56 protein-coding genes and 2 pseudogenes (2 of these 58 running past the window's edge) are annotated in these 56,618 nt (G+C 49.5%); 36 read left to right on the top strand and 22 right to left on the bottom strand.

What is annotated here, in order from left to right:
* From ACI0FR_RS00650 to lpdA, 5 genes are all read left to right on the top strand, one after another.
* Nucleotides 1-2,743, top strand: partial view of a 2-oxoglutarate dehydrogenase E1 component gene (locus tag ACI0FR_RS00650; RefSeq protein ID WP_374828799.1) — the 3' portion only. It extends 248 nt beyond the left edge of the window; the window shows 2,743 of its 2,991 coding nt (coding positions 249-2,991); its start codon lies beyond the left edge, outside the window; its stop codon occupies nucleotides 2,741-2,743.
* 57 nt (nucleotides 2,744-2,800) lie between these two features.
* Nucleotides 2,801-4,027 carry a 2-oxoglutarate dehydrogenase complex dihydrolipoyllysine-residue succinyltransferase gene (odhB, locus tag ACI0FR_RS00645; protein ID WP_374828798.1) on the top strand — a complete coding sequence of 409 codons (1,227 nt, stop codon included), beginning with the start codon at nucleotides 2,801-2,803 and terminating at the stop codon, nucleotides 4,025-4,027.
* 81 nt (nucleotides 4,028-4,108) lie between these two features.
* Nucleotides 4,109-4,768, top strand: a complete 660-nt coding sequence (locus tag ACI0FR_RS00640; RefSeq protein WP_374828797.1) for a LysE family translocator — start codon at nucleotides 4,109-4,111, stop codon at nucleotides 4,766-4,768.
* A 114-nt stretch (nucleotides 4,769-4,882) separates the two neighbouring features.
* Nucleotides 4,883-5,389, top strand: a complete 507-nt coding sequence (locus ACI0FR_RS00635) for a hypothetical protein (RefSeq protein WP_374830382.1) — start codon at nucleotides 4,883-4,885, stop codon at nucleotides 5,387-5,389.
* A gap of 118 nt (nucleotides 5,390-5,507) precedes the next feature.
* Nucleotides 5,508-6,914, top strand: a complete 1,407-nt coding sequence (gene lpdA, locus ACI0FR_RS00630; protein WP_374828796.1) for a dihydrolipoyl dehydrogenase — start codon at nucleotides 5,508-5,510, stop codon at nucleotides 6,912-6,914.
* Between the two features lie 75 nt (nucleotides 6,915-6,989).
* Here the strand turns inward: lpdA and ACI0FR_RS00625 are convergent, their stop codons facing one another.
* Both ACI0FR_RS00625 and ACI0FR_RS00620 read right to left on the bottom strand, forming a co-directional pair.
* A complete protein-coding gene (locus ACI0FR_RS00625) occupies nucleotides 6,990-8,045 on the bottom strand; it encodes a TraB/GumN family protein (RefSeq protein WP_404906819.1) in 1,056 nt (351 codons plus the stop codon).
* 30 nt (nucleotides 8,046-8,075) lie between these two features.
* Nucleotides 8,076-9,032, bottom strand: coding sequence for a tyrosine recombinase XerC (locus ACI0FR_RS00620; RefSeq protein WP_374828794.1), 957 nt, complete (start codon nucleotides 9,030-9,032; stop codon nucleotides 8,076-8,078).
* 173 nt (nucleotides 9,033-9,205) lie between these two features.
* Between ACI0FR_RS00620 and rimM the strand changes: the two genes are divergently transcribed.
* The 10 genes from rimM (at nucleotide 9,206) to ACI0FR_RS00570 (ending at nucleotide 17,697) form a co-directional block, all read left to right on the top strand.
* On the top strand, nucleotides 9,206-9,778 hold the full coding sequence (gene rimM / locus ACI0FR_RS00615; RefSeq protein ID WP_404906820.1) for a ribosome maturation factor RimM: 573 nt from the start codon (nucleotides 9,206-9,208) through the stop codon (nucleotides 9,776-9,778).
* Nucleotides 9,779-9,786: 8 nt separating this feature from the next.
* A complete protein-coding gene (trmD, locus tag ACI0FR_RS00610; RefSeq protein WP_404906821.1) occupies nucleotides 9,787-10,488 on the top strand; it encodes a tRNA (guanosine(37)-N1)-methyltransferase TrmD in 702 nt (233 codons plus the stop codon).
* Nucleotides 10,488-10,844 (top strand): DUF4260 domain-containing protein, encoded by a 357-nt coding sequence (locus ACI0FR_RS00605; protein WP_374828791.1) that lies wholly within the window; start codon nucleotides 10,488-10,490, stop codon nucleotides 10,842-10,844. The genes trmD and ACI0FR_RS00605 overlap by 1 nt, the downstream gene beginning before the upstream one ends.
* Before the next feature lie 217 nt (nucleotides 10,845-11,061).
* Entirely contained in the window at nucleotides 11,062-11,499 is a 438-nt protein-coding gene (rplS, locus tag ACI0FR_RS00600) for a 50S ribosomal protein L19 (protein ID WP_374828790.1), read from the top strand.
* Nucleotides 11,500-11,828: 329 nt separating this feature from the next.
* Nucleotides 11,829-13,238 (top strand): 3-isopropylmalate dehydratase large subunit, encoded by a 1,410-nt coding sequence (gene leuC / locus ACI0FR_RS00595; protein WP_404906822.1) that lies wholly within the window; start codon nucleotides 11,829-11,831, stop codon nucleotides 13,236-13,238.
* A 221-nt stretch (nucleotides 13,239-13,459) separates the two neighbouring features.
* The gene (locus ACI0FR_RS00590) at nucleotides 13,460-13,918 is read left to right on the top strand and encodes a GNAT family N-acetyltransferase (RefSeq protein ID WP_374828788.1); all 459 of its coding nucleotides are present in this window, start codon (nucleotides 13,460-13,462) and stop codon (nucleotides 13,916-13,918) included.
* Nucleotides 13,919-14,242: 324 nt separating this feature from the next.
* Entirely contained in the window at nucleotides 14,243-14,641 is a 399-nt protein-coding gene (sdhC, locus tag ACI0FR_RS00585) for a succinate dehydrogenase, cytochrome b556 subunit (RefSeq protein WP_404906927.1), read from the top strand.
* 12 nt (nucleotides 14,642-14,653) lie between these two features.
* On the top strand, nucleotides 14,654-15,037 hold the full coding sequence (gene sdhD / locus ACI0FR_RS00580) for a succinate dehydrogenase, hydrophobic membrane anchor protein (protein WP_374828787.1): 384 nt from the start codon (nucleotides 14,654-14,656) through the stop codon (nucleotides 15,035-15,037).
* An 8-nt stretch (nucleotides 15,038-15,045) separates the two neighbouring features.
* A complete protein-coding gene (gene sdhA, locus ACI0FR_RS00575; protein ID WP_404906823.1) occupies nucleotides 15,046-16,902 on the top strand; it encodes a succinate dehydrogenase flavoprotein subunit in 1,857 nt (618 codons plus the stop codon).
* A 15-nt stretch (nucleotides 16,903-16,917) separates the two neighbouring features.
* Nucleotides 16,918-17,697, top strand: coding sequence for a succinate dehydrogenase iron-sulfur subunit (locus tag ACI0FR_RS00570; protein ID WP_404906824.1), 780 nt, complete (start codon nucleotides 16,918-16,920; stop codon nucleotides 17,695-17,697).
* Nucleotides 17,698-17,905: 208 nt separating this feature from the next.
* Here ACI0FR_RS00570 and ACI0FR_RS00565 read toward each other — a convergent pair whose 3' ends face one another.
* Complete coding sequence (locus tag ACI0FR_RS00565; protein ID WP_404906825.1) at nucleotides 17,906-19,162, bottom strand: ubiquinone biosynthesis hydroxylase; 1,257 nt, start codon at nucleotides 19,160-19,162, stop codon at nucleotides 17,906-17,908.
* Nucleotides 19,163-19,371: 209 nt separating this feature from the next.
* On the opposite strand from ACI0FR_RS00565, the gene tesB reads away from it, so the two are divergent.
* The 6 genes and pseudogenes from tesB to ACI0FR_RS00535 all read left to right on the top strand — a co-directional run bounded on the left by tesB (nucleotide 19,372) and on the right by ACI0FR_RS00535 (nucleotide 25,837).
* Nucleotides 19,372-20,256, top strand: a complete 885-nt coding sequence (gene tesB / locus ACI0FR_RS00560; RefSeq protein WP_404906826.1) for an acyl-CoA thioesterase II — start codon at nucleotides 19,372-19,374, stop codon at nucleotides 20,254-20,256.
* A gap of 150 nt (nucleotides 20,257-20,406) precedes the next feature.
* Nucleotides 20,407-21,477: a glycosyltransferase family 2 protein gene (locus tag ACI0FR_RS00555; protein ID WP_404906827.1), complete on the top strand. Its 1,071-nt coding sequence runs from the start codon at nucleotides 20,407-20,409 to the stop codon at nucleotides 21,475-21,477.
* A gap of 157 nt (nucleotides 21,478-21,634) precedes the next feature.
* Nucleotides 21,635-22,211, top strand: a pseudogene (locus ACI0FR_RS00550) (DNA translocase FtsK 4TM domain-containing protein); the annotation flags it as partial.
* A gap of 422 nt (nucleotides 22,212-22,633) precedes the next feature.
* A pseudogene (locus ACI0FR_RS00545) lies at nucleotides 22,634-24,148 on the top strand (DNA translocase FtsK); the annotation flags it as partial.
* 109 nt (nucleotides 24,149-24,257) lie between these two features.
* Nucleotides 24,258-24,920: an outer membrane lipoprotein carrier protein LolA gene (locus tag ACI0FR_RS00540; protein ID WP_374828781.1), complete on the top strand. Its 663-nt coding sequence runs from the start codon at nucleotides 24,258-24,260 to the stop codon at nucleotides 24,918-24,920.
* 113 nt (nucleotides 24,921-25,033) lie between these two features.
* Nucleotides 25,034-25,837, top strand: a complete 804-nt coding sequence (locus ACI0FR_RS00535; protein ID WP_374828780.1) for an exodeoxyribonuclease III — start codon at nucleotides 25,034-25,036, stop codon at nucleotides 25,835-25,837.
* Nucleotides 25,838-25,948: 111 nt separating this feature from the next.
* On the opposite strand, the gene ACI0FR_RS00530 is transcribed toward ACI0FR_RS00535, so the two are convergent.
* Together ACI0FR_RS00530 and ACI0FR_RS00525 are read right to left on the bottom strand one after the other, a co-directional pair.
* Nucleotides 25,949-26,749 (bottom strand): class I SAM-dependent methyltransferase, encoded by an 801-nt coding sequence (locus tag ACI0FR_RS00530; RefSeq protein WP_374828779.1) that lies wholly within the window; start codon nucleotides 26,747-26,749, stop codon nucleotides 25,949-25,951.
* Between the two features lie 42 nt (nucleotides 26,750-26,791).
* Nucleotides 26,792-27,118, bottom strand: coding sequence for a hypothetical protein (locus ACI0FR_RS00525; RefSeq protein ID WP_374828778.1), 327 nt, complete (start codon nucleotides 27,116-27,118; stop codon nucleotides 26,792-26,794).
* Between the two features lie 191 nt (nucleotides 27,119-27,309).
* Here ACI0FR_RS00525 and aqpZ point away from each other — a divergent pair, with 191 nt between their 5' ends.
* On the top strand, nucleotides 27,310-27,996 hold the full coding sequence (gene aqpZ, locus ACI0FR_RS00520; RefSeq protein ID WP_374828777.1) for an aquaporin Z: 687 nt from the start codon (nucleotides 27,310-27,312) through the stop codon (nucleotides 27,994-27,996).
* Between the two features lie 51 nt (nucleotides 27,997-28,047).
* Here the strand turns inward: aqpZ and ACI0FR_RS00515 are convergent, their stop codons facing one another.
* From ACI0FR_RS00515 to hemC, 5 genes are all read right to left on the bottom strand, one after another.
* Nucleotides 28,048-28,515 (bottom strand): tellurite resistance TerB family protein, encoded by a 468-nt coding sequence (locus ACI0FR_RS00515; protein ID WP_374828776.1) that lies wholly within the window; start codon nucleotides 28,513-28,515, stop codon nucleotides 28,048-28,050.
* A gap of 21 nt (nucleotides 28,516-28,536) precedes the next feature.
* Nucleotides 28,537-30,144, bottom strand: a complete 1,608-nt coding sequence (locus ACI0FR_RS00510) for a heme biosynthesis protein HemY (RefSeq protein WP_404906828.1) — start codon at nucleotides 30,142-30,144, stop codon at nucleotides 28,537-28,539.
* An 11-nt stretch (nucleotides 30,145-30,155) separates the two neighbouring features.
* Entirely contained in the window at nucleotides 30,156-31,562 is a 1,407-nt protein-coding gene (locus tag ACI0FR_RS00505) for a COG4223 family protein (RefSeq protein ID WP_404906928.1), read from the bottom strand.
* 101 nt (nucleotides 31,563-31,663) lie between these two features.
* Nucleotides 31,664-32,401 (bottom strand): uroporphyrinogen-III synthase, encoded by a 738-nt coding sequence (locus tag ACI0FR_RS00500; RefSeq protein ID WP_404906829.1) that lies wholly within the window; start codon nucleotides 32,399-32,401, stop codon nucleotides 31,664-31,666.
* A gap of 17 nt (nucleotides 32,402-32,418) precedes the next feature.
* The gene (hemC, locus tag ACI0FR_RS00495; protein WP_404906830.1) at nucleotides 32,419-33,345 is read right to left on the bottom strand and encodes a hydroxymethylbilane synthase; all 927 of its coding nucleotides are present in this window, start codon (nucleotides 33,343-33,345) and stop codon (nucleotides 32,419-32,421) included.
* A gap of 108 nt (nucleotides 33,346-33,453) precedes the next feature.
* Between hemC and tsaD the strand changes: the two genes are divergently transcribed.
* Genes tsaD through ACI0FR_RS00470 form a run of 5 tightly spaced genes read left to right on the top strand, consistent with a single transcriptional unit; the run spans nucleotide 33,454 to nucleotide 37,007 of the window.
* On the top strand, nucleotides 33,454-34,548 hold the full coding sequence (gene tsaD / locus ACI0FR_RS00490) for a tRNA (adenosine(37)-N6)-threonylcarbamoyltransferase complex transferase subunit TsaD (protein ID WP_404906831.1): 1,095 nt from the start codon (nucleotides 33,454-33,456) through the stop codon (nucleotides 34,546-34,548).
* Nucleotides 34,545-35,531 (top strand): NAD(P)H-dependent glycerol-3-phosphate dehydrogenase, encoded by a 987-nt coding sequence (locus tag ACI0FR_RS00485; RefSeq protein WP_404906832.1) that lies wholly within the window; start codon nucleotides 34,545-34,547, stop codon nucleotides 35,529-35,531. The genes tsaD and ACI0FR_RS00485 overlap by 4 nt, the downstream gene beginning before the upstream one ends.
* 18 nt (nucleotides 35,532-35,549) lie before the next feature.
* The gene (locus ACI0FR_RS00480) at nucleotides 35,550-35,840 is read left to right on the top strand and encodes a YciI-like protein (RefSeq protein ID WP_374828770.1); all 291 of its coding nucleotides are present in this window, start codon (nucleotides 35,550-35,552) and stop codon (nucleotides 35,838-35,840) included.
* A gap of 36 nt (nucleotides 35,841-35,876) precedes the next feature.
* Nucleotides 35,877-36,308, top strand: coding sequence for an EVE domain-containing protein (locus ACI0FR_RS00475; RefSeq protein WP_374828769.1), 432 nt, complete (start codon nucleotides 35,877-35,879; stop codon nucleotides 36,306-36,308).
* A 3-nt stretch (nucleotides 36,309-36,311) separates the two neighbouring features.
* A complete protein-coding gene (locus ACI0FR_RS00470) occupies nucleotides 36,312-37,007 on the top strand; it encodes a class I SAM-dependent methyltransferase (protein ID WP_404906833.1) in 696 nt (231 codons plus the stop codon).
* Here the strand turns inward: ACI0FR_RS00470 and ACI0FR_RS00465 are convergent.
* On the bottom strand, nucleotides 37,000-38,226 hold the full coding sequence (locus ACI0FR_RS00465; protein ID WP_404906834.1) for a LicD family protein: 1,227 nt from the start codon (nucleotides 38,224-38,226) through the stop codon (nucleotides 37,000-37,002). The two genes, ACI0FR_RS00470 and ACI0FR_RS00465, sit on opposite strands and share 8 nt — an antisense overlap.
* A 431-nt stretch (nucleotides 38,227-38,657) precedes the next feature.
* Here ACI0FR_RS00465 and ACI0FR_RS00460 point away from each other — a divergent pair, with 431 nt between their 5' ends.
* The 4 genes from ACI0FR_RS00460 (at nucleotide 38,658) to ACI0FR_RS00445 (ending at nucleotide 42,090) form a co-directional block, all read left to right on the top strand.
* A complete protein-coding gene (locus ACI0FR_RS00460; protein ID WP_374828766.1) occupies nucleotides 38,658-39,341 on the top strand; it encodes a response regulator transcription factor in 684 nt (227 codons plus the stop codon).
* Between the two features lie 34 nt (nucleotides 39,342-39,375).
* On the top strand, nucleotides 39,376-39,837 hold the full coding sequence (locus ACI0FR_RS00455) for a cyclic nucleotide-binding domain-containing protein (protein WP_374828765.1): 462 nt from the start codon (nucleotides 39,376-39,378) through the stop codon (nucleotides 39,835-39,837).
* A gap of 191 nt (nucleotides 39,838-40,028) precedes the next feature.
* Nucleotides 40,029-41,138: a histidinol-phosphate transaminase gene (gene hisC, locus ACI0FR_RS00450; protein WP_404906835.1), complete on the top strand. Its 1,110-nt coding sequence runs from the start codon at nucleotides 40,029-40,031 to the stop codon at nucleotides 41,136-41,138.
* 1 nt (nucleotide 41,139) lies between these two features.
* Complete coding sequence (locus ACI0FR_RS00445) at nucleotides 41,140-42,090, top strand: prephenate/arogenate dehydrogenase family protein (RefSeq protein ID WP_374828763.1); 951 nt, start codon at nucleotides 41,140-41,142, stop codon at nucleotides 42,088-42,090.
* Between the two features lie 72 nt (nucleotides 42,091-42,162).
* Here ACI0FR_RS00445 and ACI0FR_RS00440 read toward each other — a convergent pair whose 3' ends face one another.
* Nucleotides 42,163-43,191, bottom strand: a complete 1,029-nt coding sequence (locus ACI0FR_RS00440) for a DUF2125 domain-containing protein (protein WP_404906836.1) — start codon at nucleotides 43,189-43,191, stop codon at nucleotides 42,163-42,165.
* 125 nt (nucleotides 43,192-43,316) lie between these two features.
* On the opposite strand from ACI0FR_RS00440, the gene ACI0FR_RS00435 reads away from it, so the two are divergent.
* The 3 genes from ACI0FR_RS00435 (at nucleotide 43,317) to ACI0FR_RS00425 (ending at nucleotide 44,576) form a co-directional block, all read left to right on the top strand.
* The gene (locus ACI0FR_RS00435; protein ID WP_404906837.1) at nucleotides 43,317-43,847 is read left to right on the top strand and encodes a gamma-glutamylcyclotransferase; all 531 of its coding nucleotides are present in this window, start codon (nucleotides 43,317-43,319) and stop codon (nucleotides 43,845-43,847) included.
* Between the two features lie 130 nt (nucleotides 43,848-43,977).
* Entirely contained in the window at nucleotides 43,978-44,268 is a 291-nt protein-coding gene (locus ACI0FR_RS00430; protein ID WP_374828760.1) for a YggT family protein, read from the top strand.
* A 2-nt stretch (nucleotides 44,269-44,270) separates the two neighbouring features.
* Nucleotides 44,271-44,576: a DUF167 family protein gene (locus ACI0FR_RS00425; RefSeq protein ID WP_445482841.1), complete on the top strand. Its 306-nt coding sequence runs from the start codon at nucleotides 44,271-44,273 to the stop codon at nucleotides 44,574-44,576.
* Nucleotides 44,577-44,645: 69 nt separating this feature from the next.
* On the opposite strand, the gene ppa is transcribed toward ACI0FR_RS00425, so the two are convergent.
* The 5 genes from ppa to ftsE all read right to left on the bottom strand — a co-directional run bounded on the left by ppa (nucleotide 44,646) and on the right by ftsE (nucleotide 48,661).
* Nucleotides 44,646-45,176, bottom strand: coding sequence for an inorganic diphosphatase (gene ppa, locus ACI0FR_RS00420; RefSeq protein WP_374828758.1), 531 nt, complete (start codon nucleotides 45,174-45,176; stop codon nucleotides 44,646-44,648).
* 143 nt (nucleotides 45,177-45,319) lie between these two features.
* The gene (locus ACI0FR_RS00415) at nucleotides 45,320-46,120 is read right to left on the bottom strand and encodes a lysophospholipid acyltransferase family protein (protein WP_374828757.1); all 801 of its coding nucleotides are present in this window, start codon (nucleotides 46,118-46,120) and stop codon (nucleotides 45,320-45,322) included.
* 142 nt (nucleotides 46,121-46,262) lie between these two features.
* Nucleotides 46,263-46,898, bottom strand: a complete 636-nt coding sequence (locus tag ACI0FR_RS00410; RefSeq protein ID WP_374828756.1) for a YdcF family protein — start codon at nucleotides 46,896-46,898, stop codon at nucleotides 46,263-46,265.
* A 112-nt stretch (nucleotides 46,899-47,010) separates the two neighbouring features.
* Entirely contained in the window at nucleotides 47,011-48,009 is a 999-nt protein-coding gene (locus ACI0FR_RS00405; RefSeq protein ID WP_374828755.1) for a cell division protein FtsX, read from the bottom strand.
* A complete protein-coding gene (gene ftsE / locus ACI0FR_RS00400) occupies nucleotides 48,002-48,661 on the bottom strand; it encodes a cell division ATP-binding protein FtsE (RefSeq protein ID WP_374828754.1) in 660 nt (219 codons plus the stop codon). The genes ACI0FR_RS00405 and ftsE overlap by 8 nt, the downstream gene beginning before the upstream one ends.
* A gap of 411 nt (nucleotides 48,662-49,072) precedes the next feature.
* Between ftsE and hpt the strand changes: the two genes are divergently transcribed.
* Nucleotides 49,073-49,612 (top strand): hypoxanthine phosphoribosyltransferase, encoded by a 540-nt coding sequence (hpt, locus tag ACI0FR_RS00395; protein WP_374828753.1) that lies wholly within the window; start codon nucleotides 49,073-49,075, stop codon nucleotides 49,610-49,612.
* Between the two features lie 110 nt (nucleotides 49,613-49,722).
* On the opposite strand, the gene ACI0FR_RS00390 is transcribed toward hpt, so the two are convergent.
* The 4 genes from ACI0FR_RS00390 to argH form a co-directional block, all read right to left on the bottom strand.
* Nucleotides 49,723-52,281, bottom strand: a complete 2,559-nt coding sequence (locus ACI0FR_RS00390; RefSeq protein WP_404906838.1) for a TIGR02302 family protein — start codon at nucleotides 52,279-52,281, stop codon at nucleotides 49,723-49,725.
* 161 nt (nucleotides 52,282-52,442) lie between these two features.
* Complete coding sequence (lysA, locus tag ACI0FR_RS00385; RefSeq protein WP_374828751.1) at nucleotides 52,443-53,708, bottom strand: diaminopimelate decarboxylase; 1,266 nt, start codon at nucleotides 53,706-53,708, stop codon at nucleotides 52,443-52,445.
* A gap of 37 nt (nucleotides 53,709-53,745) precedes the next feature.
* Nucleotides 53,746-53,937: an LPS translocon maturation chaperone LptM gene (gene lptM / locus ACI0FR_RS00380; protein ID WP_374828750.1), complete on the bottom strand. Its 192-nt coding sequence runs from the start codon at nucleotides 53,935-53,937 to the stop codon at nucleotides 53,746-53,748.
* Nucleotides 53,938-54,014: 77 nt separating this feature from the next.
* Nucleotides 54,015-55,415, bottom strand: coding sequence for an argininosuccinate lyase (gene argH / locus ACI0FR_RS00375; protein WP_404906839.1), 1,401 nt, complete (start codon nucleotides 55,413-55,415; stop codon nucleotides 54,015-54,017).
* A gap of 64 nt (nucleotides 55,416-55,479) precedes the next feature.
* Here argH and tlpA point away from each other — a divergent pair, with 64 nt between their 5' ends.
* Nucleotides 55,480-56,151 carry a thiol:disulfide interchange protein TlpA gene (gene tlpA, locus ACI0FR_RS00370; protein ID WP_404906840.1) on the top strand — a complete coding sequence of 224 codons (672 nt, stop codon included), beginning with the start codon at nucleotides 55,480-55,482 and terminating at the stop codon, nucleotides 56,149-56,151.
* Between the two features lie 11 nt (nucleotides 56,152-56,162).
* On the opposite strand, the gene ACI0FR_RS00365 is transcribed toward tlpA, so the two are convergent.
* Nucleotides 56,163-56,618, bottom strand: partial view of a YaiI/YqxD family protein gene (locus ACI0FR_RS00365; protein WP_374828747.1) — the 3' portion only. The gene runs 27 nt beyond the window's last position; only the last 456 of its 483 coding nucleotides appear in the window; the start codon falls outside the window, past its right edge; its stop codon occupies nucleotides 56,163-56,165.

Below are 56,618 nucleotides of genomic sequence, written 5' to 3'. Positions count from 1 at the left end.
GGACGGCAATTGGTCGGATGTTGAAAAACACGTCACAGACAAACTGAAAACGAAGTCGGACAAAGGCGAGAAAGCAGTACTGACTGCTGAAGAGCTCACGCAGGCAGCGCGTGATTCCGTTCGTGCAATCATGATGATCCGCGCTTATCGTATGCGTGGCCATTTGCATGCCAATCTGGATCCGCTTGGGCTTGCTGAAAAGCCGGATGCTTATAACGAGCTGGAACCTGAAAATTATGGTTTCACTCCGGCAGATTACAACCGAAAAATCTTTATCGATAATATGCTCGGTCTGGAATATGCCACTATTCCGGAAATGCTGGCTATTTTGAAGCGCACCTATTGCTCGACTATGGGTGTGGAATTCATGCATATTTCCAATCCGGTTGAAAAAGCCTGGATTCAGGAACGTATTGAAGGGCCGGATAAAGGTTTTGCTTTTACCCCGGAAGGTAAAAAAGCAATTTTGTCGAAACTGGTTGAAGCCGAAGGCTTTGAGCAGTTCATCGACGTTAAATATAAAGGCACCAAGCGTTTTGGTCTGGATGGCGGTGAATCGCTGATCCCTGCTCTTGAGCAAATCATCAAGCGCGGCGGCTCGATGGGCTTGAAAGAAATTGTGTTTGGTATGGCTCACCGTGGCCGTCTCAACGTGCTTTCACAGGTAATGGGCAAGCCGCATCGCGCTATTTTCCACGAATTCAAGGGCGGTTCATACGCGCCTGATGATGTGGAAGGTTCAGGTGACGTTAAATACCATTTGGGTGCATCATCAGACCGTGAATTTGACGGTAATGAAGTGCATTTGTCGCTGACCGCCAATCCGTCGCACCTTGAAATCGTCAATCCGGTTGTGATGGGTAAAGCCCGCGCCAAGCAGGATTTGCTTGTTGGCCGCACCCGTGATGATCTGGTGCCGTTGACGGAACGCGCCAAAGTGCTGCCATTGCTTCTTCATGGTGATGCGGCTTTCGCCGGTCAGGGTGTTGTGGCCGAGTGCTTGGGGTTGTCCGGTCTGCGTGGTCACCGCGTTGCCGGTACTGTTCACTTCATCATCAATAACCAGATCGGTTTCACCACCAATCCGGCCTTCTCCCGTTCATCCCCATATCCATCCGATGTGGCCAAGATGATCGAAGCGCCGATTTTCCACGTCAATGGTGATGATCCGGAAGCTGTTGTTTTTGCAGCTAAAGTTGCGATCGAATACCGCATGACATTCCACAAGCCAGTTGTGGTTGATATGTTCTGCTACCGTCGCTTTGGTCACAACGAAGGCGATGAGCCTGCGTTCACACAGCCTTTGATGTATCAGGAAATCCGTGCCCACAAGACCACTTTGCAGCTCTATAGCGACAAGCTGATTGCTGAAGGTCTGGTGACACAGGAAGAAGTCGACCAGTTGAAAGCGCAGTGGCGCGAAAATCTGGAAAAAGAGTTTGAAGCAGGTCAGAGCTATAAGCCCAACAAGGCTGACTGGCTGGATGGTGCATGGACAGGCTTGCGCACGGCAGATAATGCCGATGAGCAACGCCGCGGTAAAACCGGCGTGCCGCTGAAAGCTTTGAAAGAAATCGGTAAGAAGCTGGTTGAAGTTCCAAGCGATTTCAACGTGCATCGCACAGTACAGCGTTTCCTCGACAACCGCGCCAAGATGATTGAAAGCGGTGAGGGCATTGACTGGGCAACCGCAGAATCGCTCGCTTTTGCTACATTGGTAACTGAAGGTAATCCGATCCGTCTTTCCGGTCAGGATGTGGAGCGCGGCACTTTCTCGCAGCGCCACACTGTTCTTTATGATCAGGAAAATCAGAACCGTTACATTCCGCTGAATAATATTCAGAAAGGGCAAGCGATCTACGAAGCCATCAACTCGATGCTTTCGGAAGAAGCTGTTCTTGGCTACGAATATGGTTATTCGCTGTCTGATCCGCGCGCTTTGACCCTTTGGGAAGCCCAGTTTGGTGACTTTGCAAACGGTGCGCAGGTGGTGTTTGACCAGTTCATCTCGTCAGGTGAGCGTAAGTGGTTGCGTATGTCCGGTCTGGTTTGCCTTCTGCCGCATGGCTATGAAGGTCAGGGGCCTGAGCATTCATCCGCCCGTCTTGAGCGCTATCTCCAGCTTTGTGCCGAAGATAATATGCAAGTGGCCAATGTCACCACACCGGCCAACTACTTCCATATTCTGCGCCGTCAGATGAAGCGTGATTTCCGCAAGCCTTTGATCATGATGACACCAAAGTCATTGCTGCGTCACAAACGTGCCATTTCGACCTTGAATGAACTTTCAGGTGATTCATCCTTCCACCGTTTGTTGTGGGATGATGCGCAATATCTGAAAGACCAGCCGATCAAGCTACAGAAAGATGCGAAAATCCGTCGTGTGGTTCTTTGCTCCGGTAAGGTCTATTATGATCTTTATGAAGAGCGTGAAAGACGAGGTATCGACGACATCTATCTGTTGCGCGTCGAGCAGCTCTATCCGTTCCCGGCAAAAGCGCTCATTAATGAACTGTCGCGTTTCCGCGGTGCGGAAATCGTCTGGTGTCAGGAAGAGCCGAAGAACATGGGCGCCTGGTCGTTCATCGAGCCTTATCTGGAATGGGTACTTGCGCATATTGATGCAAAATATCCGCGCGCCCGTTATACAGGCCGTCCGGCTGCGGCATCACCTGCAACAGGCTTGATGTCCAGACATCTGGAACAGCTTGCAGCATTCCTTGAAGATGCGCTCGGCTCTTAATGAGCCGGACGCCTTTCATCAGAATTTTCAGACTTGAGATCAACGGAAGATAAAACCATGGCCACCGAAATCCGCGTTCCTACACTTGGGGAATCCGTCTCTGAGGCAACCATTGGCAAATGGTTCAAAAAAGTCGGCGAAGCTGTCGCTCTCGATGAACCGCTTGTCGAACTGGAAACCGATAAAGTTACGATTGAAGTTCCAGCTGCTGTTGCCGGCGTTCTGGCAGAAATCACCGCACAGGAAGGCGATACTGTTGAAGTAAACGCTCTTCTCGGCCAGATTTCCACTGATGGTGCAGCTGTTGCAGCCGCACCAAAACCAGCAGCTAGCGCACCTGCCACTGCCGCTGCACCTGTTGCAGCGTCAACCGGCCTTGCATCCTCTGGCCCGGCAATGGCTCCAGCACCATCTGCTGCCAAGCTTTTGGCTGAAAGCGGCCTTGCCGCTGATCAGGTTGCCGGTTCCGGCAAGCGTGGTCAGGTGCTGAAAGGTGATGTGCTTGATGCCGTCGCCAAGGGCATTGCTGCTGCACCTGTTGCTGCGCCTGCTGTTGCACGTGCAGCTTCACCTGCCGGTGATGAAGCGCGCGAAGAACGCGTGAAAATGACCCGCCTGCGCCAGACCATTGCACGTCGTTTGAAAGACGCGCAAAACACGGCCGCCATGCTCACCACTTACAACGAAGTGGATATGTCTGCGGTTATGGATCTGCGCAAGCGTTACAAGGATATCTTTGAGAAGAAACACGGCGTGAAGCTCGGCTTTATGGGCTTCTTCACCAAAGCTGTAACGCATGCTTTGAAAGAAATTCCGGCTGTTAACGCTGAGATCGACGGCAACGACATCATCTACAAGAACTTCGCTCATGTGGGGATGGCTGTTGGTACCGACAAAGGTCTGGTCGTTCCGGTTATCCGCGATGCTGACCAGCTGTCGATTGCAGGCGTTGAAAAAGAACTGGGACGTTTGGCCAAATCTGCCCGTGATGGTTCGCTTTCTGTGGCTGACATGCAGGGCGGCACATTCACCATCACCAATGGTGGTGTTTATGGCTCGCTGATGTCGTCGCCGATCCTTAATGCACCGCAGTCGGGTATCCTCGGCATGCACAAGATTCAAGAACGTCCGGTTGTTGTCGGCGGTCAGATCGTTATCCGTCCGATGATGTATCTGGCGCTGTCTTATGACCACCGTATCGTTGACGGCAAGGAAGCCGTGACTTTCCTCGTTCGCGTCAAGGATAGCCTGGAAGATCCGGAACGTCTGGTTCTCGATCTTTAATCTTTATAAGAGCGGTGGCTATCATAGCCGCCGCTCATTTTCTTGAATGTTTGTTTCGTCGCACTTTATCGGGTCAGAACCATGTACGCATACCTGATCGAACTGGCATCATTGATGGCGATTTTTGCTTTTGCAGTGATCTCGCCCGGCGCTGATTTGGCTATGGTGATGCGACAAGCCATGGTGCATGGCCGCAAACAAGCGATTATCACCAGTTTTGGCATTGGTGCTGCGTTGATGATGCATGTGAGCTATACCGTGCTGGGGCTCGGTCTTATTATCTCCAAATCAATCTATCTGTTTAATCTGGTGAAATGGTGCGGTGTAGCTTATCTGGTCTATATCGGCATCAAGGCTTTGCGTTCATCAGGTGGTTTTGTACAAATCAGCCCTGAGGGGAATGCGCAAAATGCATCAAAAATCTCAGTAAAACAGCAGGGTTTTATGAAGGCTTTCAGCCTTGGTTTTGCAGCTAATGCGCTTAATCCGAAGGCTGTGTTTTTCTTCCTTTCGATCTTTTCAACTGTGGTCAGCGTTGGCACGCCGACAGAGATCAAGCTTGGCTATGGGGTGCTGATGGCCATCTGCCTGATTAGCTGGTTTGTTTGTGTGTCATTGTTCATGACAACGCCGCATATGCAGGCTGCATTTGCGCGGATGGGTAAAATGATTGATCGGGCAAGCGGTGTGGTTTTTATCGCGCTCGGACTGAAACTGGCCACAGAAAAGGCCCATATGTAAAAGCATGTAATTTTCGATGATTTGTATGAATAGCGGGGATTTGCATGAATGACGGGTAACCCGAGGAGAAAACATATGAGCTGTTATCGCAGGATTTTTAAAACTGCTTCTGTGATGTTATTGGCAGGCATTGTGGCGGCTCCTACAAGCGCCTTTGCTGCCTGTATGCAAAATCGCGCGGTCTATACGGATCGCGATGATAATTACACCCTGACTTTTCGTCCGGAAGAGCCGAATGATCTAAATTTTAGTCCGGCTCCGACCAATGAATTTATAATTGTCTCCAATGAAAATCCGGATTTCAAACTGACCGGTTTAGTGGTTTGGCCGGAAGAAACGGTCAAGCGTCCGCTGGCAATGATTATGTATAATTGCGGCGGTGCGGGTGCATCATCTGAAGATCTGGACGATTGCAGCATTTGGCAGGGCGTTGTTTATGCCTTGAAAGAAACAGCCGAAGCCGAGCCGTTGCCAAAGGCTGAAGAACCAGCTGCCCAGACAGTGCTGTTTCCGGATTTGCTTGGTGCACTGGATGTTTATGATTTTGGCGCGGCCAAACCAAAGCAACCGCTGACATGGGAAGCGTTCCGCTTCAAAACCTGCACACAGGAAGAAGAATAAGTTTAAAACTGCCTGACAAGGCAGGTGTGAATAGCAATAGCTCATTGTTATCGAAAACGTGAGTTACCAACAATCAAAGAGCAGTTTTGCTCGCGTTGAAAATAAAGAGGATTATTGAATGTCTTACGATGTCGTCGTCATCGGAACCGGACCGGGCGGTTATGTTGCAGCTATTAAAGCCGCGCAGTTAGGCCTTAAAGTAGCGGTTATTGAAAAGCGTAAGACATATGGCGGCACCTGCCTCAATGTTGGCTGCATTCCTTCAAAGGCACTTCTGCATGCCTCTGAAGTTTATGAAGAAGCCGGTCATTCTTTTGATACGCTCGGCGTTGAAGTCAGCAAGCCAAAGCTGAATTTGGAAAAAATGCTGGCGCATAAAGACAATACTGTCAAAGCAAACGTTACCGGCGTTGAGTTTCTGTTTAAGAAAAACAAAATCACTGCCTTCACCGGTACCGGTAAAGTGGTTGCTCAGGGCAAAGTTTCAGTTACATCCGAAGATGGTAAAGTTGAAGAACTGACCACCAAAAACATCATCATCGCAACCGGCTCCGATGTTGCCGGTATTCCGGGTGTTGATGTTGCTTTTGATGAAAAGATCATTGTTTCCTCAACCGGTGCTCTTGCTTTCGAAAAAGTACCGGAAAGCATGATCGTCGTGGGCGGCGGTGTGATCGGTCTGGAACTGGGTTCTGTCTGGTCACGTCTTGGCACCAAGGTCACCGTTGTTGAATATCTCGACAAGGTCTTGGGTGCGATGGACGGTGATGTGTCCAAACATTTCCAGCGCATGATGGAAAAGCAGGGTCTTGTTTTCAAGCTGGGTGCGAAAGTAACCGGTGTTGAAAAAGCCGGTAAGGGCGCGAAAGTGACCTATTCGCCGGTTAAAGGCGGCGAGGAGCAAGTGCTCGAAGCTGATGTGGTGCTGGTTGCAACCGGTCGTCGTCCTTACACCGATGGTTTGGGTCTTCAAGAGGCAGGTGTGGCGCTTGATGAACGTGGCCGCGTTGCGATCAACGATCATTGGCAGACCAATGTTGCCGGTATATATGCCATCGGTGACGTGGTGAAAGGCCCGATGCTGGCGCATAAGGCTGAAGACGAAGGTGTGGCCGTTGCTGAATTGATCGCCGGTCAGGCTGGACACGTTAATTACGATGTCATTCCGGGCGTTGTTTACACCCAGCCGGAAGTCGCTTCTGTTGGTAAAACCGAAGAAGAATTGAAAGCTGCCGGCATCGAATATAAAGTCGGCAAATTCCCGTTCACCGCTAATGGCCGTGCACGTGCAATGCAGCATACCGATGGTTTTGTAAAAATCCTTGCTGATAAAGCTACTGACAAAGTTCTGGGCGCGCATATCCTTGGTTACAATGCCGGTGAAATGATCCATGAACTGGCTGTGTTGATGGAATTTGGCGGCTCGTCGGAAGATCTCGCACGTACCTGCCATGCACATCCAACCATGTCGGAAGCAGTGCGTGAATCTGCAATGGCGACCTTCGGCAAGCCGATCCATATGTAATTTGCATCGTGCAAATAAGAAAAGCCCGGATGTTACATCCGGGCTTTTTTATTGCCTTGATATGTGGCGGGGGTGTTAGTTCAGCGGCACATTCTCGACTGTAAATCCTTGTGCCCGCAACAATTCTACAAGGCCGTCGTCACCCGGTAAATGCAGCGCGCCAACGGCCATAAAGACATCGCCGTGATTGAAAAATGTGAGACCGCGTTCTACCATATTGTGGTTGCGCTTGGTGACCATGATCGCTTCAAACTTTTGATAATCTTCATCGTCAAGCCCGTCTTCATCGAGAGCTTGCAACAGCGGTGCCATCAGGCCGATACGCCCGCTTAGATAAAGATGCGTGAGCGTTTCCATGAAGTCATCAATCTCATCAAGGGCACGAACACTCGCGAGCAAGCCCTTGTGGTAAAACTCCATGGGTAAGGCTTTCATCGCTTCCAGTTGCTCTGCCGCTGTTTCCAAGCCAACCAGATATTTATCCTGATCTTGAGCGCGTTTGGCTAATTTCAAATCAAGCGCCACTTCGCCTTGTGCCTGATATACGCTTTCGCATTGCGGTATGCTGAGTAGATTGGTGACTATCCACGGCTGCAGCCTGTCGAAGACGGCGAAGCTGAGATTGCGCTTAACAAGCCGCTCTCGCATTTCTGCTTGTTCCTCATCGGAAAACAGCTTGGACAACCTATTTTCGCCCTGCATCTGAATGAGATCAGGCTGGGTGTTTAGAATTTTAAGCAGAAATGCAGGATCCATAACATCGGTTGTTTCGATGATCATGGTTTCGGCTTTGTCCAGCAATGCCAAAACGGGGGCAGGCGCATTGGAAATGCGAGGATCGCTTAAATGCATCGTGCCGAAAAGATAAGAGGGTTTGACATTCGGCTTGGTGATTTTCCACAGCAGGCCGGAATGATTGGGTGTATCTGCTGCTTGTGCTTCCAGCTTTTGATAGGTGTCGGGATGGGATTTGATAAAATCCGGCAGCAGATTTTTGGCAGGCTTACAACTTTTGGTCTGCGTCTCTTGTGCATAGGTTTTTTGCGTGAAAGCAAATGTGCCGGCGGCAAATAAAAGACTAAGCGTTAAAAAACGCGCGAAGGTTTTGAAGATATGCCATATGTTTTTCATGGGGCGAATATAGGCTTGAAACTCACAAAATTACATACGCGGATGCGCTTTATCGTAAATTTCCAGCAAGCGGTCGGTGTCCACACCGGTATAGACCTGTGTGGTGGAAAGGCTGGCATGGCCGAGCAGTTCCTGAATAGTACGCAAATCACCGCCACGGCCTAATAAATGGGTAGCAAAAGAGTGGCGCAAAGCGTGCGGCGTGGCGCTGTCTGGAAGCCCCAAGGCACCACGCATTTTTTGCATTTCTCGCTGGATGATACCTTGCTGTAAACGCCCGCCTTTGGCACCGCGAAAAAGCGGTTGATCGGCACTTAAATCATATGGGCAAAGTTTGCGGTATTCGGCAACGGCACGGTGGATAACGGGCAATAGCGGCACCATCCGGCTTTTGCCACCTTTACCGGTGAGCACGATTGAACGCTCTTTATCGTCAAGTAATGCATCACCATTAAGATTGAGTGCTTCAGAAATACGCAAACCACAGCCGTAAAGCAGCGTCAGTACTGCTGCATTGCGCGCAGCAATCCACGGCTCTTCCGCGAGCTGTTCCATCGTGTTGACGACTTTAAGCGCATCTTGGGTGGTCAAAGGTTTCGGCAAAGATTTGGGTTGTTTGGGCGCACGGATGGCGCTGGCACCGGCCGCATTGGCAAGGCCGCGACGCTCCAGATGGCGCAACAGCGAACGCACACCGGCAAGGCCGCGCCCAAGTGTACGTGCCCCCGCACCATCATTGCGGCGATTGGCTAAAAATGAGCGCAAATCGGCAACGCGCAATGCGCTGACATCTTTCAGGCTTGGCGGCTCACCCAAATGGCCGGTCAAGAATTGCAGGAACTGGCGTGTGTCGCGCTCATAGGCTTGCAAAGTATTGTCGGAAAGGCGGCGTGTTTCGCTGAGCGTTCTCAACCACTCCTCACGCGCAGCTTGCAAATCCGCACGGGCGGGGATCAGAAATTCTTGTGATTTGGAACCTGTGGTCATGGTTTTGAAAATGCGCCGTTTGATAAATTAAGCGATGCAACTATTGTGCCATTGAGTTATTACTCAGAGCTTACATATTATTTTTCTCAATCAATTATCTTGCAATTATCTTGGACTTTGCCTGAATATTGGTTAATCGGAAGCAAACTCTTTGATGAATGTTAGGAACCATCATGTCGCGTCCGGAAAATCCTGTCCAACTCGCCGTTATCGGTGCTGCACACGGCATACGTGGTGAAGTGCGTGTCAAACCCTATACGGAAGATCCGTTGGCGATCGGTGACTATGGTCTGCTGTATGACAAGCAGGGCAAATCCTATGAAGTGTTGGATGTGCGCAATGCCAAAAATGTGGTCATCGTTCGCTTTCGCGGTATCAATGACCGTAACGCGGCAGAAGCCCTGAACGGCACGGAATTGTTTATTGATCGTTCGCAATTGGCGGAAGATCTGGATGATGACGAATTTTATTATGCCGATCTGATTGGCTTACAAGCCTATGACAGGCAAGGCAATAATCATGGTCGCGTCCATGCTTTGTTTGATTTTGGCGGTGGTGATCTGATTGAACTGCGCCTGACAGGGCGCAAACCAATGCTTATTCCGTTTACAGAAGCAGCGGTGACCGAGATTGATCTGACCAATGGCAAGATCATCGTTGACCCTTATGCTGCTGGCCTCATTGCTAATCAGGATGATGACTATCCTGAAGATGGCTATGATGATGAACGCGACCGTGAAGCATGAGCGCTGATATGACACTTAAAAAATTTCATGCATCGGTGCTGACGCTTTATCCGGAAATGTTTCCAGGCCCTTTAGGTGTTTCGCTGGCTGGCAAAGCCTTGAATGATGCCAAATGGTCGTTGGAAACGGTGCAGATTCGTGATTTTGCCGAAGACAAGCATCGCATGGTGGATGATACGCCATCGGGTGGTGGCGCCGGTATGGTGATGAAAGCGGATGTGGTGGCGCGAGCCATCGATTCGGTTGCCGATCACCGTCCGAAATTGCTGATGAGCCCGCGCGGCAAGCCTTTGACGCAAAAACGTGTGCGTGAACTGGCGGCAGGTGAGGGCGCGATCATTATATGTGGCCGCTTTGAAGGCTTGGACGAGCGGGTGATTGAAAGCCGCGAGCTGGAAGAAATATCTATCGGCGATTATATTTTATCGGGTGGTGAAACGGCAGCGATTGTGCTTCTCGATGCTATCGTACGTTTACTTCCGGGTGTGATGGGAAATCAGGAATCAGGCGAAACCGAAAGCTTTGAAACGGGGTTGTTGGAGCATCCGCATTACACCCGCCCGCAAGTGTGGGAAGGACGCTCTATTCCTGAGGTGTTAACATCCGGCAATCATGGAGCGATTGATAAATGGCGCCGCGCACAGGCTGAAGAAATCACCAAAACACGCCGTCCTGACTTATGGGCGGCTTTCAAAGGCATCAAGAAATAATGAAAGTTTTGCGCCGTGTAGAATATGGGGCAGTTTTACTGATTGCTTTATGGTTTTATGCGCTCAGCGGCGCAAGCTGGTGGCTGTTTGCCCTCTGTTTTCTGCTGCCGGATTTGACCATGCTCGGCTATGTTTTCGGCAATCGCGCCGGCGCGGTGATTTATAATATCGGCCATAGTTTTTTGGGTGTGATCGCTTTGGCCACATTCATCCATATCTTCGATCAGGAATGGTTGTGGCCTTATATGCTGATCTGGTTTGCCCATATCGCTTTCGACCGGATGCTGGGTTACGGGCTTAAATATGCCTCATCTTTTCAAGATACCCATATGGGACGCATTGGACGACAAAAATAATAAAGCCATGAAAACTTACGTGCTGCTTGTGCAGACAGAGTTGATTAAACCGGGCTAATAGTGTATTGCGACGCCAGTTCCGGAAGAATCCGGACGTTCGCTAAATCAATAAATGGTGAACCGCCCCTGCTGAAAAGCATAAATTTGCGGCCATGTTGCTGTAAATGAAGCGTCGGGCGCTCTGGCTGTTTGAGAAGAACTACTAAGGATCAGAACGATGGATATCATTAGCCAGCTCAACGCTGAACAGGTTGCCAAAATCGAAGAAAAGCGCAAGCTGCCAGATTTTCAGCCAGGTGACACTGTACGTGTTATGGTTCGCGTAACTGAAGGTACACGTACCCGTGTACAGGCTTACGAAGGCGTTTGCATTGCACGCGCTGGTGCAGGCCTCAACGAAAACTTCACAGTTCGTAAAATCTCTTACGGTGAAGGCGTTGAACGCGTATTCCCAGTTTATTCCCCGCTGGTTGAAGCTGTGGAAGTTGTTCGTCGCGGTAAAGTACGTCGTGCGAAACTCTACTACCTGCGCGGTCTGACCGGTAAAGCCGCTCGTATTGCCGAGAAGAAAGACAACCGCACCAAAGCAGAACGCGAAGCTGACAAGCTTGCTGCTGCTAAGGAAGCCGCTGCAAAAGCTGCTGCCGCTAAATAAGATCTGCAAAAATTTGCATAAAAAGGCGACCCAAGGGTCGCCTTTTTTGTTGTCTGGAAAGACTGAGTTGCTGAAATTATAACAAGTGCGGCCTTTTAACCCGCCTTCGATTGCCTGAAACTGCTGGGTTTGATGCGTTTTTCGCTATTCTTCACTGTCGTAATTCTGCTATAATAAAGGTGCAAACGAAGTTTTTTGCATGTTTTCGGCTGGTTTTGTTTCGGAATCTTGCTGCGACACCCTGTTGCGCTTGCTGTTTCTTGACGAAACCGTGCTGTCGGTGCATATGACAGACATTATTTCTAGAACCGTTCAAAGGAAACTCCGTAATGAGCGCGCCGCGTACACTTTATGACAAGATTTGGGACGATCACCTGGTGGATCAGCAGGATGATGGTACCTGCCTCCTCTATATTGACCGCCACCTTGTCCATGAAGTGACAAGCCCGCAGGCTTTTGAAGGCCTGCGTATGACAGGCCGTAAGGTTCGTCATCCGGAGCGCACACTGGCTGTGGTTGACCATAATGTGCCAACTTCTCCTGACCGTGTGAACGGCATTAAAAACGAAGAAAGCCGTATTCAGGTTGAAGCGCTGGCGAAAAATGCTGCCGACTTCGGCGTTGAATATTATTCCGAACGCGACAAGCGTCAGGGCGTTGTGCACATCGTTGGCCCTGAACAGGGTTTTACCCTGCCGGGCATGACCATTGTGTGCGGTGACAGCCATACTTCAACCCATGGTGCTTTTGGCTCACTTGCACATGGTATCGGTACCTCAGAAGTAGAACACGTACTGGCGACGCAAACACTGATCCAGAAAAAAGCCAAAAACATGCTGGTGCATGTGGATGGCAAACTGGCAGCAGGTGTAACCGCTAAAGACATTACATTGGCAATCATCGGTAAAATTGGCACCGCCGGCGGTACCGGTTATGTGATTGAATATGCCGGTGATGCGATCACGTCATTGTCGATGGAAGGCCGTATGACCGTCTGCAACATGTCGATTGAAGGTGGTGCACGTGCTGGTCTGATTGCGCCGGACAAGACAACATTTGAATATATTCACGGCAAGCCGCGCGCCCCTAAGGGGGAGCAGTTCGAGCAGGCCGTCAATTATTGGAAAACGCTCCATTCGGACGAAGGTGCGCATTTCGATAAAATCGTAACACTTGACGCGGCGGAAATTTCTCCGGTCGTGACATGGGGTTCTTCACCTGAAGATGTGGTTTTTGTAACCGACGTGGTTCCTAATCCTGATGATATTCAGGATGATACCAAGCGTTCGTCCAAATGGCGCGCATTGGAATATATGGATCTGAAACCGGGCACCAAGATCACCGATATAACGATTGACCGTGTCTTTATCGGTTCATGCACCAATGGCCGTATTGAAGATTTGCGCGATGCAGCCCGCATGGTTGAAGGCAAAAAAGTGGCTTCCACTGTGAGCGCGATGATTGTGCCGGGCTCTGGTTTGGTCAAAGAGATGGCGGAAGCTGAAGGTCTGGACAAGATTTTCATTGAGGCAGGCTTTGACTGGCGTGAACCGGGTTGTTCGATGTGCTTGGCGATGAATGATGACCGTTTGGCTCCGGGTGAGCGTTGTGCTTCCACCTCCAACCGTAACTTTGAAGGTCGTCAGGGCTTTAAAGGCCGCACCCATCTGGTGTCACCTGCGATGGCAGCAGCTGCGGCAGTTGCAGGACGGTTTGTTGATATCCGTGATTGGAAATAATCACCACAGGTGCTTTGATTTCAAAAGGGTGCGGTTCAGGCTGCGCCCTTTTTTATTATGGTGTCACAAACAAATTTGCTACCTTTTATCCGTGACGTAAAAGCGCTTCGCACTTTTGTCTGTAATGCTCTAGAAGATAAGTCAGTTTATAATAACAAGACTATCGTTCTTGAAACTGGTTTATGCTGACTAAGCATATATGATTTGGAGGACTGACTATCATGTCGAATGAGCATGCTTTTGATATTGCTTTATTGCATTTGCGTGATGCCCATGAATTTGCACCTTTGCTGGCAAGTTATGCGCAAGCTTTGAAGCGCGGCGCGCCGCGTCGTCCTGATGAATATTATGCCGAAAATTTGTTGCAGGACAGAAGCGCGGAAATTTTGGGTGCGCGGCTGAATGGCGAGATTGTCGGTTTTACAATTTTCTATGATTTGCCAGAGCCGGTTTCGGGTATGCGTGCTGGTCAGGTCGATCACATTTATGTGCATCATGACCATCGTGGCAAAGGCATCGCCAAAGCTTTGATTGATGTGCTTGCCGATAAAGCGGAAGAGCGCGGCTGGAGCAAACTGATGCTAAATGCCCCTCGTGTACCGGAAGACGGACGCAAACTTTACGAGCAAGTGGCAACGGCTGCCGACTGGTCAAGCTATGTGATTCGTTTTGGCAACTGAAATTGGACGCTTATCAATCGACCTTAAAAACTTGATAAAAATCATCAATTTTTGTCAGCTTACAGTTTTAACCGATTGAAGCGCTCTGAATGGCTGATTTTCACAAAAGCTGCGACCAAATGTTTAAATCTAAGCCAAAAGCGTCTTTGACGCGGTAACAAAAGAGCAGTAAACCACCTGTAGATGATCGCATTTTGCGGTCTCAACGTATTTTACCCGATCGGGCGCGCAGATGAGGATTGGAATGCGCGCCAATGTTTGAGTTTCGTTTCCACACGAACCACCATGATCGGGACGTTACGCAAGGGAAGCCTACGAAAAGCCATGACACAAACCACATCAACGCGTCAGCGCCCTTTATCGCCCCATTTGTCGGTGTATCGCTGGACCATCACCATGGCCATGTCGACCATTCACCGCCTGACAGGTATCGCGCTTTATGGCGGTACTGTGCTTTTTACAATCTGGCTGTTGTCTGCTGCCATCAGTGAAGATTGTTTCAATCTGGTCAATGCCGTCTATGGTTCGATTATCGGCCGCTTAATTCTGTTTTGCTACACATGGGCATTATTGCACCATCTGGCTGGCGGCGTGCGTCACTTCATTTGGGATATGGGTGCGGCGATGGACAAGCACACAGCTTCCAAAATCGCATGGGCATCGTTGATTTTCTCTCTGGCCGCAACCGTGCTGGTTTGGGTCATCGCTTATGCGGTGCGCTAAAAGGATATGACTATGAAAGATATGCGTACTCCTCTTGGTAAGGTTCGTGGACTTGGCTCCGCCAAAGAAGGCACCGGTCATTTCTGGGCGCAGCGCATGAGTGCTGTAGCACTGGTGCCGCTGGTGTTGTTCTTTGTTGGTCTGGTCGCATCCCTGCATGGCGCAGATTATGAAACAGTAAAAGCAGCGCTCGGACATCCGGTCATCGCTATTGTGATGGCCTTGTTTATTGTTACCGGCGCTTACCACATGCGACTTGGCATGCAGGTGGTTGTGGAAGATTACATACATAGCGAAGGTTTGAAGATCCTGCTGGTTATGCTCAACACATTCTTCTCATTTGTGATTGGCTTTGCCGGTATATTCGCGATCCTCAAACTAAGCTTCGGAGGTTGATAAGCCCGATGGCTAAAACAGAAAATAACGCAGCAGGCGCTGATAAAGTTAAATTTGGTGGTCGCACTTATACTTATGTCGACCATAAATTTGATGTAGTTGTTGTCGGTGCCGGTGGTGCGGGCTTGCGCGCAACGCTCGGTATGGCTGAGCAGGGCTTTAAAACAGCTTGTATCACCAAGGTTTTCCCGACCCGTTCGCACACTGTTGCCGCACAAGGCGGTATTGCGGCATCACTTTGCAATATGGGTCCTGATTCATGGCAGTGGCACATGTACGATACCGTCAAAGGTTCGGACTGGCTCGGCGATATGGACGCGATGGAATATCTGGCGCGTGAAGCACCAGCCGCGGTTTATGAACTGGAACATTACGGTGTGCCATTCTCGCGTACCGAAGAAGGCAAGATTTATCAGCGCCCTTTCGGTGGCCATATGCAGAATTTTGGTGATGGTCCGCCGGTACAGCGTACATGTGCTGCTGCAGACCGTACCGGTCATGCTATTTTGCACACGCTTTACGGCCAGTCGCTGAAAAACAACGCGCAGTTCTTCATTGAATATTTCGCGCTCGATCTGATCATGACCGATGGTGTTTGCACCGGCGTAGTGGCATGGAATCTCGATGACGGAACCATTCATCGCTTCACCGCGAAAATGGTTGTGCTGGCAACCGGTGGTTATGGCCGTGCTTATTTCTCCGCGACATCTGCGCATACTTGCACCGGTGACGGTGGCGGTATGGTGGCACGTGCGGGTCTGCCTTTGCAGGATATGGAATTTGTTCAGTTCCACCCGACCGGTATTTACGGCGCAGGCTGCCTGATTACCGAAGGTGCGCGCGGTGAAGGCGGCTATTTGGTCAACTCGGAAGGCGAGCGCTTCATGGAGCGTTATGCACCTTCTGCCAAAGATCTGGCTTCCCGTGACGTGGTTTCGCGTTGTATGACGCTGGAAATCCGCGCTGGCCGCGGCGTTGGTAAAGATAAAGACCATATCTATCTGCACCTTGATCATCTTGATCCGGCAGTTTTGCATGAGCGTTTGCCGGGGATTTCGGAAAGCGCCAAGATTTTTGCCGGCGTTGACCTGACCAAGGAACCAATTCCGGTTATCCCGACAGTTCACTACAATATGGGCGGTATTCCGACCAACTATTGGGGTGAAGTGCTCAATCCGACCGAAGCTGATCCGCATCGCGTCCAGCCTGGTCTGATGGCTGTTGGTGAAGCTGGTTGTGCTTCCGTTCACGGTGCAAACCGCCTTGGCTCCAACTCGCTGATCGACTTGGTGGTCTTTGGCCGTGCGGCTGCAATCCGTGCCGGTGAAGTGATCGACCGTGATGCAAAAATTCCGCCGCTCAATGAAGCGGCTTGTGATGTGATCATGGAACGCTTTGACCGTTTGCGCTTTGCCAATGGTTCTATTCCGACTGCGGTGCTGCGTGACAAGATGCAGCGCACGATGCAGGAAGAAGCAGCAGTGTTTCGCACATCCGAATCCCTGAAGGAAGGCTGTGTCCGTATGGCCGCCATCTGGAAGGAAATGCCGGATATTAAAGTCACCGACCGTTCCATGATCTGGAACTCCGATCTGGTGGAAACACTGGAACTGGAAAACCTGATGGCCAACGCGATCACCACTGTGGTGGCAGCGGAAGCCCGTAAGGAAAGCCGCGGCGCACATGCGCATGAGGATTATCCGGATCGTGACGACGTTAATTGGCGCAAGCATTCGCTGTCATGGTTATCTGAAAATGGCGACGTCAAACTTGGCTATCGTCCGGTACAGGTTGAACCGCTGGTCAAAGAAGAAGACGGTGGTATCAGTCTTGAAAAAATCGCGCCAAAAGCGCGTGTATATTGATCGGGGGGCAGAGCATTGGCTGAGTTAGCACTTCCCAAGAATTCGCAGATTAAGCAGGGTAAGACCTGGGAGCGCCCAAGCGGTTCGAATAATCTGAAAGAGTTTAAAATTTATCGCTGGTCGCCGGATGATGATGAAAATCCGCGCATGGATACCTATTTCGTCGATCGCGATGATTGCGGCCCGATGGTTCTGGATGGTCTGCTTTGGATCAAAAATAAAGTTGACCCGACCCTGACCCTGCGCCGTTCATGCCGTGAAGGTATTTGCGGCTCATGCGCCATGAATATTGACGGTGCCAATACGCTTGCCTGTACCAAGGGGATGGACGAGATCAAGGGCACGGTTAAGGTTTATCCTCTGCCGCACATGAAAGTGGTCAAGGATTTGATCCCTGACATGAGCACTTTCTATGCCCAGCACCGCTCCATTGAGCCGTGGCTCAAGACCGTATCACCTGAGCCTGCGAAAGAGTGGCTGCAGAGCCATGAAGATCGCGCCAAGCTTGATGGTCTGTATGAGTGCATTCTGTGTGCTTGCTGCTCGACATCTTGCCCAAGTTATTGGTGGAATGGCGATCGCTATTTAGGCCCTGCCGTGCTGTTGCAGGCTTATCGCTGGTTGATCGACAGTCGCGATGAGGCAAAAGGTGAGCGTTTGGATAATCTTGAAGATCCATTCCGTCTCTATCGTTGCCACACGATTATGAACTGTGCGCAGACTTGCCCTAAGGGTCTGAATCCTGCGAAAGCGATTGCCGAAATCAAGAAGATGATGGTCGAGCGCCGCGTATAATTGCGACAATCGGATTCTTTTTGGTCCCACTCGGCCTTCGGCCTCGTCGCCTCTTGTTTAGTCCCACTCGGCTTTCGGCCTCCGCCTCTTGGCCGAAATCAAGAAGATGATAGTTGAGCGCTGCGTGTAATCGCGGCAATCAATTTTACCCATTTTAACAAAAAAGGCAGGGAAATCCCTGCCTTTTTTGTATTTAAAATCCGTTGATTTAGATTTGTTCGCCTTGCAAAAGGCGCGGGATATCTTGTGTCAGGCCGGAAGCCTGGCGAATGAAAAACTGCTTCAATACCGGCAGGCGATCGACCAATCCCAAACCAATTGTGCGGGCGGTGCGCAGAGCCAAATGATCGTTGGAAAACAATCTGGTTAAAACATCGCTGGTGACGCCCATGCGTACCGTATCAAAGCGGCGCCATGCCTGATAACGCTCCAGTGCTGCGAATGAGCCGATATCGAGTCCCAGACGGTCGGTCTCGACAATCACCTGTGCCAATGCAGCAGCATCTTTAAAACCAAGGTTCAAGCCTTGGCCTGCCACCGGATGAATGCGGTGTGCTGCATCGCCAACGAGCGCAAAACGTGGTTTCACGAATTCACGCGACAGTGAGAGGCCGAGCGGAAACGCGCGTTTCATGCCGTCAACGCGCAATGGCCCCAGATGATGGCCGAAGCGTTGTTCGAGTTCTGCTTCGAAGATAAAATCATCTTCTTTAATCAAACGCTCGGCATCGGCGGTGCGCTCTGACCAAACCAATGAACAGCGATTGCCTTTGAGCGGCAGAATTGCAAAAGGACCGGAGGGCAAGAAATGTTCGATGGCCACGCCATCATGCGGCTTTTCATGGGAAACGTTACAAACAATACCAGACTGTCCATAGTCCCAATCAACGGTTTTAATGCCGGCAAGATCGCGCAATTTCGATTTTGCACCGTCAGCTGCCACCAGCAGTTTGGTGTGAATGGTTTTACCGGATGAAAGGTGAACCTGTACTTCTTGCGGCAGCGTATCAAAGCGATCCACACTGGTGGCTTCAATAAATTGAATGCCCAATGCACTCGCACGTTTATGCAAGGCACCATTGAGAATACGATTTTCCACCATATGCGCAAATGGTTCACCCGGCTCCACTTCGCCGTCAAAGGTCAAAAAGACCGGACGCACAGGGTCGGATGTACGTGAATCGGTAATCACCATTTCAGTGATCGGCTCGGCATCAGGTAAAATTTCTTCCCAGCAACCAAGCTGGTCGAGCATACGCGAGGCAGCAGCCGCAATGGCGGAGGCGCGCGGATCTTTTTTCCATGCGCCAGCAGGTGCGCCGTCAACTATGGTGACATTTAAATGTGGTGAAGCGGCTTTAACGGCAACGGCAGTGGTAAGCCCGACATAGCCTGCGCCCGCAATAACCAGATCGGCTGTCAAATCAGCAGGTTCTGTTTTGGCTTGGCTCTTTTTGGCGGTCATCTCCGGCATCCTTTTTGCAGTTGCTATGCGCTTGTGCATATTCGCATTTACTACATGATATCACAAGTAAAAGGCATAGCTTGTTGTCGCAGCAGTTTTGACGCATTTTGCGTACCTGTCTTTAATATTAAGGTGCTTTAAGCACTGATGTTATGCTCATCGCTCAAAAACCTTAAACCCTTATATATGTATGGGGAGTTGTCTTTTTTATGTCGTCTCAATTGAATGAAGAAAATCCAACTGCCATGCAGAAGCTTCTCACCATTCTTGATCTGGAGGTGCTTGAGCATAATCTTTTTCGTGGCAACAGCCCGCAAGTAGGCTGGCAGCGCGTATTTGGCGGGCAGGTGATCGGACAGGCACTTGTTGCGGCACAGCGCACAGTCGACAGCAATAAATATGTCCACTCACTGCATGGCTATTTCATGCGGCCGGGGGATCCGTCTATTCCGATTATTTACGAGGTGGATAGGATTAGGGATGGTTCCAGTTTTGCTACGCGCCATGTTCTGGCAAAACAGCATGGGAAAGATATTTTTACGCTTTCGGCATCCTTTCAATTGGACGAGCCGGGGCTTGATCATCAAATAGCGATGCCGTCCGGTGTTGCTTTGCCGGAAGCATTACTCAGCGACAGTGATATCAAAGCTAAGATTTTGAACAATGCACCACCGGCTGTGCGTAAATATTGGGAGCGTGAACGCCCGATTGAAATCAAGCCGGTATCGCTTGACCATTATTTTTCGCGCGAAAAACTGGAGCCACGTCAGCAGGTCTGGGTGCGTGCATTGGATGCGGTGCCGGATGAGCGTACATTGCAGGCGGCAGTACTGGCTTACCTCTCGGATATGACATTGCTGGATACATCACTATTTGCACATGGACGTTCGATTTTTGATCTTGATTTGCAAATTGCGAGCCTCGATCATTCGATGTGGTTTCATCGGCCATGTAGACTGGATGATTGGTTGCTTTATACACAAGATAGCCCAAGTGCTTCCGGTGCACGTGGTTTTACCCGTGGCTCGTTTTATACGCGTGACGGCATATTGATTGCATCGGTCACGCAGGAAGGCTTGATCCGGCTGCGTTGATAAACATTGAGGTGCATGCTGATATTTAAATTGAATATTGTAGTCATCTTTTTGGGGTGGTAAATATGGTTTTGACTTTTTATTTGTTTTAGAAAAGGCTGTTTCATAAGAAATATATACTCCGTCAGGAGTTTGGGAATATGGTCAAAAATGGCAAACATTACGCATGATAATGTTAAATTAAGTATACTTATACCGTGTTATAATGTATCAAATTATATTGATGAATGTTTAAGTAGTATTATCGATCAATTAACAGATGAATGCGAAGTCATCATTTATGATGATGGCTCTAAAGATGATACTGTTGAAAAGATAAAAAATCACAAACTGCTATCATTGGATAGAGTTCGCTTTTTAAGCGCTCAACAAAATAATGGCATAAGCTATGTACGTAATTATTTGCTTGAGCAGGCTTGTGGACACTATATTTGGTTTATAGATTCTGATGATAAGATTTTAGATTGTGCAATAATACAATTATTGAGTTATATTGATCAATACAATCCGGATATAGTATTCTTTGATTATAATGCTTGGTATCCAAATATAACAAAGAGTATGATTCGCAAAGGATTTCATCGCAGTAGTTTTATTGGGAGGCCTGGCTTTTATGGCAATGTCTGTGATGGATTTTTATTGAATGCTACATTGAAAAGCACGCGCCTGCATCCGTGGTCGAAGGTGTATAGACGTTCATTATTTAAGCCCGGAACCGATTTTCCTGTCGGCAAAGTATTTGAAGATGTAACCGTTATTCCGCTTTTATCGGCATATGCACAAACAGCTTATTATCTCGATAAGCCGCTTGTGGCCTACCGCACACGGTCGGGAAGTATTTTATCTTCACTGAACTTTGAGAAGGAAATTGATAGTCTTGCCGCTATTCATGAAATGAAAATCAGGCATGAAAAATATATAGGACCGATGAGCAAAAAATCTCACCTGGTGACGACATATTTTGCAACTTGTCAGTTGCGCCGGATTATCAAGGTACTGGCTAAGCATCCTAACAAGGAAAAGCGTGCTGTTTTAATAGCTTGCTGTTTGAGCGAGTTTGAAAAAATTCATGGTAAAGATATATTTTATGTTCTTTATGCATGTTGGCGTGAGGGGGACTTTACTCATTCCGTGCATTGCTTGAAACGTCTGATGCAAGCCTATTTTATATGTGGTTTTAAAAAGCAAAAAAGTTTGAGTGCGCCGGGTAAAGCAGGATAGATCGATCCGTTTCAAATCACGTATGGAATAGTTGTGATGGTTAATGAGGTCTTAACCATCGCCGTTTTATGATGTCCCGAATCTGCGAAATCAGGCCTGTTTTGGCCATAATGGTTTTGCAGGAGCGCACAGCACAGGATTGTTCAGGACAGATTTCATGCGGCAGGGATATCCGGTCAACAATGAACGGCTAAATGGTGACAGATTGAAGCTTATGACGCTTTTGCGGCGTCAGCTTGATATTCTGCTCGGATTGTTTTTGCTGGTTTTGGTCGGTTTGGCGATCGGTGCTTTGGCGACATGGAATGTCACGGACCCAAGCTTTAGCCACGCAACATCGCAAGAAGCAACCAATGCGCTTGGCTATCCGGGCGCGGTCTTTGCCGATTTTGCCATGCAGTTTTTAGGTCTTGCCAGTGTAATAGCTCTTTTGCCGCTGGTTTTCTGGGGTATTTTGCTGATGGTTGAGGGCAAAATCGGCCGGCTGCCTAAAAGAATTATGGCATGGATTTTATCGGCACTACTGTTTGCAGCCATTGCCAGTTGTTTTTCGGTGCCGCCAAGCTGGCCGATGCAAATTGGCTTGGGTGGTGTTTTCGGTGATATGATGCTGAAATTGCCCGGCCTGTTTTTGGGCACTTTTCCACATGGTGCTATCGCCTCCGCCATCGCGCTGGTTTTACTATTTCCGGCGACTTGGCTTTGCGCTTTTGCCGGTGGATTGACCGGACGTAAAAACGGTTTGATTAAATCGGGTGCGCCATCCTCACCAGATGAGGCTAGTGATGCCGATTATTATGAAGATGATGAGGATGATGATGAACAGGCACATTCCCGTTTCCAGTTTGTCGGGGCTGTCACACATTGGTATTTGAGTGCACAGGCACTTGTGCGCCGCCTGACTGGTTCATCCAAAAAACGAAATGCCCGTGATCATGATGATCCGTTTGGTGATTTGCGCGGGAATGATCGCCGCCGCGAACCGGGATTTGGTGGTGCGGAGCCTCATTATGATGAGCCGCCGTTTGATCTGGACGGTGATGACAATCATACTGATTGGGATAATGAGGACGAAGGGGCTCCTGTAAAGCGTGCTTCCAAACGTGTGAGTGCACGTGGCAGCGATGCCCGTACGAAGCGCCCTGCAGGTAAGCGTAACGGTGCTTTTGAGCTACCATCGTTGCAATTGCTGGCAGAGCCAAAAGCAGTGATGCGCGATGCGTCGCTTTCGAAAGATGTTCTTGATCAAAACGCCCGCATGTTGGAAGGTGTGCTGGAAGATTTCGGTGTGCGCGGCGAGATCATCAGCGTCAAGCCGGGGCCGGTTGTAACCCTTTATGAACTGGAACCGGCACCTGGCATTAAGTCCTCGCGCGTGATTGGTTTGGCCGATGATATTGCCCGCTCGATGAGCGCGATTGCCGCGCGTGTGGCGGTTGTTCCGGGGCGCAATGCGATTGGTATCGAATTGCCGAACCAAAAGCGCGAGATGGTCTATTTGCGCGAGATGCTGGCAAGCCGTGATTTCGAGCAGAATAAAGCCAAACTGGCGCTTGCACTGGGCAAAAACATCAATGGCGAGCCGGTGATTGCCGATATTGCCAAAATGCCTCACGTGCTTGTTGCCGGTACGACCGGTTCGGGTAAATCTGTGGCGATCAATACCATGATCCTGTCATTGGTATATCGTATGACGCCGCAAGAATGCCGTCTGATCATGATTGATCCGAAAATGCTGGAATTGTCGGTTTATGACGGTATTCCGCATTTGCTTACACCTGTGGTCACCGATCCGAAAAAAGCGGTGGTGGCGCTGAAATGGACTGTGCGCGAAATGGAAGAGCGCTACCGTAACATGTCCAAAGTGGGTGTGCGTAATATTGACGGCTTCAATGCCCGTGTTGCACAGGCACAAAAGCGTGGTGAATCCATTTCACGCACCGTTCAAACCGGTTTTGACCGTAATACAGGTGAAGCGATTTACGAGACAGAAGAACTCGACTTGCAGCCGATGCCATTTATCGTCGTCATCATCGACGAAATGGCCGATCTGATGATGGTCGCAGGCAAAGATATTGAGGGCGCGGTGCAGCGTCTGGCACAGATGGCGCGTGCGGCTGGTATCCATGTGATCATGGCAACGCAGCGTCCGAGTGTGGATGTGATTACCGGTACGATTAAAGCCAATTTTCCGACCCGTATTTCCTTCCAGGTGACCTCCAAAATCGATAGTCGCACCATTTTGGGCGAGCAGGGTGCCGAGCAGCTGCTTGGGATGGGTGACATGTTGTTTATGGCCGGTGGTGGCCGTATTCAGCGTGTTCACGGGCCTTTTGTTGGTGATGAGGAAGTCGAACAAGTTGTTCAGCATCTCAAAACACAAGGTGTTCCGGAATATCTGGATGCGATTACCGAAGATGATGAAGAGGAAGGCGCAGGCCCTGCCGGAACATCTAATCTTGAGGATTCCGATGATCCTTATGATCAGGCTGTTGCAGTGGTGTTGCGCGATAAAAAAGTTTCGACCTCTTACATTCAGCGCCGTCTAGGTATCGGTTATAATCGTGCGGCAACCATCATTGAACGGATGGAAGAGGAGGGCTTGATCAGCCCTGCCAACCATGCTGGCAAGCGTGAGATTTTGGTACAGACCGGGGATGATGAATACTAAGCCGGAAAGCTTGAACGTGATTGTGGCCTGTGATGCCATACTAACGACAAACTGGTGGCCTACATACTGTCTTACGATAATGAAAAGAAAAATTTGGAAGCGAATGGATATGCTGTTTTCCAAGCTGGTTGATAAAGTAAAAATGATCTCGGTTGCAGGTACGCTTTGTGCAGCTGTTGGCATGAGTTTGCCGATCGCAGTCATGGCGCCTGTTAATGCGCAGGCGCAAAATGCCAATGCGGAAGCACAGAAAATTGCAGATCATTTTTCGAGCCTTCGTACTATGACCGGCGAGTTTGTTCAATTTGGCCCTAAGGGTGAGCAGCAAGGCGGCACATTTTATCTTGAGCGTCCGGGCAAAATCCGTTTCAATTATGAAAATTCGCCGATCCGTGTGATTTCCGATGGCCAGTCAGTGGTCATTAATAATCGCAAACTCGATACCTGGGATCAGTACAAACTCTCGACAACTCCACTTAAAATGTTGCTGGATAACCGTATTGATTTGGGCGGCGGCCGTCTGAAACAAGTCAAACAAGAGCCTGATATGACCACCTTGGTGGTTGGCGACAAATCGGTTTTTGGTGATTCAAAAATCACCATGATGTTTGATCCAAAAACTTATGAATTAAAGCAATGGACCATCACCGACGCGCATAACCTTGACACAACCGTAATGGTTTTCAATGTACGTACCGGCGTTCGCTTTACTGATGATATGTTCAAGATCGACTATCAGCGCATTGCCATGAAGGGCAAAAAAAGGAACTAACGAACAGATAAACTGTTTTTTCAGTCTCTATTGTGGATGTGTGAGAAGAGCGGTTTTTATTTCTGACTTTAGTGTTACTGTGCTCGCGTTTTTAATGAAAGCGAGTGAGTGAAATGGCATTTTCTGTTGCGACCTGGAATATCAACTCTGTGCGCCTGCGGCTGCCTTTGGTCGAGCAGTTTTTGCAAAATTATCAACCGGATGTTTTGTGCTTACAAGAAACAAAATGTCCGGATGATCAATTTCCCCATGATGCTTTTAAAGCGCTCGGTTATGAACATATCGCTATCAGCGGCCAGAAAGGCTATCACGGCGTTGCCACGCTGTCTCGCCGACCTTTGAGCGATGTCAAGGTAATCGGCTTTTGCGATATGGGTGATTGCCGTCATTTAAGCTCGGTGGTTGAAGCGGGAAATAAGAAAATCCGCATTCATAATTTTTATGTACCTGCCGGCGGCGATGAACCAAAGCCGGACATCAATCCGAAATTTGCTCACAAGCTGAGTTTTCTGGATGAAATGCGCTATGTAGTGGCTGATGAAGGCGATGGTTTATCATCTATTCTTGTAGGTGATTTAAACATTGCGCCATTGGAAAATGACGTTTGGTCACACAAACAGATGCTCAAAATCGTCAGTCATACGCCAATTGAGACAGAAACACTGGAAGATCTGCGTGTCAAAGGTGGGTGGAGTGATTTGATGCGGCACCTCATTCCGGCAGATCAGAAGATTTATACATGGTGGAGCTACCGCGCCAAAGATTGGGATGCTTCAGATCGTGGCCGCAGGCTGGATCACATTTGGGGTTCGCAGGATTTGGAAAATTATATCAAGGATTTGCAGGTGTTGCGTGAGGCTCGCGGTTGGGAGCGTCCGTCAGACCATGTGCCGGTGATTGCTAATTTCGATCTTTAATAACAGCTTTTACAAGTGGTCAGGTGCTTTGCGCCTGACCGTTTTTATTGGCTTTATGCAGCGCTGTGTTTTTAGAGCGTGTCGCACTTAATCGTATCCACCGTGCTCGCTCTAGCATTTTGTTTTTACGCATGTCTTTATCCCAAAACCGGTGCCCACTTTTGGGAGACATGCTTTAGCTGAACCGCGTGCGGTGCCTTGCGGTGTAAGGACAGGCACGAAGACCCGACGTGATGCACGACGTGCTACCGGAACGCCCTGATAGAGCCGCTTTTGGGCTTCCACTACCAATACACCGGCAAAAGCGGGCCAGCAGGTGCGGGCTATGCGTTCCAGTGCAGAAACCGGTTTTTGCAGCCAGCTTTTCGAGGTCGGCGGAAAATGCAATGCGTCTTTGGTGGCTGTCGCGGTGAAATTGGCTTCTCGCAGTGCCGACATGATTTGTCCGCGACTATAAGGCCGCCCGCTACCAAAAGGTGTATGTTCAAAACGTGCCCAGATACCGCGACGGTTGGGCACGACAATTAACAGGCGGCCGTTGGGCGCAAGTACGCGCCACATTTCGTTGAGTGTTTCCGCCGGATTTTCTGAAAATTCCAGCGAATGCACCATCAGGATGCGATCAATAGATGCATCAGGGAGCGGCAATTCTTCGTCAAAAACCAGAGCTGTGGTGTTGGATTGTCTTTGCGGCCATGCAACGGCACCTTGACCGGCAGGCATGAAGGCAAATGTGCGTTCTGCATCACCTTTAAAGCGGTCGAGGAAAGGCAGTGCATAACCCAATCCAACCAAGCGCTCGTCAGGCAGGCGTGTCCAGAGGGCGCTGAGTGTCATGGTGATGGATCGCTCTGCCATCATACCCAGTTTGCTGTCGTAAAAAGAGCGCAGTGCAATAATATCAGGATGCATGGCATGACCATAGCCCATGCATCTTGAAAAATATATGCATGATTACTGCCAGCACCCTAAATTTTGACCTTTAAGATTGTGGCTGTCGATTTCAACGATCAGACGCGGATCTTCGCGCATCAGGAAAAGCGAAGTTCGCTTTTTTAGATCAATCTTTTCCCAACCGCCACATTCGGTCGGCATGACTGTCTTATCCAGTGTGATTTTTTCTGCATAGGTATTAACGCTACACCCCTGCATGAATGCCAGCAGCGGCAGTAAAACAGCTATAGAGGGGATACGAGATGATGATAACACGCTAAAATCCATTTTTGGGTATTCTCGCAACTGTTTTAAGTCGGGTTTGGAAGCGCTAATAATAAAGAACATTTTATATCAGTCTATGGTTAAATAAGCCATAGGTCGATTATTTTGTTAAGTCATTGACTGTGAAAGTTTTATAATAATATTACATAACTATTTCGAATTGAATACGTTTATTGATCGTGCAAATTAATAGTAATTCTTCGTTTAAATGAAATTTTCAAAAAAATATACTTTGTACACTAAAGGATTAACACATGGTTAATAAATTGTCCGCTGAATTTATAGGTACCTTCTGGTTGGTTTTTGGTGGTTGCGGCAGTGCAATTCTGGCTGCGACATTTCCTGAGCTTGGTATTGGCTTTTTGGGCGTATCTTTTGCTTTTGGTTTGAGTGTGCTGACGATGGCTTATGCTGTCGGGCATATATCGGGCGGGCACTTCAATCCGGCTGTTTCACTCGGACTTTTGATCGGTGGTCGCATGAAAATTCATGAAATTGTGCCTTATTGGGCGGCGCAAGTTGCAGGGGCGGTGGCTGCTGCATTTTTTCTTTATATTATTGCTTCAGGCAATGATACATTCGCGCCTGAGGGCTTTGCCTCGAATGGTTATGGTGATCTGTCGCCGGGTGAGTTCAATATGGTTTCTGCGCTGATCATTGAAATTGTTCTGACGGCTTTTTTTATCCTGATCATCTTAGGCGCAACGTCAAAACAGGCCCCCAAAGGATTTGCACCTCTGGCCATTGGCTTGAGCCTGACGCTCATTCATCTGGTATCCATTCCGGTGACCAATACATCGGTTAATCCTGCGCGTTCTACCGGTGTGGCGCTGTTTGCCGAAACCGCTGCCTTGAGCCAGCTTTGGCTGTTTTGGCTGGCACCTTTATTGGGAGCGGCACTTGGCGCGATAACGTGGAAAGTTTTTCTCGGCAAAGATTAAAACAAAACGCAGTCTGTACTGCCTTTTAATCATAAAAAACCGGATTGATATTCATGCACAAAAGCGTTTTTCTACACGGTGCCTGATGGCAATCCGGTCTGGTTCCGCCACTTCCAAGAGATCGGCCAGTCGCCACATGACGGCATCTTCCAGCTCATGCACGGCACCATCGCTATAAACCATTTCCCACATCAGCTCGATAAATTCGAGGCGGGCGGCATGGTTGAGATGGCGTTTCAAAACCATCGCAAATCCATAAATGTCGATCGCTTCCTGATCGGCTTTTTCTGCAGCTTTTATCAGACGCTCGACGGCTTCTCTGGGCAGGGCATAGGCTTCCGATAATGTACGATAAAGCACATCACGCTCTGCTTCGCGGCGGTCTCCGTCCACATCCATAATGTGCAAAAGAAGAGCTGCTGCTGCTAATCTAGGGTCATCTTCGGAAAAACTTTCAGCAGGCTCCCCCATGACGCTTTCTTGAATGTCTTTCATAAAATCAAGTAATCGATCCAGCATGCAGTTCCCCGATGAAAAGTTTTAAAACAAGCGCATATTATTGGTTTTAATGGCGCCGACATCGTCCGGATGGACACCCGGATCATCCACGACTGTCAGCGGAATTTTGCTTTTTTTGCTTTTGTCCGTTTTTTGCCCGGTCGTTTTGGCAATTTCTTCTTTGTTGGTATCAGCTACTGATTTTGTTGCTTCCTCAGCAGGCTGCTGCGGTTCTTGGCTTTTAAGCGGCGTGACAGGCTTTACCTGTGTCAGATCAAGCACAGGGGCGGCATTCGTCGTTTCTTTTGTATCATCTTGAGATCCGAGTATTTCTTGCGGCTCTGATTCAATCATTGGTGCCAGTTCTTCAACCGGTACTTTCCACTCAAAGCTATTCAAGCGGCCTGTGACGGGTGAAACCGGAGCCCAGACTTGCGAGACATAGCCATCGGCTGTCCACAGTGGATCGCGTGGTGCTTTAAGCGCTTTGCCCAGCCATTGGCGCACCAAACCCTGATCACCACTATCGGCTTCTTCAATGTCTGCAAGCAACAAATAAGCGCTTTTGCGTGGTGCGGATTGCAATACCTGTTCGACCTGATCACGCGCCAGTTTGAATTCATTGGCATCATAGGCGGCTCGCGCCAGTGCCAGATTGCTCTCAACATTATTGCTGCGCAATGACACCAAGTGGCGGGCACGCTTCAGACGGTCATGGGCTGTGTCGCCGCTGCGGCCATGAACATAAACATCGGCAATCTCCGGATGGGGTTCTTTTTTCCATGCAGCTTCCAGAATTTTGGATGCTTTACGCACTTCGCCTTGGGCAAAAAGGCTGCGTGCGGCAACAACAGACGCAGGAATAAGATCGGGATTAAGCTTATGCGCTTCCAGTGCAATGCTGCGCGCTTCAAGCGGCTCGGTTTCAAGCTTTGCCATCGCTTTGGCGGTTAGCAGGGCCGCACGTTCTTTTTTGGCTTGTATCTTGCTTTGGCGCAGTGATTGTTTGCGTGCTTCAACGAGGTTAAGCGCTGCGTCCCAATTGCCTTGTGCACAAAGCTGACCAAGCACCGCTGATGAAGCCCATTCCAGCTGCGGGGCATGGCGGGCAGCGTCGGCTGCATAATTACGGGCGGCGTCATAGGCACCCATACGCAATGCTTCAATATAAAGGCCGCGCAAACCCAATAAGCGAGTTTCAGGATCTTCCACCATTGCCTCAAAGCCTTTGCGCGCGTCATCGGCACGCCCCTCCAGCATAGCGGTCTGGGCTTCCAGCAATTTGATCAGCGGTTCCTGATCTGCGCTGAGCAATTTGCCAGCTTGAGCACTCATTCGTCTTGCTGCTTCTGCATCACCTGCACCGGCTGCAATCAGTCCGGTTGAAAGGGACTGATAGCCGCGGTCACGTTTGCGGGCACGAAAATGACGGCGCAAAATATGCGGTGATTGATAGATGTTTTTAATCAGCCACCAGCACAGCATGAATGCGGCGACAATGGCAACGATACTGGCCGCAGCTACCATCAAGCTAATGCGGTAGCGTTGACCGCCAAACATCATCACCAGATCGCCGGGACGATCTGCAAGCCAGCCAAAGCCCAAGCCCAACGCAACAATAATCAGCACATAAATGAAAATTCTTATCATGCACCGGCTCCTTATTGTGCAGCCTGAGGCGTGGCGTCATCTGCCTTTGGTTGCAGGCTCTGGGTCATCAGGCGTGTAAGCAGCTGATCAGCATCACGGCGCAGTTTCATCTGATCGGCAAACTCCTGACTGACGGCCTTGGCATCATCGGGAAGTTGCTCCCATTCATTAATGGCGCGTTCCAGATCACCGGAATGAAGGGCTGATTCCATACGTGCCGTGGTTGGCCCGACACCAGTGCCGCTGACATCACCGACAGGACGAACGCTAATAAGTCCTTTGGCGCTTGCCATCAGTTGCTCCCATAGACCTGCATCAGGGGCTGGCTTATTGGCTGTTGCGACGATTTTGTCGGCAACAGGATTAAACCACGCGTTGAAATCAGCAATGGTTGGAATGCCTGTAATTGAGTGCTGCTCAAGCATTTCAGCAGCTGGATCTGCAGGGTGCAGTGATGTAAATGTTTCCAGTTCCGCAACATAAGAACCACCGCGGTCAATGGCATTTTTAAGCGAATTGGCGGCAATTAATGCTGCCATGTCGGGTTGGCGTGATGTCTCGGAGACTTTTTCCTGTAAAGCTGTAAACTGATCCTGCAATGTGGTGATTGAGTTTTGATCGGTTGACGCATTGGCGACTGCTTCGTTTGCCTTTGATGCAGCTGTTGCAAGCTGTGTTTCCAAGGCTGCAATTTTTGCAGTCAGTGCTTCAATATCTGCATCCACAATGGCGCTGCCTGCGATGGGCAGATTGTCGACTTTATTTTGCAGATTATTGAGTTTTTCTGTTGTCGAATTGTCAAGCTCATCCAGTTTGGTGGCAGTTGCTTGTGCCAGACTTTCAGCCTGATCGAGTTTTTGCTGACCGGCCTGATTGAGCGTTGCTGTCACAGGCGCAATTTTAAGTGTTGAAACTTCTTGTTCCAGATGGGCTAATTGCTCGGCTGTAACGCGGGCGCCGGGTGAGGGAATAACATTGCCCCATTGCAATGCTGCCGCCCCTGCCAAGGCGATCATCCCGCCAGCAATGCCCGCTATCAGTGTGGAACCGGTATTGCGGGTGTTTTTGACTGCTGTCGGTTCGCTCATTTTTGCCGATGTTTGAGATTGCGGTTTTGGTTCGGCCTGCATGTGGGATTGTGACACGGAACCTGTATCCTTTAATGTATCGGGCTTTATTGTATCGGACTGCGATGGCGAGGACATTGGTTTTGCAGCTGACGGCTTTGGCACTTCTGCCTTCACGGTCGTCGGGCGAGAGGCTGGCGTTTTGGTGAAATCACCAACCGGCTCCGCTTCGTGGGTGTGCGGCTTCGGGTTCACAGTGTCATCTGTTTTTTGCTTCGGCGCCGGATCATGTTCGATCGTCACGGGTTTGCGTACTGGCTTTGAGTGGCGCGGTGTTCCGGATTTTGCCATTGGTCCTCTCGTCATGATTTAACGCAGCAATTAGCAATCTATATCGTCAGCAACTTAACAGATATAACCCAAGCATGAAGGAATCGTTGCCTCATTTTCGGTTAAATATGCTTAAATAGCCTAAAAATTCCGTTTTCATCGGGATGATCGGCAGAGAAACTGTTGTCTTTCCATTGCGCCGGCAAAAGTTCGGCCACTCGCGGTGCGATGCAGAAAAACTTGGTACCAGCCTGAAAAAGCGATTTTGCTGTTTGCTCTTGCAAATATTTCAGGCGGGAAGCGGTGACACCTGAATATAATAATACCGCCGCATAAGGCTGGCCGATGATCTGTTGCGGGTCGGGATGCGTGGCGACAGTGTCATAAATATCATAGACCTGCATCACGAGACCGGTAGCTTGAACGCGTTCTTCAAAGATCGGTTGGCGAACCCGTCCGGCAAGGTAAATAACCTCAGCGCCTTGGGGCAAATGCTCGGCCATTGTTGTGGCCAGACGAACCGCATCGCCACCACCTTCAATAACAGTTTCAAAGCTATAATCGCGCGCAACTTCGGCTGTGCGTACGCCAACGGCAAAAAGCGGCAGATGTTTGATAGCTTCAAGCAGTTGCGGATCAGCATGGCGTAAAGCGTTAATACTGGTGATGGTGATCGCCGCATAGGTTTTGATCTCAATTTGCGGCGACAGAGCTTGTGTTTCGGTGAGTGGAAAAACATCCGCAATAAATCCGGCCCGTTGCAAAAGATGCGCCGTGCGTGCTGCCGCTGGTTGCGGCCGCGTCACTAAAATGCGTTTTGCTTTGCCTGAGGGCAGTTTTACCGAGGATGAAGTTTCCACTCACACCAATCCTAATTTTACCAATCTTTGAAAAAGTCTGGGCCTGCCATCGCACGCACGCGCTTGGCTGCATCTTCACCAATGGCAGCAGCATCCGCAATGGAGCCTTCGCCGCTGACATGATGTGCCTGTGTGCCATCGGGGGTAAGAATCATACCGTTAAACTGCACATGCCCCTGATTGATGATCGCAAGACCTGCAATCGGCGTGCGGCAAGAGCCATCAAGATGGCCTAAAAATGCTCGTTCGCAAGCAAGGGCAATTTGTGTTTCACGATGGGCAAGCGGGGCAAGCAGTGCATCAATACGGGTGTCACCAATGCGGCTTTCAATCGCGATAGCGCCTTGACCGGGTGCAGGCAGGAAATGATGCGGATCCATCAAATCGGTGATGACATCTTGCAGCCCTAAACGGCGCAAACCGGCAGCGGCCAAAAATGTACCGTCGACTTCGCCTTCTTCCAGTTTACGCAAACGGGTTTGCACATTGCCGCGATACATGACAATTTTCAAATCAGGGCGCAGACGACGAATAAGGGCCTGACGGCGCAGCGAAGAGGAACCGACGACAGCACCTTGCGGCAAATCGGTGAATTTCTTGACATTGCGGCCGATGAAAGCATCGCGAGGGTCTTCACGCTCCAGAAAGACCGACAGATGCAGACCTTCCGGCAGTACGGTTGGAATATCTTTGGTGGAATGTACCGCGATATCAATTTCACCCGCATGTAAAGCTTGTTCAATTTCTTCAGTGAAAAGACCTTTGCCACCAATTTCGGCTAAAGGACGATCCTGAATGCGATCACCGGCGGTGGACATCGGAATGATTTCAATGGCCTCTTCAGGCAGGCCGTGGGCTTCCTGCAGGCGGCGGCGCGTTTCGTAGGCTTGAGCAAGCGCGAGCTTGCTGCCGCGCGTGCCGATCTTCAAGGATGCTGTTTGCATATTCATTCGTCCATGATACCGGGTTGCATAAACTTGTCATAATGTGGTTTAGCCTATGGCCTAACCAAAAATCCTCTCGGGGGCAACAAATTCAGGGTCTAATCGCAAATGCGCGTGCTTGGAATAGAGACGAGTTGCGACGAAACAGCCGCAGCAATAGTCGAACGGGATGAAAATGGACATGGGGTTATTCTCTCCAATGTCGTGTTGAGCCAGATTGCCGAGCATGAACCCTATGGTGGTGTCGTGCCGGAAATCGCTGCCCGTGCGCATGTGGAAGCTCTGGACAGGCTGGTGAAACAAGCGCTTTTTGAGGCCGATTGCGAGCTTGGTGATGTGGATGCTATTGCCGCCACCGCAGGCCCTGGGTTGATCGGGGGGCTGATTGTCGGCCTGATGACCGGCAAGGCACTCGCCTTGGCCGAGAAGAAGCCATTCTATGCGATCAACCATCTGGAAGGCCATGCGCTGACAGCGCGCCTCACCGATGGTTTGAGCTATCCTTATTTATTGTTGCTTGTGTCCGGTGGTCATACCCAGATGGTGTTGGTGCGCGGTCTTGGCGATTATACCCGTCTTGGCACCACCATTGATGATGCTTTGGGTGAAGCTTTTGACAAAACTGCCAAACTGCTGGGATTGCCATATCCGGGCGGGCCTGCTGTTGAACAGGCAGCTTTAACAGGCGATCCGAAGCGTTTTTCACTGCCGCGTCCGCTCAAAGGTGAGGCAAGGCTTGATTTTTCTTTTTCCGGTTTGAAAACGGCAGTGCGTCAGACAGCGACAGAAATTGCACCTTTAAGCGAGCAGGATGTTGCCGATATTTGCGCAGGCTTTCAATTGGCTGTTGCGGATACATTGAGCGATCGTGTCAGTCGTTCTTTGAAGCGTTTTAGGCAAGAATATCCTGACAAGCCAATGCCGGAACTGGTGGTGGCTGGCGGGGTTGCGGCCAACAAGGCTTTACGCGCTGCTTTGCAAAATCTGTGCGATCAATATGGTTTCCGTTTTGTCGCGCCGCCGCATAATTTATGCACCGATAATGCCGCGATGATTGCATGGGCAGGCGTGGAACGCGCTTGCCAAAACGAATCATTTGGCAAAAATGGTGATCCGCTTGATATTGCGCCGCGCTCACGTTGGCCGCTGGATCAAAAATCCACGCCATTAATCGGAACAGGACGCAGAGGAGCCAAGGCATGACGAAAAATTTAAAAATTGCTGTGCTTGGTGGTGGCGCATGGGGCACAGCACTTGCCGTGATGGCTGCCAATAATGGCCACCAAACCATGCTTTATGCCCGTGATGCGGCAACGGTTGAGGATATTAATCTCAGCCATCAAAACCAGCGCTATTTGGGCGAGATTGTGCTGCCGGCAAGTGTGCAGGCAAGCACTGATGCGGCAGAAGTTTTGAACAATGCCGATATTGTTTTGTCGGTTATGCCGGCGCAGGCAATGGGTGCTGCTTTAGCTGAAATGGCGGATCTCATCCCGCAATCCGCACCGCTGGTTTTATGTGCTAAAGGCATTGAGCGCAGCACCGGAAGGCTGATGTCGGAAGTGGTGAGCGAAGTTTTGCCGGAGCACGAGCTTGCCGCGCTATCGGGGCCGAGCTTTGCCACTGATGTGGCGCGCGGATTGCCGACAGCCGTAACCATTGCCAGTAAAAATATCGCCACTGCCGATCAGGTCTCGGTTGCTTTGTCGGGGGCGGCATTTCGCTGCTATTCAACCGATGATTTGACCGGTGTGGAAATTGGCGGATCGTTGAAAAACGTGCTTGCCTTGGCGGCTGGGGCTGCAATCGGGCGCGGCCTTGGTGCCAGTGCTCAGGCAGCTTTGGTCACGCGCGGCTTTGTCGAATTGCGTCGTATCGGCCATAAAATGGGCGCGCGCCCTGAAACCATTATGGGCTTGTCGGGCTTGGGTGATTTGATGCTGACCTGCTCATCACCGCAATCGCGCAATTATTCCTATGGTATGGCCTTGGGCGCTGGTGAAGATCTGTCGCGCCGTCCATTGGCAGAAGGTGTTGCGACCGCCCCTATTGCCGCCGAGCTTTGTCTCAAATATCAGATAGCTGCACCCATTATTGATGCAACGGCTGCACTTTTGGCCGGAGAGATCAGCATTGATGATGCGGTGAGCGCTCTGATTAACCGGCCTCTTAAAACAGAAGATTAAAAAAACGGGAGTGAACGCATGCTTTTTGCAATTCTTTGCAACGATAAGGCTGATCATCTGCAATTGCGTATGGACACACGTCCGGCACATGTGGAATTTTTGAACGGTCTGGGCGACCGATTGAAACTCGCAGGGCCTTTTTTGGACGGCAACAACAAGCCGAATGGCAGTCTTGTTGTGATTGAAGCAGACAATCAGGCAGAGGCTGAAAAAATTGCAGCCAGCGACCCTTATGCCGTTGCAGGCTTGTTTGAATCGGTCATAGTACGCCCGTGGAACTGGGTTTTCAACAATCCGGCCTCGGCTTAAAGTTACGCTGTTTGATTTCTCCGAAAGGATTTTGTCATGGCCAATTATTGGCTTTTTAAATCGGAACCATTCAAATGGTCTTGGGACATGCAAAAAGCCAAGGGTGCGACCGGTGAAGAATGGGACGGCGTTCGCAATTATCAGGCGCGCAACAATATGCGTGCGATGAAAATTGGCGATAAAGGTTTTTTCTACCATTCGAATGAAGGTTTGGAAGTGGTGGGGATTGTGGAAGTGAATGCGCTTTCGGCACCCGATAGCACCACTGATGATCCGCGCTGGGATTGCGTCCATATTCGTGCCGTTTGCGATATGCCAAAGCCAGTGACATTGAAAGACGTCAAAGCCAATCCTGTTTTGGAGAAAATGGCGCTTGTCACCTCTATGCGGTTGTCCGTGCAGCCTGTTTTGCAGGACGAATGGGATGAAGTATGCCGCATGGGCGGTCTTGATCCGAAAAGCATTTAAACGATGAAGAATGATGCGCCAAATGCTGCTTTGCAGGCAGTGCCTGAGCGCATCACCTCGTTTATTTTAGACAATACCAGCCTTCAATCTTTAGAATTTGTGCCGGAATTGCAGCTTTATCTGGCTGATGAAGCGCATGACCTTTGGCATAAAACCGAAAAAGAATTGGCAAACATTGGCCTGCCTCCGCCATTTTGGGCTTTCGCCTGGGCCGGCGGGCAGGGCCTTGCCCGTTATATTCTGGATCATCCTGAATTGGTGCGTGGTAAGATAGTTTTGGATTTTGCCTCCGGCTCTGGACTTGTTGGTATTGCGGCGATGAAAGCAAGCGCTCAATCGGTTATCTGCGCTGATATTGACGTTTTTGCCATGCCAGCAATGGCGCTTAATGCAGCTGCCAACGGGGTAGATTTATCAAGCATTTCCGACAATTTGATCGGGCAGGATCATGGCTGGGATGTGGTTTTGGCGGGGGATGTTTTTTATGACAAAGCTTTTGCCGATTTGCTGATGCCATGGTTTCGTCAATTGGCCAAACGCGGTGCGCTGGTGCTGATGGGCGATCCGGGGCGCGCCTATTTGCCGAAAAATAATTTGGCTGAGCAGGCACTGTATCAGGTGCCTGTTACCCGTGCGCTGGAAGATGCAGATGTGAAAAGCACCCGTATTTGGTGCTTTGCCGATGCAGCGCTCAAATAAAATCCGCTTTGAAATGCATCGGTTCATCTGGTGATGCACTGATTGTGAGCGCCCCGGAAATTTGTAGCTGGCTGATGATTTTTTGTGCGTCAGCCGCATCGCCGCTCATTTTGGCAAAGCCTGCACGCTTGATGAAAAGAGCGACGGAGAACAGATTTTTGACCACGCTTAAATTGGGCGTGCCGGTGGTACAGTTGAAATCAGTGACCGGTACACGCCAATTGCCGTAATTTTCACTTAAATAGCGATCCGCCTCAACTGCACCTAACACGTTCACACCATCCAGATTATAAGTGGTGAGTGCGAAATCGTGGTTGTCCCAGCGATGGATGACAGAACCATGCCAGCGAATGTCGTCTTCGAGATAATGAATGAAAACATCAATATTGATGCCGTTTTTATGAACGAGTTTAACCAGCGTTGGCAGTCTCTCGAGCTGAAACAGATCGTCCTCATCGCGGATGATCCGTATCTGGTGATCGGTTTTACGAGTGACGAAATGATCACTTTGTGCCAACAGGGATTGCAGACGTCCGGAATTATAATTTTCGCTATGGATGCCTAAATCAATGTCATAGTCATGAGCCAGCCAGCCACCTTCGCGGATGACACCTAAAAATGTACCGGATATAATATAGGAGGGGAGTTCATCATGCGGGACCAGCTGATAGAAGTCGGTCAATGCTTCGCGGGCATCATTTTGCGAAAACTGATTGGTCTCAGCCTTTAACTTTTTGATATTTTTCTCAAAATGCAAATCTGTATAGGCTGCCAAAGCATCATTTGCCGCATATTGATAGCGCTCATAAAGATTTAAAAAGCCGGTTTGATCTTTTGCAGCAAGCTTTTTGTGCGCCATACGTGCCAGAATATAGAGCTGGTCAGTCGTATAGATAAAAGGGCTATTACGCTTTTTATACCGCTTCAGAAAACGCAGTGTGCTTTCAAGTTCGCTATAACGCATGCCTTCTGTGAAATCGAAAAAATGATCAGCAATAACATTCAATTGCAAATAACTGCGGCTGGCAAACCAATGCAATTGCCGCAATGCCAGTTTAAAATCATTGTCCATGACTTTACGGCGAACGTAATTGGCAAGAGACACAGAAAAACTGGTGAAAAAAACAAAAATAAATGCGGCAATGCTGATGAGAAAACGCATCGGCCATGAATGATTTTTATTCAGGAAGATAAGCAGGCGGTAGTTTTTAGAAAGCATGCGTATAATGCACAATATTCTTTAAGGTGAGTAACATGGTCCTGATTTCCCCTGTCTGCAACCGCTTTTTCAATGAAGAAACTGATCTGATCGCAGGCAGATCAGCAGATCTTATACGCACAAGACGTGCGGGTGATTTCATCAGATAGATATTATCATAATGGAATCATAACAATAATTCTAATAGATTATAACTTAATGTAAAAATGCTGCTACAACAGCACATTGTTAGTCATTGTTTTTCAGTTTGGCGCATTGCTGATTTTGGATGTAACATGGTTTTTTATTTTCACGTCTTCAACTTGAAGCTAATCAATGCCATATTCAGTCAGCGAACCGGCCGGTTCAAGGTTGCGCAGTCTATGTGTAATTGTTCCGGTGGAATACAGCTGACGCATTAATGGCTATCCGGCTGAAGAAAGAGGACAGGTATGACGAACCGCACTATTCTCATTGTTGATGATGATGAAGATCTGCGCGCCATTCTGGTTGAGCAATTGGAGCTCGCCAAAGAGTTTCAAATCCGGCAGGAAGCGACGGCCGCCGAAGCCATGGAAGTGATCAAGAGCAATATTATTGATCTGCTGATTATGGATGTCGGTTTGCCGGACATGGACGGTCGTGAAGCGGTCAAGCAATTGCGGTTTGGCGGCTTTAAAGCCCCTGTGATTATGCTGACCGGCCATGACACCGAAGCAGATACAATTTTGGGGCTGGAATCGGGGGCCAATGATTATGTCACCAAGCCTTTCCGCTTTGCGGTTCTTCTGGCTCGCATCCGTGCGCAGTTGCGCCAATATGAGCAAAGTGAAGATGCGACTTTTGTGGTCGGGCCTTATACATTCAAACCGGGTCAAAAACTGCTTCTCGACGAGAAAGGCGCGAAAATTCGCCTGACCGAAAAAGAAGCGGCGATCATCAAATATCTTTACCGCTCCGGCACACAGGTGGTCGGGCGTGACGAGCTTCTGGAAGAGGTTTGGGGGTATAATTCCGGTGTGACAACACACACGCTGGAAACCCATGTTTACCGTCTTCGTCAGAAAATCGAGAAGGATCCTGCCAATGTCTCATTGCTTGTGACAGAAAGCGGGGGATATAAACTTGTGCCATGATGGAATAAGTCACCCGAAAGTGTAAAAGACCTATATGGCACTTGATGATGATATCCGCATTTTAAGCAAAGTAGGGCTGTTTGAAACCTTCAACGGTGAGCAGTTGCGCTTACTTGCCTTTGGCGCAGAGCGTTTGGTTCTGCGCGCCGGGCGTGAATTGTTTCATGAAGGGCAAAGCGCGGATTGCGCCTATATCGTCGTATCAGGCCATATAGTTTTGTTTCATCGCTTGCAAAATGAGCGCGTTCCGGTGCGTTCCGTTCATTCCGGATCGATCATCGGTGAAATGGCATTGATTGCACAATCAGATCGTTTGACCGGCGCTTTGGCTGAAGAGGAGACGGAGGTCATCCGCCTCAGCCGTACGGTTTTTCGCCGCATTTTGGAAGAATATCCTGAACTTGCTGCCAATCTCTATCAGCGCATAAGCGAAGATTTGAACAAGATGGTGGGGGATATTGAAAAAATCTCCCATCATTTTACTGAACAAGACTGAAGTTTTCTTCATGAAACCTTACCGGATGCGATAAAAATATCATTTCCGGCGCTGTTCTGTCGTTTGCTTTAAGGTTTTGCTCGACTTGTCCGGAGTGGGAGTTTATGCCGCTATGATGCATTTGCTATGCATTGAGACTGAGCATAAAGATTTTCCTTAATCACTGTAGTTTCATTTGACGGAACAGAATGATGACCAACGATCAAAACCTCAATCGCCCTACTCCTAAAGCTGGTGTAATGGATATTGCTGCCTATGTACCGGGTAAGGAAACTGTTGAAGGTGTTGCCAAGGTCTATAAGCTCTCTGCCAATGAAACGCCGTTAGGGCCGAGTCCGCATGCGCTGGAAGCCTATCGACACGCCGCAGAACGGCTGGCGATTTATCCTGATGGTCAGGCGACTGAGCTGCGTCAGGCTATTGCCCAGACCCACGGCTTGAATCCGGATAATATTATTTGCGGGAATGGTTCGGATGAATTGCTCGGGCTGATCTGCCATGTTTATTTATCAGTTGGCGATGAAACCATCATCACGCAGCATGGTTTTGCAATTTATGAAATCCAGAGCAAGGCGGCAGGTGCCACACCTATCACCGTGCAGGAAAAAGATTTGCGTGTTGATGTTGATGCCATTTTGGCAGCCGTGACACCACGCACTAAAATTGTTTTCATTGCCAATCCGGCTAATCCGACCGGCACTTATCTGCCGTTTGAAGAGGTCAAGCGCCTGCATGCCGGTTTGCCGAAAAATGTTATCTTGGTGCTCGATGCCGCTTATTCGGAATATGTGCGCCGCAATGATTATGAGGCTGGCGTGGAGCTGGTTTCTGCCAATGAAAATGTGGTGATGACCCGCACTTTCTCCAAAATTCACGGCCTTTCAGCGCTGCGTGTGGGCTGGGCTTATGCGCCTGCACACATGATTGATGCGATGAACCGTATTCGCGGACCTTTCAACATGAATTCGGCTGCATTGGCGGCAGGTGCGGCAGCAATCCGCGACCGAAACCACGTAGAAACATCAATTGCTTATAACAGTAAATGGGCTGAATGGCTGACCGAAGAATTGACCAAAATGGGTTTGAAGGTCACACCGTCTGTTACGAATTTTCTGCTGATCCATTTTCCTGATAATGCAGCCAAATCGGCTGTGAAGGCAGATGAGTGGCTCTCTTCCTATGGCTATATTTTGCGCCGTGTTGGGGGATACGGGTTCCCTAATGCGTTGCGCCTGACTATCGGCCCGGAAGAAGCCAATCGCGGCGTAATCGCGGCACTCAACGACTTTATGAAGCAGTAAAATGTCTGAACCACAATTTAACAAAATCACACTTATCGGCATTGGCCTGATCGGGTCTTCCTTGGCGCGGGTTATTCAGCGCGAGGGCTTGGCCAACCATGTAACCATCGCTAGCCGCAGCGCGGAAACGCTCAAACGCGCAGAAGAGTTGCAACTGGGGCATGCCTACACGACAGATAGCGCCGAAGCTGTGCGCGATGCCGATTTGGTGATCATCTCTGTGCCGGTAGGCTCTTCCGGTGCGGTTGCACGCCAGATTGCCGGCTCGCTTAAATCGGGAGCCATTGTCACGGATGTGGGCTCCACCAAGGCTTCTGTGATTGAGCAGATGCAACCGGAACTGCCCGATACCGTGCATTTCATTCCGGGACATCCGATTGCCGGAACGGAATATTCCGGTCCTGATGCCGGTTTTGCCGATCTCTTTATCAATCGCTGGTGCATTCTGACACCACTGCCGGATACGGATAAAGCAGCACTCGACAAGCTATCGGCTTTCTGGGAAGCCTGCGGTTCGCGCCTTGATCATATGGAGCCGCAGCATCATGATCTGGTGCTGGCGATTGTTTCACATCTGCCACATTTAATTGCTTATAATATTGTCGGTACGGCCAACGATCTGGAGCGCGTGACCAAGTCGGAAGTGATTAAATATTCCGCATCGGGTTTTCGTGACTTTACCCGCTTAGCAGCTTCCGACCCGACCATGTGGCGCGATGTGTGCCTGCATAATAAAGACGCTATTCTGGAAATGCTTGGTCGTTTTTCGGAAGATTTGGCTTCGTTGCAACGCTCGATCCGCTGGGGTGATGGTGATGCGCTTTACGATCTCTTCAGTCGTACGCGCGATGTGCGCCGCGGTATTATTGATGCCGGACAAGAAGTGGATGCGCCGGACTTTGGCCGCCAGGCGGCTGTGAAAGAGCCTGCTAAAGAACAGGCAAAAAACTGATTGCTGTATTTTAATTAAAAAAAGCCGCCTCTTTGATGAAAGAGGCGGCTTTTTTATTTTGCTTGGAAATGATCACAGGGGTGGCAGACGACCAAGCGGGATAAAGCCTGCATTGGCTTTACCGTCTTTGATGGTGACATCCAGCGTCGGATTACCGTTTTCATCTTTCGGCATGGCAGAAATTGCAAAAAGCAGCGTTGTGATATTGTTGCTTTCCTGTGGGAAGAGTGCTTGAGCGGCTTGTGCAAGGGCTGGCGGGTTGGTCAGCGCAATTTTAATATGGCCGTTGATCTCGCCATCATAATCAATCGAGAAGGGGCCGCTGAGCGAAATAATTGCACCATTGGAGAGCGAAATCAGCACTTGCTTAATTTCACCCGACTGGCCGCGCAGACTTTCGGTGAGTGGTTGATTACGGTTATCAATCAGATTTTTTGCATTGAATAATGTGATGTTAAGCAGGCCGTCGATAGCCGGCATTTTATTGCGGTTGGTCAGTTGCGGCGCAAATTCCAGTCCGGCGAAACGGCTATCAAGATTAAAATTATTGTCCACATTGGAAAGTTTGATTTCCAGTTCTTCCAATTTGGATAAAAGCTCGCTGGCTGTTGGTTCGGTTCGCAGTCCAACTTCCAAATCAAAACTTTTCACTGAAATCTTTGTCGGGAAGGGCTGCGCGAGCCGTGTATTGGAAGAAAAGCTACTCCAATTGATTTCCAGTGGCTGAAGACCCGGAAAAGTGATGAAGGCAGGGCCGGTTAACTGGTTGTTGAGAGACAGCGGCGCATAAATCGCAGAACCGGAACTAAAGTGACCAGCTGAAAAACTGATGGCCTCGGATTTTTGTTGCCAGGAAATGCTTTCGCATACCACATCCAGCTTCAGCGGAAAACCGCTGGTTTTCAGGTTTTCACATTGAACATTGATGCCTTTTTGGGTGAGGGCTTTAAGGTCGTGGGCTGCGCGTGTTTCAACCTTATTAGCCAGATAAAACCAGCCAATTGTATAAAGGGCAGCGACAATTGCGAGCAGGATATAGAACAGCTTCAACTTTTTGCCCGAGGGACCGGCAGGTGGTGTCGCAGGGGGTATCACTGACATTATAAAACGGCCTTGTGCTCAATCGCTGAAGTTACAGATTGATTTGCAAACATATCTGACGGATGTTTGTAGCGTAACATAACAGCGCTTCGCAATGAGACCAGCCTAATGATTGATAAAATACTATGAAAGATTTTTGGGTATTTGGATATGGCTCGCTGATGTGGCGGCCGGGATTTGATTTTGTGGAAAGCAAACGTGCACGTTTGCACGGATTTCATCGCAGTCTTTGCATTTATTCGCATGTTTACCGTGGAACAGCTGAAAAGCCCGGTCTGGTGCTGGGCTTGGATGAAGGTGGGTTTTGTGATGGCATGGCTTTTAAAATCGCAGAAGATGCAAGCCAGCAGGTTGTGGACTATTTGCGCGAGCGCGAGCAGGTCAACAATGTTTATCTTGAAAAGTTACAGGCAATTGAGTTGGTTAACGGCGAAAAGGCTGAGGCAATTGTCTATGTGGCAGATTGTAATCATGTGCAATATGCTCATCCGATGGCGGTTGAACTTGCCGTCGATATTGTGGCATCGGCTTCAGGCAATGCGGGGCCAAACCACGAATATGTCAAAACCACATTGCAGCATTTAGAACAGATAGGCGTTGCAGATGAAGGATTGGAAATGATCTGGCAACATGTGCAGGCGCGGCTGACACAGTGAATTTGCAGGTTTAGCCCTTGTTCTGCCATCAAGCAGCAGCTAAATAATGACAAAATCAGAGCGATCATTATCTGATGGCGCTTTTAAAAATGTCTTTGACTTCAAGTCATACCTCTTTCAGGAGATACGCATGATCGCATTATTTGAAACAATCGATATGGCGCTCAATCTTTATACATGGATTATTATCGCCAGTGCGGTTTTTTCGTGGCTCTATGCTTTCAATGTGATCAATTCGAGCAATCGTTTTGTCGCCTCAATTGGTGAGTTTTTGTTTAAAGTGACCGAGCCGGTATTACGCCCGATCCGCAATATTTTGCCGCAACTGAGCGGCATTGATATTTCGCCGGTTATTCTGCTTTTCATCATTTTCTTCATCCGTCGCTTTATGTGGACAACACTGCTGCCGATGGTGCTGTGAGCATAAGTTTTTACCGGCTTGAAAAAGAGGGCGTGACGCTTTTTGTGCGTCTTACGCCCAAAGCTTCTAAAGATGCGGTTGAAACCGTTATTACAAGCGCTGACGAACGTTGTTATTTAAGTGCAAGGGTGCGGGCAGTGCCGGAAAAAGGGCTTGCCAATAAAGCGCTGGAAAAGCTGCTGGCAAAAAGCTTGCAAGTACCGGCAAGCACTGTTTCGGTCGATGCGGGTGCGACCTCAAGGATTAAACAGATTTTCATCAGTGGTGATCCGGAAATACTCGCAAAGCGCCTTGATCAGTTCAGTTAAAATGAACGCATAAAAAAACTGCCGGCGAAAATCGGCAGTTTTTTATTTTTGCAAATGATTTGCGAAATTTTAAGCGCCTTTAGCGCGTTCAATCGCTTCAACAATCAGCTTGCGTGCGTAATCTTCATCGCCCCATTCGCCGATCTTGACCCATTTGCCAGGTTCGAGATCTTTGTAATGTTCGAAGAAATGTGAAATCTGCTGCAAGGTGATTTCCGGCAGGTCTGAGTAGTCATGAATTTTTTCATAACGACGGGTCAGGTGCGGTGATGGCACAGCAATGATTTTTTCGTCCTTGCCGGCATTGTCTTCCATGACCAGAACGCCGATCGGGCGAACATTGATCACGCAGCCAGGAATCAGCGGACGGGTATTGCAGATCAAAACGTCGATCGGATCGCCGTCATCTGACAATGTGTGCGGAACAAAGCCGTAGTTACCCGGATAGGTCATCGGCGTATAGAGGAAGCGGTCAACGATCAGTGCACCTGCATCTTTGTCCATCTCATATTTAATGGGATGTCCGCCGACCGGAACTTCAATGATGACGTTGACGTCTTCGGGAGGATTGGAGCCGATGGAAATGGCATCAATATTCATGACGTATCCTTTCGTTTGGCGTTCTGATATCGGGTTTCATGGCTTCGCGCAACAAAAACGAATAATGAAAAAAGCGGCGAATTGTCATTATGTGCGTGATGGCATATGAGCCGCTATCTGATGAATGTTATGGGTTGGGAGGATTAATGATTTGACTTGACCGGAAAGCCGAGTTCTTTCAGCCGTGTAACGGCTGTCGGCGGCATGGGCGGCGGGTTCTTTTCTTGTGCGGCTGCAATCAGCAATTCATCGCAAGCAGTCTCTGTATCGCGGGTCAAGCGCTCCAGAAATTCATGTTTATCAAGACCAGCGGGAATAACCGGCAACACTCGGGCGCGAATGGCACCGGGATAGCGGAAAATCGAGCGGCGCGGCCAATAGAGACCAGCATTATGGGCAATCGGCAGCACTGGCAGGTTGAGCTCTGCATAAAGATGGGCAACGCCATATTTATATTGCGGCTCTGCACCCGGTGCACGGCGCGTGCCTTCCGGATAGATCAGCACCTGACGGCCTTCAGCAATGGCTTTTTCGGCTCCTGTCGTGATGGATTTAAGCGCCTTGACACGGGAGCCGCGATCAACAGGGATCATTTCCATCTTGGCGACATACCAGCCGAAAACAGGAATACGCATCAGCTCGCGCTTCAGGATCATTACCGGATCGTCAAGATACGGCAGAAATGCAAACACATCCCAAAAGGATTGATGTTTGGGTGCGACGATGTAAGCGCCTGCCGGAATGTTTTCCAAGCCTTCAATGATGATGCCGGTGCCGGCAATTTTCTTTTGTAGCCAAAGACTGCTGCGCGCCCAGAATTTGGGCACGAACCATGCTTTTTTACGCGGCATAAGAAAGTAAACCGGTGTCCACAGGATCATTTGAATGATCATGCTCAGGTAGAAAAAGAAATTAAACAGAAGTGACCTGATCGCAGTAAGCATAATTATTCAGTCAGTCTCCTGAGTGCTGATGACAAAATATCGGGACAGCAAAAACTCCTACAGACATTATCGGGAAATTGCCAGATTTATGTTTTCATAGCATCTGTGCAGATAAGGCAGGACAGTTTTAATCTTGTGTTTGTTACGGGTCTTGTGCAGGGCCACCAAAATAAGAGAGCTCAGTCAGGTGAAAAAGCGCGCCGAGATATTTGATATATTCGGTGACGAGGACGCGGATCATATCGCCTTGTATCACCCAGTTGGTATTGCGCAAATCGCTGTTGACCACCGGATAAGGAATGAATTCAACATCATCCATAAGCCGTGAAAGCTCCAAAATAGAGCGCGGCATGTGGTAATTATTGGTCACTACAATCACGCGCTTATAATTATGCGCGCGGATCCATTGTGCACTTTCTGTGGCATTTCCAATGGTATTGAGTGCTGATCTGTCGAGATCAATGCAGCAATCGAGCAATCTTTCATTGGCAATGGTTACGCGTTGCAAGGCTTTTTTATTGGTGGTCGGATGTACACCACTGATCAACAGCCTTTGCCCCATTTTGTCCTGCAACAGTTCGATTGCCACATCAAGACGTGCTTTTCCACCGGTCAAAACGATGATTCCGTCTGCGGGTTTCAGATCTTCTGGCGGAAACATATTGCCGACTTTTTCGCTGAAGACGAAAAAGCCAACCGTCAGAACTACAATGCAGGAAAGAAGAATAACTGATATGGGCCGAAACCGTCGCAAAATTCGCTTGATAAGGGACATCATAGGATTAGTCCCTTTTAACGCGGCAGTCAGATGGAAAAGGCAAATGGAGCATAATCACTGCGCGGTTCTGGTTGCGAAAAATACGGTTATGATCATCTTGTGAGTAGCCAGATTAAACCGAAGTCCCTGGTCCGTCCATCTGTGATAGTTGGCGGATGACGGTGATGCGGCTTGTCAGCATGGTAAGCAAACTGACCATAAATATGATGATGGCGGCACCAATATAGCCTTCGCGTCCGATGACAAAATTTCCAAACATGGCTGCGGCCTGATCACCCTCGGGTGTGGCCATACGATTGTTTGACCACCATGAAACGATAAAGAAAATTGCCATGGCAAAAGCACCACCACAGAGAGCACCTTTAAGGGCTGTGCGGAAAAAGTGCCATTCAAATTCCCGTGCGACGGTTTGGGATTCGGCACCGATAAAATGCAGCACCTCAATAATATGGCCATTGCCGGACATCGCACCACGGGTGGCAAAAATCACGGTAAGGATTGTTGCGGACATAACAAGTGTCAGCACACAAACACCGATGAAGACGGTGGTGTGCGCCATCGAAGCGAGACGGTCAATCCATGTGCGGTGATCATCAAAGCTGGCGCCTTGAATTTGTTTGACAAGTTCTGCGCGCATAGCGGCAAAATCAGGTGGTGCGTTTTCATCAATGGTGACGACGACCAGACGCGGAACCGGCAATTCATCCAGATCAAGACCAGTGCCGAGCCAAGGCTCCAGCAGACGCGCAGTGGCGGCACGATCAATAATGCGGGTGCCGAGCACACCGGCAAAAGTTTGTGCAATCTGGCTGGCATCTACCAAGGATTTTTCAATATCAATCCCTTCAAGCGGACGGATTTGAATAGTTGCTTCACGCGCGATCTGGCTTTGCCATGTGGTGGCGGAATCGCGCACCAATGTGACACCGCCAAGTGTGAGGCAGGCCAAAAAGGTCATGATCGCAATGACGATAACCAGAGCTGTGCCGGTGACACTGCCGTCTGGCACAATCGGTGTCGGGCCTTGTTTACGCTTGCGTTTACCGACAGCTACAAAGAGCAGCTCTTTCAGATCATAAAACTGGTCGCTGAGTTTTGTTCGTCTAGTCATAAATATCAAGCCTGCCCTGATCCAGAATCATGCGTCGGGCGTCCACCTGATCCATCAATGTCAGATCATGTGTCGCGATGATAACAGCGGTTCCGGAGCGGTTTAATTCAGCAAATAAACGCAACAAGCGTTTGGCAAGCGGCGGGTCAACATTGCCGGTCGGCTCATCAGCAAGCAGCAGTTCAGGCTGGTCGATCAATGCACGTGCAATAGCAACGCGTTGCTTTTCACCGCCTGATAAAATTGGTGGCAATACATGCATGCGGTCGCCAAGGCCTACCCAGTGCAGCAGTTCTTCCACTTCGGCACGATAGGTGGCTTCTTCTTTGCCGCGTACACGCAGCGGCAATGCCACATTTTCATAAGTTGTCATATGATCAAGCAGGCGGAAATCCTGAAATACAATGCCGATGCGACGGCGCAGCAACGGGATTTCCTTGCGGTCAAGACCGCTGATATCTTTGCCGAAAATATTAACCAGCCCGCGCGTTGGTTTCATCGCCATGAACAAAAGACGCAATAGCGATGTTTTACCTGCACCTGAAGGACCGGTTAAAAATTGGAACGAGCGCGGGGGTATGTGGAAGCTGACATCCCGCAGGACTTCAGGCCCCATGCCATATCGCAAACCGACTTTTTCGAAGCGAATCACCGCGTATTTTCCTTGAGGTATGTCTCGTTCAACCTTATCGGTTATGACCATTGCGCTTGATGGTTAACCTTTGGTTAATTGATGATGTTTTTGCTGTTTAAAAAGTCTCAAATTTTGGGCATTGAAGATTTTGAAAACGAACAGTTTGCTACCTGCATGCAAAAACAGATTTTATTATGGTGCAGACAAATTATTTTCTAGTCGAGGTCGTTGCCGCTCAGTTGGTTTCTTTTGCTTTGCTCTGTGCAAGTAGCAGATGATCTGTTTGGTTGCAGTGATATGCAAAAAATACAGCTTATATGACGAGAACAGGTGTTTTTTCGTAAAAACATGCTATATACGGCGTTGAGATAGTGGCTGTGAATGCTTTCGCAGCCCTTTATTTTTTTTTACTTACGGAGAACCGGCACGATGCCAGAAGTCGGCGGCAAGACACTTGAAGTACTGTTCAGTGCCGAACAGATTGCGGACCGCAATATTGAACTTGCGCGCGGTATCGCAGACCGCAATTTTCATGATCTTTTGACTGTATCCATTCTCAAAGGTTCATTCATTTTTGCCGCAGACCTGATCCGCGCAATGCATGAAGCTGGTGTGGAGCCGGATGTGGAATTCATCACGGTTTCATCATACGGAACAGGTAAAGTCAGTGGTGAAGTGCGTTTGTTGCGTGATATCGACAGCGTTGTCAAAGATCGAGACGTTCTGTTGATCGATGATATTCTCGAATCCGGCAAGACGCTTACCTTTGTGCGTGATTTGATGCTGGAACGCGGTGCACGCAGTGTCAGCATTGCTGTGTTGCTGGATAAACCGGTACGCCGTAAAATGGATATTGAAGCCGATTTCGTAGCTTTTGAATGCCCTGATTATTTCGTTGTCGGCTACGGTATGGATGTGGCGCATGCGTTCCGCCAGCTGCCTTATGTCGGACGCGTCATGGACGAATAAAGTTTTATCTGTTTTATCAGAATAAATGCCGCTGTGATGATCACAGCGGCATTTTTGTTATGACGCGCGTCTTATTTTCGAAAACGCCTTCACACTTTTAGAGGTGTGTTTTAATCAAATTTCAGCAGGCGCTCCAGATAGTCTTTTTCCATCTGCGGGCTGAGAGCATCACCAAGGCGGCGGCGGATTTCATCCAAAATCTCCCGCGCACGCTGAATGTCGATTTCGCCAGGCACTTTGGTGTCATTGCCAAAATCTGGGCCGGTCTGCCCCTGGTTGCGGCCAAGTGGATCTTTGCCAGCCTGACTTTCGCCTTGCCGGCCGTTTTGTCCCTGACCCTGACCTTCGCCTTGCCCCATGGCTTCCTGCATTTTCTTCATCATGTCGCGGCTACCACGGCGTAATGCATCAAGTGCTGAGCCCTGATCATCATTGGCCTGCGCACTTTCATTACGGCCCAAAGCTTCACCGGCATTGCCCATGGATTTTTCTGCGTCTTTAAACTCTTTCGACGGATCAATACCTAGTGCTTTCAGGTCTTCCGAGAGCTTTTTCAGGTCGGACTGCAATTGTTTCTGCTGTCGTTGCAGGTTTTTCATTGTTTCTTCAATATCAGGCGAAAGCGGCGGCTGGGTTGTTTCCGCATCTTCATTTTCAGAGAAGAAGTCTTCATCATTATCGCCGAATTGCTGCTGCATACGTTGATCGAGAGAGAATGTCTCATTCATCGTCTGCTGCTGCCGGCGCATCAGTTCGCCCAGCTTGTTCATCTGGTTTTGCATCTGGCTTTGCTGGCTCTGACCATTTTGGCCATTTTGCCCGTTTTGACCTTGCGCTTGGCCTTGACCCATTTGCAGGTTGTTCATCAGGTTTTCCAGTTGTGACAACAACTCCTGCGCTTCATCACGCGAGCCTTGACGAGCCAGATTTTCAATTCTGTCCATCATGTTTTGCAGATCTTTATCGGTTAAAGTCTGCACATTGGCATTGGGTGGCAAGGCAGGATTTTGATTGTTTTGCTGGGTTTTCGCAAATTCTTTCAAGAATGCGGCCATCGCTTCGCGCAGTTCATTGGAAAGTTTGGCAATCTCTTCCTGCGAAGCACCGTTTTCAATCGCATTTCGCAAGGCTTCTTGTGCCATACGCAAGCGTTTTTCTGCGTCCGATAAATAACCATCTTCAATACCGCGCGCCACTTCCCACATATAATCGACAACATTGCGCAAATCATCTTCGGAGTGGGCAAGGCTCAAACGGGTGCGGATGGTGCGAAGTCCCAAGAAATGTCCTGCATTTTTGATCGTATCGGCAGGGCGCAGCATCACCGCATCCAGCATATCCAAAACCCGTTCATTTTGCATGGCATCCATTGCCAGAATGCGACGCTGCTCAATAATGGCTTTAGCCAACGGATTGGTAAAAATCCGTTCGGGCAGGGTGATGGCGCGGGTTTCGCTATAGCCGACCTGACCAGCCTGATCATTGACCACGAGGGTCAGTTCCACTTCACTGCCAGCCCATGGATGGGTGGTCAGATCTTTGTTGGTGCTTGCATCTTCTGAGCCTTTACGCGGCAAATTGAGTGCCAGTTCCGGTGCTTCATAAAGCATCAAAACCTCATGATCATCGGCACCAAGCGGGGTAATTTCGGCATAAGCTGAGGCAACCGGATAATCATCGGTAATTTTATAATGTAGCTGCAAAGTGCCGTTGCGGGCTTGATCCGGTGTTTTGGTAAAGCTGATTTGGGGTGCTTTATCTGGCGTAACGGCAAATTTCCATGATTGGCTGCGGTGATTGACCGTCAGTTTCATCGTCTGGCTATCATGCAATTCATATTGAAAATTGCGTGTGTCACCTGATGGCTTGGTTTTGCCCTGCTCCGCTTCATCTTCAGCCAGTTCAGGTTGAATGGTTTCGTTTTTGCCGCTGGCATCTTCGGCAATCAGATATTCGCGGGCGCTGCCGCTTACACGCAATGAAAAAATGCTGCCTTGCGGTACGGTGATTTCTGCCTGTTCATCGCTCTCGGCATTTAAAAAAATCGGTGCTTTGCCAGTATAGCGTGGCGGTGTCACCCATGCATCAATGCGGGCTGCTACTTGCTCTTTGGCTTCGGGCAAATGAACCATGTCTGTGAGGCGGCCACCGTTGGAGCCGTAAGAAAAAGCAAATGAGGTGACGAGCAATAACAATACCAAGGCGCGGATACCGAGCGGGTCACGCTCGGCAATGCGGGTATCGGGAAGGCCGGATTGCAGGTTTTTAAGTTGGCTCGCCATGCGGCGCTGATGTTCGTGCCAGAGTACTTGCGCCAAAGGATCATCATCACCGATCGCCATATGGTCAGATTGTACCCGCAGCGGCTGATGCGACAGCGCGTTGATGCTTTCAATGCGCTGATTGACTTCGCTTTCGGTGGGGATACGTACACGTGCCGGCAAAAAGACAGTGACAAGCGCCACCACGAATAACAGGCTGAGCACAGTCAGATGCAGCCAGTAGGGCATGTGATTGAACAGCCCGAACCAGCTTAAAATCGCCAAAAGCGCCAGCGTAATAAGAAGCGGCAATAAAAGCGGCCACATACGCTCGAACAACATCGTTAAAAATACACGCAGGCGTATTTTCGCGAATTCGTCCTTTGGCTTGTGGTCAGAAAAAGCCATTCTCATCTTTCCGGCTGCGCCTTGGTCGTGTCATTGGTGCAACAATAACATGCATCATGGCAAAGACGAGGCTAGGCCGTAAAAAAATACATGCAATTTGCGCGAAGATGCCAGAGGCTACCTATCCGGATCATAACGGCCGGATAGGTTTTGATTGCTGATTATAACCAATCAGGAATGCTGTCTTGGGAGATCAGGTCTTCATAGCTGCTGCGCGGACGCACAACATGGAAGCGATCGCCATCGACCAGAACTTCCGGTATGAGCAGACGGCTGTTGTAAGTGCTGGAAAGCACCGCGCCATAAGCACCGGCTGTCGAAACAGCAATCAGATCACCCGGATTTGGACGTGCTACTTCGCGGTCAACACCCAGATAATCACCGGTTTCGCATACAGGGCCAACAAAATCGGCATGAATGCGTGGTACATTATCGTCGGCTTTCACTACCGGTCGGATATTGTGATAGGCTTCATAAAGTGTCGGGCGAATGAGGTCATTCATAGCCGCATCAACAATGATGAAGTTTTTAGCATCACCATCTTTGACGTAAATCACTTCCGTGACCAGAATACCGGCATTGCCGACGATCAGGCGACCTGGTTCAAAAACAGCTTTCAAACCTAACGGGCGGATATGTTTGCGGACGATTTCAGCATAAGCATCCGGTAATGGCGGCGGGTTGTTGTCGTCGCGGTAAGGAATACCAAGTCCGCCACCCATATCGACATGGTCGATCTGATGGCCGTCGGCCTGTAATTCGCGCACCAAGTCCGCCAGTAATGCAAAAGCATCGTCAAACGGTTGCAGATCAATGATCTGGCTACCAATATGCATGTCGATACCGGTGACTTTAATTCCGGGAAGTTCGGCCGCACGCTTATAGGCTTCACGCGCACGAACACGCGGAATGCCGAATTTATTTTCGGATTTACCGGTGGAGATTTTGGCGTGTGTCTTGGCATCCACATCTGGGTTGATGCGCAAAGAAACGGGCGCCACTTTGCCCAAACGGACAGCGCGTTCAGACAATAATTCCAGTTCCGGTTCGGATTCCACATTGAAGCAGTAAATGCCTGCGTTCAGTGCAAAGTCCATTTCACGTGCCGATTTTCCAACGCCTGAATAAACAATTTTATTGGCAGGGATACCTGCGGCAAGCGCACGGCGCATTTCGCCTTCAGAAACAGTATCGGCACCAGCGCCCATTTTAGCCAATGTTTTGAGCACGGCCTGATTGGAATTGGCTTTCAGCGCATAGGCGACCAATGGCTGCATATCAGCGAAAGCTTCCGAGAAAACGCGGAAGTGACGCTCGATGGTTGCGCGGGAATAGCAATAAAATGGCGTGCCGACAGCATCGGCAATGTCGGAGATCTTCACACCTTCAGCGTGAAGCACGCCGTCTTGATATTCAAAATGGTTCACGGACTTTAGCCCTTAAAATTGAAGTGGTTAAAAGTGCTTAGGGGATCAGCTTGTCAAGGATGAATGGTTCATCCTTGGCAGGTTTGGGAGCCGGTTCTGCACGTCCGTATTCATCGGTAACAATGGAAGCCGGAGGCGGCTCCAGCGGGCCCTTGCGACCACAAGCGGAGAGCGTGCCTGCGATAAGCAGTGTGACCAGTGCGGTGAAAATAACTTTCCGGCTCGTCATTGTATGACCTTTAAAGCTTGGGTTTAACCCTTAAAACGTGTTCTCGAAGCTGCCTGTTAACGGTTAGAACCTGAAAGTCAGGCTTTAACAATCCGCTTTTTCCAATAACGGATCTGACGGCGCACTTCCTGCGGGGCAGTTCCACCGAAAGACTGACGGCTTTTTACTGATTTGTCTACGGTGAGGAAATCAAACACGGCATCCGTAATGCCCGAATGAATGTCCTGCAACTCGGCAAGGCTGAGTTTGGAGAGGTCAACCTTTTTGGCTTCGGCGGCAGCAACGGCACGACCAGTGACATGATGCGCTTCACGGAAAGGCATGCCCAGTTCACGAACCAGCCAATCAGCCAGATCAGTGGCGGTGGAATAGCCGGAGCCTGCGGCCTTTTTCATCGAAGCGGTGTTGATGGTGATGTCACGCACCATTCCGCTCATGGCTGCAATGCTGAGTTCCAAAGTTTCCGCTGCATCAAAGACGGCTTCTTTATCTTCCTGCATATCTTTGGAATAGGCCAGCGGCAGACCCTTCATCACAGTCAGAAGGCCAACGAGCGAGCCGGTGATGCGTCCGGTTTTAGCGCGAACCAATTCGGCTGCATCCGGATTTTTCTTTTGTGGCATGATGGAGGAGCCGGTGGAGAATGCATCGGACAGGCGCACAAAGTTAAACTGCGGTGTCGACCAGATGACGATTTCTTCAGCCAGACGCGAAAGATGAGTGGCGCAGATCGCAGCAACAGAGAGGAACTCCAGCGCATAGTCGCGGTCGGAAACACTGTCGATGGAGTTGCGGGTTGGCTCACGGAAGCCAAGTGCTTCTGCGGTCATGTGACGATCAATTGGAAAGCCGGTTCCGGCAAGAGCGGCTGCGCCAAGCGGTGATTCGTTCATGCGTTCAATCGCATCACGTACACGCGAGAGATCGCGGCCGAACATTTCCACATAGGCCATGCAATGATGACCGAAGGTAACAGGCTGAGCGGTTTGCAGATGGGTAAAGCCCGGCATGACGGTGGCTGCATGTTCTTCGGCACGTTCCAAAAACGCTTCGATGAGGTTTTTCAACGCTGAGGCTGTTTTTTCCAGTTCTTCTTTAACCCAAAGACGGAAATCAAGCGCCACCTGATCGTTGCGGGAGCGGGCAGTGTGCAAACGACCGGCGGAGGCGCCGATCAGTTCGGCAAGACGTGCTTCAACATTCATGTGAATGTCTTCAAGCTTGCGGGAGAAAGTGAATTTGCCGCTTTCAATCTCGGCCAAAACAGCTTTCAGTCCGTCAGTGATTTTTCTGTGATCTTCGGCTGCAATAATGCCGGATTTAACCAACATATTGGCATGAGCAATAGAGCCGCGAATATCCTGACCATAGAGTTTTTGGTCAAAACCGATAGATGCGTTAATCTCTTCCATAATCGCATCGGGTCCTGAGGCAAAACGGCCACCCCACATCTGGTTGCTTGATTTTTGTTCGCTCATGCTCGTATGCCTCAGGCTTAACGGTAAAACTAATATAAGACGAAATGGCAGGAAACAGCGACTGATGACCAATATTCTGAGACAACCGAGAATCATCATACTGGCAGCCGTCGCAGGTATCCTCGCCGGTGTAGGGGCGGTATACGTGATGGAACGCCCTTCTGGCAATGATATTAGCGCGAACTTTGCCACAGGAAACAGTGATCAGGACAAGTTTTGTGCGGCAAAAGCGGGTACCTTGCAAAATCTCGACGCTGCAGCAGGCGGAACTGTTGCTGCCATGCGTGCAGCCGACAAGCCAATTTCGCTGGCGCATCTGGAATTTTCAGATGCCGAGGGCAAGAAAATGACTCTTGGGGATTTCAAAGGCAAAACGCTGCTTGTCAATTTATGGGCAACATGGTGCGCGCCGTGCCGCGAAGAAATGCCTGCCCTTGATCAGTTGCAGCAGATGCAGGGCGGCGATGATTTTGAAGTGGTGGCCGTTAATATTGATACCGGCGACAACACCAAGCCGGTTGGCTTTTTAAATGAAATCGGCGTTGAACATCTGGCGCTTTATCGTGATGCAAGCTTAAAAAGTTTTAATGATCTGAAGCGTAAAAGTCTGGCTTTTGGCCTGCCGGTGACGTTGGTGATTGATAAAGATGGCTGCCAGATTTCATCGATGAATGGCCCTGCCGAATGGGACAGCCCCGAAGCGATCAAATTGATCGAGGCTGCCAAAGCGTTTTAAGTGAGGGCGCCTTAAGTTTTAAAGCCTTCTCTTTTGAGCCGTGTGATTGCCTCTTCGAGGCTTGACAAAAAGCTGGAGCGATCACGCGGAGAAAACGGGGCAGGGCCGCCGGTGATCTGGCCGGAAGAGCGTAGACTATCCATCAGATTGCGGGTGGCCAGCGTATTGCCGATATTATTTGCCGTATGCAGTTTGCCGTTGGGGGCAATGGTGATGGCACCGGCATTGACCGAGCGGCTGGCCAGCGGAATATCGGCGGTAATGACAATCGAGCCTGCTCTGGCGCGTTCTGCAATCCAATCATCAGCCACATCAAGGCCGCTAGGTACAACAACGCGTTCGACATGGGGCACGTCGCGCGGGATCATCATATAGCTATTGGCGACAAGCAGCACTTTAACACCGTGACGCTCGGTAACTTTATATATTTCCGCCTTTACCGGACAAGCATCGGCGTCCACCAAGAC

Source organism: Paenochrobactrum sp. BZR 201-1 (genome assembly GCF_044987585.2).
Lineage (GTDB): Bacteria > Pseudomonadota > Alphaproteobacteria > Rhizobiales > Rhizobiaceae > Paenochrobactrum > Paenochrobactrum pullorum.
This window is presented reverse-complemented; position numbering and strand designations above follow the sequence as displayed.

Bases quoted from the DNA above. Each gene is read 5' to 3' on its own strand.
- odhB (WP_374828798.1), top strand. From the start codon at position 2,801: ATGGCCACCGAAATCCGCGTTCCTACACTTGGGGAATCCGTCTCTGAG.
- ACI0FR_RS00640 (WP_374828797.1), top strand. From the start codon at position 4,109: ATGTACGCATACCTGATCGAACTGGCATCATTGATGGCGATTTTTGCT.
- ACI0FR_RS00635 (WP_374830382.1), top strand. From the start codon at position 4,883: ATGTTATTGGCAGGCATTGTGGCGGCTCCTACAAGCGCCTTTGCTGCC.
- lpdA (WP_374828796.1), top strand. From the start codon at position 5,508: ATGTCTTACGATGTCGTCGTCATCGGAACCGGACCGGGCGGTTATGTT.
- ACI0FR_RS00625 (WP_404906819.1), bottom strand. From the start codon at position 8,045: ATGAAAAACATATGGCATATCTTCAAAACCTTCGCGCGTTTTTTAACG.
- ACI0FR_RS00620 (WP_374828794.1), bottom strand. From the start codon at position 9,032: ATGACCACAGGTTCCAAATCACAAGAATTTCTGATCCCCGCCCGTGCG.
- rimM (WP_404906820.1), top strand. From the start codon at position 9,206: ATGTCGCGTCCGGAAAATCCTGTCCAACTCGCCGTTATCGGTGCTGCA.
- trmD (WP_404906821.1), top strand. From the start codon at position 9,787: ATGACACTTAAAAAATTTCATGCATCGGTGCTGACGCTTTATCCGGAA.
- ACI0FR_RS00605 (WP_374828791.1), top strand. From the start codon at position 10,488: ATGAAAGTTTTGCGCCGTGTAGAATATGGGGCAGTTTTACTGATTGCT.
- rplS (WP_374828790.1), top strand. From the start codon at position 11,062: ATGGATATCATTAGCCAGCTCAACGCTGAACAGGTTGCCAAAATCGAA.
- leuC (WP_404906822.1), top strand. From the start codon at position 11,829: ATGAGCGCGCCGCGTACACTTTATGACAAGATTTGGGACGATCACCTG.
- ACI0FR_RS00590 (WP_374828788.1), top strand. From the start codon at position 13,460: ATGTCGAATGAGCATGCTTTTGATATTGCTTTATTGCATTTGCGTGAT.
- sdhC (WP_404906927.1), top strand. From the start codon at position 14,243: ATGACACAAACCACATCAACGCGTCAGCGCCCTTTATCGCCCCATTTG.
- sdhD (WP_374828787.1), top strand. From the start codon at position 14,654: ATGAAAGATATGCGTACTCCTCTTGGTAAGGTTCGTGGACTTGGCTCC.
- sdhA (WP_404906823.1), top strand. From the start codon at position 15,046: ATGGCTAAAACAGAAAATAACGCAGCAGGCGCTGATAAAGTTAAATTT.
- ACI0FR_RS00565 (WP_404906825.1), bottom strand. From the start codon at position 19,162: ATGACCGCCAAAAAGAGCCAAGCCAAAACAGAACCTGCTGATTTGACA.
- tesB (WP_404906826.1), top strand. From the start codon at position 19,372: ATGTCGTCTCAATTGAATGAAGAAAATCCAACTGCCATGCAGAAGCTT.
- ACI0FR_RS00555 (WP_404906827.1), top strand. From the start codon at position 20,407: ATGGCAAACATTACGCATGATAATGTTAAATTAAGTATACTTATACCG.
- ACI0FR_RS00540 (WP_374828781.1), top strand. From the start codon at position 24,258: ATGCTGTTTTCCAAGCTGGTTGATAAAGTAAAAATGATCTCGGTTGCA.
- ACI0FR_RS00535 (WP_374828780.1), top strand. From the start codon at position 25,034: ATGGCATTTTCTGTTGCGACCTGGAATATCAACTCTGTGCGCCTGCGG.
- ACI0FR_RS00530 (WP_374828779.1), bottom strand. From the start codon at position 26,749: ATGCATCCTGATATTATTGCACTGCGCTCTTTTTACGACAGCAAACTG.
- ACI0FR_RS00525 (WP_374828778.1), bottom strand. From the start codon at position 27,118: ATGTTCTTTATTATTAGCGCTTCCAAACCCGACTTAAAACAGTTGCGA.
- aqpZ (WP_374828777.1), top strand. From the start codon at position 27,310: ATGGTTAATAAATTGTCCGCTGAATTTATAGGTACCTTCTGGTTGGTT.
- ACI0FR_RS00515 (WP_374828776.1), bottom strand. From the start codon at position 28,515: ATGCTGGATCGATTACTTGATTTTATGAAAGACATTCAAGAAAGCGTC.
- ACI0FR_RS00510 (WP_404906828.1), bottom strand. From the start codon at position 30,144: ATGATAAGAATTTTCATTTATGTGCTGATTATTGTTGCGTTGGGCTTG.
- ACI0FR_RS00505 (WP_404906928.1), bottom strand. From the start codon at position 31,562: ATGGCAAAATCCGGAACACCGCGCCACTCAAAGCCAGTACGCAAACCC.
- hemC (WP_404906830.1), bottom strand. From the start codon at position 33,345: ATGCAAACAGCATCCTTGAAGATCGGCACGCGCGGCAGCAAGCTCGCG.
- tsaD (WP_404906831.1), top strand. From the start codon at position 33,454: ATGCGCGTGCTTGGAATAGAGACGAGTTGCGACGAAACAGCCGCAGCA.
- ACI0FR_RS00485 (WP_404906832.1), top strand. From the start codon at position 34,545: ATGACGAAAAATTTAAAAATTGCTGTGCTTGGTGGTGGCGCATGGGGC.
- ACI0FR_RS00480 (WP_374828770.1), top strand. From the start codon at position 35,550: ATGCTTTTTGCAATTCTTTGCAACGATAAGGCTGATCATCTGCAATTG.
- ACI0FR_RS00475 (WP_374828769.1), top strand. From the start codon at position 35,877: ATGGCCAATTATTGGCTTTTTAAATCGGAACCATTCAAATGGTCTTGG.
- ACI0FR_RS00470 (WP_404906833.1), top strand. From the start codon at position 36,312: ATGAAGAATGATGCGCCAAATGCTGCTTTGCAGGCAGTGCCTGAGCGC.
- ACI0FR_RS00465 (WP_404906834.1), bottom strand. From the start codon at position 38,226: ATGCTTTCTAAAAACTACCGCCTGCTTATCTTCCTGAATAAAAATCAT.
- ACI0FR_RS00460 (WP_374828766.1), top strand. From the start codon at position 38,658: ATGACGAACCGCACTATTCTCATTGTTGATGATGATGAAGATCTGCGC.
- ACI0FR_RS00455 (WP_374828765.1), top strand. From the start codon at position 39,376: ATGGCACTTGATGATGATATCCGCATTTTAAGCAAAGTAGGGCTGTTT.
- hisC (WP_404906835.1), top strand. From the start codon at position 40,029: ATGACCAACGATCAAAACCTCAATCGCCCTACTCCTAAAGCTGGTGTA.
- ACI0FR_RS00445 (WP_374828763.1), top strand. From the start codon at position 41,140: ATGTCTGAACCACAATTTAACAAAATCACACTTATCGGCATTGGCCTG.
- ACI0FR_RS00440 (WP_404906836.1), bottom strand. From the start codon at position 43,191: ATGTCAGTGATACCCCCTGCGACACCACCTGCCGGTCCCTCGGGCAAA.
- ACI0FR_RS00435 (WP_404906837.1), top strand. From the start codon at position 43,317: ATGAAAGATTTTTGGGTATTTGGATATGGCTCGCTGATGTGGCGGCCG.
- ACI0FR_RS00430 (WP_374828760.1), top strand. From the start codon at position 43,978: ATGATCGCATTATTTGAAACAATCGATATGGCGCTCAATCTTTATACA.
- ppa (WP_374828758.1), bottom strand. From the start codon at position 45,176: ATGAATATTGATGCCATTTCCATCGGCTCCAATCCTCCCGAAGACGTC.
- ACI0FR_RS00415 (WP_374828757.1), bottom strand. From the start codon at position 46,120: ATGCTTACTGCGATCAGGTCACTTCTGTTTAATTTCTTTTTCTACCTG.
- ACI0FR_RS00410 (WP_374828756.1), bottom strand. From the start codon at position 46,898: ATGATGTCCCTTATCAAGCGAATTTTGCGACGGTTTCGGCCCATATCA.
- ACI0FR_RS00405 (WP_374828755.1), bottom strand. From the start codon at position 48,009: ATGACTAGACGAACAAAACTCAGCGACCAGTTTTATGATCTGAAAGAG.
- hpt (WP_374828753.1), top strand. From the start codon at position 49,073: ATGCCAGAAGTCGGCGGCAAGACACTTGAAGTACTGTTCAGTGCCGAA.
- ACI0FR_RS00390 (WP_404906838.1), bottom strand. From the start codon at position 52,281: ATGGCTTTTTCTGACCACAAGCCAAAGGACGAATTCGCGAAAATACGC.
- lptM (WP_374828750.1), bottom strand. From the start codon at position 53,937: ATGACGAGCCGGAAAGTTATTTTCACCGCACTGGTCACACTGCTTATC.
- argH (WP_404906839.1), bottom strand. From the start codon at position 55,415: ATGAGCGAACAAAAATCAAGCAACCAGATGTGGGGTGGCCGTTTTGCC.
- tlpA (WP_404906840.1), top strand. From the start codon at position 55,480: ATGACCAATATTCTGAGACAACCGAGAATCATCATACTGGCAGCCGTC.